This is a genomic window from Flintibacter muris, assembly GCF_943192995.1.
In the GTDB taxonomy this organism is placed as follows: Bacteria; Bacillota; Clostridia; order Oscillospirales; family Oscillospiraceae; genus Lawsonibacter; species Lawsonibacter muris.
Window position 1 is genome coordinate 1 of the sequence record NZ_CALPCP010000017.1, and the last position, 54619, is coordinate 54619.

63 protein-coding genes and 1 pseudogene (1 of these 64 cut by a window edge) are annotated in these 54619 nt (G+C 59.8%); 19 read left to right on the forward strand and 45 right to left on the reverse strand.

What is annotated here, in order from left to right; genetic code table 11:
• Positions 1 to 171 precede the first annotated feature (171 nt).
• Positions 172 to 396, forward strand: coding sequence for a helix-turn-helix domain-containing protein (locus NFS22_RS13285; RefSeq protein WP_277614774.1), 225 nt, complete (start codon positions 172 to 174; stop codon positions 394 to 396).
• Between the two features lie 249 nt (positions 397 to 645).
• Here NFS22_RS13285 and NFS22_RS13290 read toward each other — a convergent pair whose 3' ends face one another.
• Positions 646 to 864: a helix-turn-helix domain-containing protein gene (locus NFS22_RS13290; protein ID WP_251318239.1), complete on the reverse strand. Its 219-nt coding sequence runs from the start codon at positions 862 to 864 to the stop codon at positions 646 to 648.
• Positions 865 to 1046: 182 nt separating this feature from the next.
• Here NFS22_RS13290 and NFS22_RS23860 point away from each other — a divergent pair, with 182 nt between their 5' ends.
• Complete coding sequence (locus NFS22_RS23860; protein WP_338147974.1) at positions 1047 to 1466, forward strand: amidoligase family protein; 420 nt, start codon at positions 1047 to 1049, stop codon at positions 1464 to 1466.
• Positions 1351 to 1680, forward strand: a pseudogene (locus NFS22_RS13300) (ATP-binding cassette domain-containing protein); the annotation flags it as partial. The gene NFS22_RS23860 and the pseudogene NFS22_RS13300, both read left to right, overlap by 116 nt.
• Positions 1681 to 1839: 159 nt before the next feature.
• On the opposite strand, the gene NFS22_RS13305 reads toward NFS22_RS13300, so the two are convergent.
• The 16 genes from NFS22_RS13305 to NFS22_RS13380 form a co-directional block, all read right to left on the reverse strand.
• Positions 1840 to 2151 (reverse strand): type II toxin-antitoxin system RelE/ParE family toxin, encoded by a 312-nt coding sequence (locus NFS22_RS13305; protein ID WP_251318240.1) that lies wholly within the window; start codon positions 2149 to 2151, stop codon positions 1840 to 1842.
• Positions 2138 to 2407 (reverse strand): type II toxin-antitoxin system Phd/YefM family antitoxin, encoded by a 270-nt coding sequence (locus NFS22_RS13310; RefSeq protein WP_251318241.1) that lies wholly within the window; start codon positions 2405 to 2407, stop codon positions 2138 to 2140. Before NFS22_RS13310 ends, NFS22_RS13305 begins: the two co-directional genes overlap by 14 nt.
• A gap of 103 nt (positions 2408 to 2510) precedes the next feature.
• Complete coding sequence (locus NFS22_RS13315; protein WP_251318242.1) at positions 2511 to 2858, reverse strand: helix-turn-helix domain-containing protein; 348 nt, start codon at positions 2856 to 2858, stop codon at positions 2511 to 2513.
• Between the two features lie 620 nt (positions 2859 to 3478).
• Positions 3479 to 4192, reverse strand: coding sequence for a V-type ATP synthase subunit D (locus NFS22_RS13320; RefSeq protein WP_251318243.1), 714 nt, complete (start codon positions 4190 to 4192; stop codon positions 3479 to 3481).
• Complete coding sequence (locus NFS22_RS13325) at positions 4193 to 5581, reverse strand: V-type ATP synthase subunit B (protein ID WP_251318244.1); 1389 nt, start codon at positions 5579 to 5581, stop codon at positions 4193 to 4195.
• Positions 5578 to 7353 (reverse strand): V-type ATP synthase subunit A, encoded by a 1776-nt coding sequence (locus NFS22_RS13330; protein WP_251318245.1) that lies wholly within the window; start codon positions 7351 to 7353, stop codon positions 5578 to 5580. Before NFS22_RS13330 ends, NFS22_RS13325 begins: the two co-directional genes overlap by 4 nt.
• A gap of 126 nt (positions 7354 to 7479) precedes the next feature.
• The gene (locus tag NFS22_RS13335) at positions 7480 to 7788 is read right to left on the reverse strand and encodes a V-type ATP synthase subunit F (protein WP_251318246.1); all 309 of its coding nucleotides are present in this window, start codon (positions 7786 to 7788) and stop codon (positions 7480 to 7482) included.
• 14 nt (positions 7789 to 7802) lie between these two features.
• Positions 7803 to 8789 carry a V-type ATPase subunit gene (locus NFS22_RS13340; protein WP_251318247.1) on the reverse strand — a complete coding sequence of 329 codons (987 nt, stop codon included), beginning with the start codon at positions 8787 to 8789 and terminating at the stop codon, positions 7803 to 7805.
• A gap of 17 nt (positions 8790 to 8806) precedes the next feature.
• Positions 8807 to 9493, reverse strand: a complete 687-nt coding sequence (locus tag NFS22_RS13345; RefSeq protein ID WP_251318248.1) for a V-type ATP synthase subunit E — start codon at positions 9491 to 9493, stop codon at positions 8807 to 8809.
• Positions 9494 to 9516: 23 nt separating this feature from the next.
• Entirely contained in the window at positions 9517 to 10053 is a 537-nt protein-coding gene (locus tag NFS22_RS13350; RefSeq protein WP_251318313.1) for a V-type ATP synthase subunit K, read from the reverse strand.
• 21 nt (positions 10054 to 10074) lie between these two features.
• A complete protein-coding gene (locus tag NFS22_RS13355) occupies positions 10075 to 12015 on the reverse strand; it encodes a V-type ATP synthase subunit I (protein WP_251318249.1) in 1941 nt (646 codons plus the stop codon).
• Positions 12015 to 12329 carry a hypothetical protein gene (locus NFS22_RS13360; RefSeq protein ID WP_251318250.1) on the reverse strand — a complete coding sequence of 105 codons (315 nt, stop codon included), beginning with the start codon at positions 12327 to 12329 and terminating at the stop codon, positions 12015 to 12017. The genes NFS22_RS13355 and NFS22_RS13360 overlap by 1 nt, the downstream gene beginning before the upstream one ends.
• 199 nt (positions 12330 to 12528) lie before the next feature.
• The gene (locus NFS22_RS13365; protein WP_251318251.1) at positions 12529 to 13617 is read right to left on the reverse strand and encodes a putative glycoside hydrolase; all 1089 of its coding nucleotides are present in this window, start codon (positions 13615 to 13617) and stop codon (positions 12529 to 12531) included.
• A 129-nt stretch (positions 13618 to 13746) separates the two neighbouring features.
• Entirely contained in the window at positions 13747 to 14481 is a 735-nt protein-coding gene (gene ymfI / locus NFS22_RS13370) for an elongation factor P 5-aminopentanone reductase (protein WP_251318252.1), read from the reverse strand.
• Positions 14482 to 14493: 12 nt separating this feature from the next.
• Complete coding sequence (locus NFS22_RS13375) at positions 14494 to 14829, reverse strand: branched-chain amino acid transporter permease (RefSeq protein WP_251318253.1); 336 nt, start codon at positions 14827 to 14829, stop codon at positions 14494 to 14496.
• Complete coding sequence (locus NFS22_RS13380) at positions 14820 to 15533, reverse strand: AzlC family ABC transporter permease (protein WP_251318254.1); 714 nt, start codon at positions 15531 to 15533, stop codon at positions 14820 to 14822. Before NFS22_RS13380 ends, NFS22_RS13375 begins: the two co-directional genes overlap by 10 nt.
• A 175-nt stretch (positions 15534 to 15708) precedes the next feature.
• On the opposite strand from NFS22_RS13380, the gene NFS22_RS13385 reads away from it, so the two are divergent.
• Positions 15709 to 16602 (forward strand): diacylglycerol/lipid kinase family protein, encoded by an 894-nt coding sequence (locus NFS22_RS13385; RefSeq protein ID WP_251318255.1) that lies wholly within the window; start codon positions 15709 to 15711, stop codon positions 16600 to 16602.
• A gap of 51 nt (positions 16603 to 16653) precedes the next feature.
• On the opposite strand, the gene rsfS is transcribed toward NFS22_RS13385, so the two are convergent.
• The 24 genes from rsfS to NFS22_RS13505 form a co-directional block, all read right to left on the reverse strand.
• On the reverse strand, positions 16654 to 17040 hold the full coding sequence (gene rsfS, locus NFS22_RS13390) for a ribosome silencing factor (RefSeq protein WP_251318256.1): 387 nt from the start codon (positions 17038 to 17040) through the stop codon (positions 16654 to 16656).
• 23 nt (positions 17041 to 17063) lie between these two features.
• The gene (locus tag NFS22_RS13395; protein WP_251318257.1) at positions 17064 to 18620 is read right to left on the reverse strand and encodes an LCP family protein; all 1557 of its coding nucleotides are present in this window, start codon (positions 18618 to 18620) and stop codon (positions 17064 to 17066) included.
• Positions 18621 to 18624: 4 nt separating this feature from the next.
• Complete coding sequence (gene nadD / locus NFS22_RS13400) at positions 18625 to 19836, reverse strand: nicotinate (nicotinamide) nucleotide adenylyltransferase (RefSeq protein WP_251318258.1); 1212 nt, start codon at positions 19834 to 19836, stop codon at positions 18625 to 18627.
• A 270-nt stretch (positions 19837 to 20106) separates the two neighbouring features.
• Entirely contained in the window at positions 20107 to 20430 is a 324-nt protein-coding gene (locus NFS22_RS13405) for a YhbY family RNA-binding protein (RefSeq protein ID WP_251318259.1), read from the reverse strand.
• Positions 20431 to 20514: 84 nt separating this feature from the next.
• Positions 20515 to 21108: an XTP/dITP diphosphatase gene (locus NFS22_RS13410; RefSeq protein ID WP_251318260.1), complete on the reverse strand. Its 594-nt coding sequence runs from the start codon at positions 21106 to 21108 to the stop codon at positions 20515 to 20517.
• Positions 21109 to 21377: 269 nt separating this feature from the next.
• A complete protein-coding gene (ftsY, locus tag NFS22_RS13415; RefSeq protein ID WP_251318261.1) occupies positions 21378 to 22247 on the reverse strand; it encodes a signal recognition particle-docking protein FtsY in 870 nt (289 codons plus the stop codon).
• 12 nt (positions 22248 to 22259) lie between these two features.
• A complete protein-coding gene (locus NFS22_RS13420; protein WP_251318262.1) occupies positions 22260 to 22565 on the reverse strand; it encodes a hypothetical protein in 306 nt (101 codons plus the stop codon).
• Positions 22565 to 22858, reverse strand: a complete 294-nt coding sequence (locus NFS22_RS13425; RefSeq protein WP_251318263.1) for a zinc ribbon domain-containing protein — start codon at positions 22856 to 22858, stop codon at positions 22565 to 22567. The genes NFS22_RS13420 and NFS22_RS13425 overlap by 1 nt, the downstream gene beginning before the upstream one ends.
• A gap of 579 nt (positions 22859 to 23437) precedes the next feature.
• Complete coding sequence (locus NFS22_RS13430) at positions 23438 to 24127, reverse strand: MgtC/SapB family protein (protein WP_251318264.1); 690 nt, start codon at positions 24125 to 24127, stop codon at positions 23438 to 23440.
• 11 nt (positions 24128 to 24138) lie between these two features.
• On the reverse strand, positions 24139 to 24855 hold the full coding sequence (locus tag NFS22_RS13435; RefSeq protein WP_251318265.1) for an MgtC/SapB family protein: 717 nt from the start codon (positions 24853 to 24855) through the stop codon (positions 24139 to 24141).
• Between the two features lie 28 nt (positions 24856 to 24883).
• The gene (locus NFS22_RS13440) at positions 24884 to 28354 is read right to left on the reverse strand and encodes a DNA polymerase III subunit alpha (protein WP_251318266.1); all 3471 of its coding nucleotides are present in this window, start codon (positions 28352 to 28354) and stop codon (positions 24884 to 24886) included.
• Between the two features lie 26 nt (positions 28355 to 28380).
• A complete protein-coding gene (locus NFS22_RS13445; protein WP_251318267.1) occupies positions 28381 to 28680 on the reverse strand; it encodes a DUF1330 domain-containing protein in 300 nt (99 codons plus the stop codon).
• A gap of 194 nt (positions 28681 to 28874) precedes the next feature.
• The gene (locus NFS22_RS13450; protein ID WP_251318268.1) at positions 28875 to 29360 is read right to left on the reverse strand and encodes a GNAT family N-acetyltransferase; all 486 of its coding nucleotides are present in this window, start codon (positions 29358 to 29360) and stop codon (positions 28875 to 28877) included.
• A gap of 52 nt (positions 29361 to 29412) precedes the next feature.
• Positions 29413 to 29745, reverse strand: coding sequence for a hypothetical protein (locus NFS22_RS13455; RefSeq protein WP_251318269.1), 333 nt, complete (start codon positions 29743 to 29745; stop codon positions 29413 to 29415).
• A 3-nt stretch (positions 29746 to 29748) separates the two neighbouring features.
• Positions 29749 to 30636, reverse strand: coding sequence for a DNA-binding protein WhiA (gene whiA / locus NFS22_RS13460; RefSeq protein ID WP_251318270.1), 888 nt, complete (start codon positions 30634 to 30636; stop codon positions 29749 to 29751).
• 2 nt (positions 30637 to 30638) lie between these two features.
• On the reverse strand, positions 30639 to 31679 hold the full coding sequence (locus NFS22_RS13465) for a gluconeogenesis factor YvcK family protein (RefSeq protein ID WP_251318271.1): 1041 nt from the start codon (positions 31677 to 31679) through the stop codon (positions 30639 to 30641).
• Positions 31672 to 31872, reverse strand: a complete 201-nt coding sequence (locus NFS22_RS13470) for a hypothetical protein (RefSeq protein ID WP_251318272.1) — start codon at positions 31870 to 31872, stop codon at positions 31672 to 31674. Before NFS22_RS13470 ends, NFS22_RS13465 begins: the two co-directional genes overlap by 8 nt.
• Before the next feature lie 105 nt (positions 31873 to 31977).
• Positions 31978 to 32142, reverse strand: coding sequence for a hypothetical protein (locus NFS22_RS13475; RefSeq protein WP_251318273.1), 165 nt, complete (start codon positions 32140 to 32142; stop codon positions 31978 to 31980).
• A 12-nt stretch (positions 32143 to 32154) separates the two neighbouring features.
• Positions 32155 to 33018 carry an RNase adapter RapZ gene (gene rapZ, locus NFS22_RS13480; RefSeq protein ID WP_251318274.1) on the reverse strand — a complete coding sequence of 288 codons (864 nt, stop codon included), beginning with the start codon at positions 33016 to 33018 and terminating at the stop codon, positions 32155 to 32157.
• A 35-nt stretch (positions 33019 to 33053) separates the two neighbouring features.
• Complete coding sequence (locus tag NFS22_RS13485; RefSeq protein ID WP_251318275.1) at positions 33054 to 33500, reverse strand: hypothetical protein; 447 nt, start codon at positions 33498 to 33500, stop codon at positions 33054 to 33056.
• The gene (gene murB / locus NFS22_RS13490; protein WP_251318276.1) at positions 33497 to 34426 is read right to left on the reverse strand and encodes a UDP-N-acetylmuramate dehydrogenase; all 930 of its coding nucleotides are present in this window, start codon (positions 34424 to 34426) and stop codon (positions 33497 to 33499) included. Before murB ends, NFS22_RS13485 begins: the two co-directional genes overlap by 4 nt.
• A 325-nt stretch (positions 34427 to 34751) precedes the next feature.
• Entirely contained in the window at positions 34752 to 35840 is a 1089-nt protein-coding gene (gene buk / locus NFS22_RS13495) for a butyrate kinase (RefSeq protein ID WP_251318277.1), read from the reverse strand.
• The gene (locus tag NFS22_RS13500) at positions 35830 to 36750 is read right to left on the reverse strand and encodes a bifunctional enoyl-CoA hydratase/phosphate acetyltransferase (protein ID WP_251318278.1); all 921 of its coding nucleotides are present in this window, start codon (positions 36748 to 36750) and stop codon (positions 35830 to 35832) included. The genes buk and NFS22_RS13500 overlap by 11 nt, the downstream gene beginning before the upstream one ends.
• Positions 36751 to 36786: 36 nt before the next feature.
• Positions 36787 to 37053: a hypothetical protein gene (locus NFS22_RS13505; protein WP_251318279.1), complete on the reverse strand. Its 267-nt coding sequence runs from the start codon at positions 37051 to 37053 to the stop codon at positions 36787 to 36789.
• Between the two features lie 43 nt (positions 37054 to 37096).
• Here NFS22_RS13505 and NFS22_RS13510 point away from each other — a divergent pair, with 43 nt between their 5' ends.
• From NFS22_RS13510 to NFS22_RS13525, 4 genes are all read left to right on the forward strand, one after another.
• Positions 37097 to 37549, forward strand: a complete 453-nt coding sequence (locus tag NFS22_RS13510) for a MarR family winged helix-turn-helix transcriptional regulator (RefSeq protein ID WP_251318280.1) — start codon at positions 37097 to 37099, stop codon at positions 37547 to 37549.
• Between the two features lie 2 nt (positions 37550 to 37551).
• Positions 37552 to 38931: an MATE family efflux transporter gene (locus tag NFS22_RS13515; protein ID WP_251318281.1), complete on the forward strand. Its 1380-nt coding sequence runs from the start codon at positions 37552 to 37554 to the stop codon at positions 38929 to 38931.
• A gap of 27 nt (positions 38932 to 38958) precedes the next feature.
• On the forward strand, positions 38959 to 39687 hold the full coding sequence (locus NFS22_RS13520; protein WP_251318282.1) for a sulfite exporter TauE/SafE family protein: 729 nt from the start codon (positions 38959 to 38961) through the stop codon (positions 39685 to 39687).
• Between the two features lie 153 nt (positions 39688 to 39840).
• On the forward strand, positions 39841 to 41814 hold the full coding sequence (locus tag NFS22_RS13525; protein WP_251318283.1) for a methyl-accepting chemotaxis protein: 1974 nt from the start codon (positions 39841 to 39843) through the stop codon (positions 41812 to 41814).
• Between the two features lie 46 nt (positions 41815 to 41860).
• Here NFS22_RS13525 and NFS22_RS13530 read toward each other — a convergent pair whose 3' ends face one another.
• On the reverse strand, positions 41861 to 43375 hold the full coding sequence (locus NFS22_RS13530; RefSeq protein ID WP_251318284.1) for a MerR family transcriptional regulator: 1515 nt from the start codon (positions 43373 to 43375) through the stop codon (positions 41861 to 41863).
• A gap of 409 nt (positions 43376 to 43784) precedes the next feature.
• Between NFS22_RS13530 and NFS22_RS13535 the strand changes: the two genes are divergently transcribed.
• From NFS22_RS13535 to acrA, 3 genes are read left to right on the forward strand one after another with little or no spacing between them, the layout of a single operon-like run.
• Entirely contained in the window at positions 43785 to 44927 is a 1143-nt protein-coding gene (locus NFS22_RS13535) for an acyl-CoA dehydrogenase (protein ID WP_251318285.1), read from the forward strand.
• Positions 44928 to 44945: 18 nt separating this feature from the next.
• Positions 44946 to 45746, forward strand: coding sequence for an acryloyl-CoA reductase electron transfer subunit gamma (gene acrB / locus NFS22_RS13540; protein WP_251318286.1), 801 nt, complete (start codon positions 44946 to 44948; stop codon positions 45744 to 45746).
• 18 nt (positions 45747 to 45764) lie between these two features.
• Positions 45765 to 46904, forward strand: coding sequence for an acryloyl-CoA reductase electron transfer subunit beta (gene acrA, locus NFS22_RS13545; protein WP_251318287.1), 1140 nt, complete (start codon positions 45765 to 45767; stop codon positions 46902 to 46904).
• Between the two features lie 352 nt (positions 46905 to 47256).
• Here acrA and NFS22_RS13550 read toward each other — a convergent pair whose 3' ends face one another.
• The 3 genes from NFS22_RS13550 to NFS22_RS13560 form a co-directional block, all read right to left on the reverse strand.
• Positions 47257 to 48594: a butyryl-CoA:acetate CoA-transferase gene (locus NFS22_RS13550; RefSeq protein ID WP_251318288.1), complete on the reverse strand. Its 1338-nt coding sequence runs from the start codon at positions 48592 to 48594 to the stop codon at positions 47257 to 47259.
• A 110-nt stretch (positions 48595 to 48704) separates the two neighbouring features.
• On the reverse strand, positions 48705 to 50615 hold the full coding sequence (locus tag NFS22_RS13555; protein ID WP_251318289.1) for a DEAD/DEAH box helicase: 1911 nt from the start codon (positions 50613 to 50615) through the stop codon (positions 48705 to 48707).
• 77 nt (positions 50616 to 50692) lie between these two features.
• A complete protein-coding gene (locus tag NFS22_RS13560) occupies positions 50693 to 51202 on the reverse strand; it encodes a shikimate kinase (RefSeq protein ID WP_251318290.1) in 510 nt (169 codons plus the stop codon).
• A 233-nt stretch (positions 51203 to 51435) separates the two neighbouring features.
• Here NFS22_RS13560 and NFS22_RS13565 point away from each other — a divergent pair, with 233 nt between their 5' ends.
• The 8 genes from NFS22_RS13565 to NFS22_RS13600 form a co-directional block, all read left to right on the forward strand.
• Positions 51436 to 51684 (forward strand): hypothetical protein, encoded by a 249-nt coding sequence (locus NFS22_RS13565; protein WP_251318291.1) that lies wholly within the window; start codon positions 51436 to 51438, stop codon positions 51682 to 51684.
• On the forward strand, positions 51681 to 51917 hold the full coding sequence (locus NFS22_RS13570) for a hypothetical protein (protein WP_251318292.1): 237 nt from the start codon (positions 51681 to 51683) through the stop codon (positions 51915 to 51917). The genes NFS22_RS13565 and NFS22_RS13570 overlap by 4 nt, the downstream gene beginning before the upstream one ends.
• 205 nt (positions 51918 to 52122) lie before the next feature.
• Entirely contained in the window at positions 52123 to 52434 is a 312-nt protein-coding gene (gene rplU, locus NFS22_RS13575) for a 50S ribosomal protein L21 (RefSeq protein ID WP_251318293.1), read from the forward strand.
• A complete protein-coding gene (locus NFS22_RS13580; protein ID WP_251318294.1) occupies positions 52434 to 52763 on the forward strand; it encodes a ribosomal-processing cysteine protease Prp in 330 nt (109 codons plus the stop codon). Before rplU ends, NFS22_RS13580 begins: the two co-directional genes overlap by 1 nt.
• A gap of 3 nt (positions 52764 to 52766) precedes the next feature.
• Positions 52767 to 53057 carry a 50S ribosomal protein L27 gene (gene rpmA / locus NFS22_RS13585; protein ID WP_251318295.1) on the forward strand — a complete coding sequence of 97 codons (291 nt, stop codon included), beginning with the start codon at positions 52767 to 52769 and terminating at the stop codon, positions 53055 to 53057.
• A 91-nt stretch (positions 53058 to 53148) separates the two neighbouring features.
• The gene (locus NFS22_RS13590) at positions 53149 to 53637 is read left to right on the forward strand and encodes a hypothetical protein (RefSeq protein WP_251318296.1); all 489 of its coding nucleotides are present in this window, start codon (positions 53149 to 53151) and stop codon (positions 53635 to 53637) included.
• 15 nt (positions 53638 to 53652) lie between these two features.
• Positions 53653 to 54264 (forward strand): sugar O-acetyltransferase, encoded by a 612-nt coding sequence (locus NFS22_RS13595; protein ID WP_251318297.1) that lies wholly within the window; start codon positions 53653 to 53655, stop codon positions 54262 to 54264.
• Positions 54261 to 54619, forward strand: the 5' portion of a protein-coding gene (locus NFS22_RS13600) for a flavodoxin family protein (protein WP_251318298.1). The gene runs 76 nt beyond the window's last position; only the first 359 of its 435 coding nucleotides appear in the window; the start codon lies at positions 54261 to 54263; the stop codon falls past the right edge of the window. The genes NFS22_RS13595 and NFS22_RS13600 overlap by 4 nt, the downstream gene beginning before the upstream one ends.

Consider the following 54619-nt stretch of genomic DNA (forward strand, 5'->3'; position numbering starts at 1 on the left):
TTATCTATGAAGTACAGTACTGCGTCTACCAGTTCCCGCTTTTCCCATTTGCTCCTGTTTCCCGCTGGCGGAAATAGCGGCGCGATGATGGCCCATTGGCTGTCGCTTAAATCGCTCGCATATCTGCGTCTCTCATTTTTCTGTATCATACCCTCATTATAGCACCTTTTTATCTATTGGTACAGCTTCTTAGCCCGAATGACAGGGATAAGGGCCTCTACAATAGGCGACTACTACAATGAGTTGACGGATCGCATCAACCTCCGGCACTTTGAGCTGATATGCAAGGCGTTGGACTGCGATCTGACAGATCTCCTTGTCTATCATCCAGACGAGGACACCCCCGTAAAGTCGCGCAGTGGCGCTCCCCTACATGAGCAGCCGCCCAAGGAATAAGCCATGCTCCACAAAACAAGAGGCGTTTGGTCTTAATGAGCGAATGCCTCTTGTTTTTTTCTAAAAATCTTCTGGGTATGGCGCCCCTTCTTTCCACCTGTATCCAAGGAGGCACTGCCGTCCGTCATATTCTATTTCACTTGATGTTTTTCGTCCAATGTATTCCGCATTTTGGTGGATGCAATCCACACACCAGGGCCATCCTGGGCCTTCTGCACCACATATTCCTTTTTCCATTGACTTCTCCTTTTAGGCCTCGGATTCATCCGGGTCTTTTTTTATTTCCACCACATCCGCGATGGAGCAATCTAGCGCCAGACAAATCCGCTCAATAACCTCCAGAGCGACATACTGATTTTTATTGAGCTTGTTGAGGGTCGAATTGCTCATACCGACCATCTTCACAAGCTCCATTTTTTTCACGCCCTTTTCGATAAGGGTATGTTGCAGCGGCTTGTATGAAATCATGGTGCCACCTCCTTGACCATACCATACCACAACACTGTCGATTTGTCAAAACTTTTTTGCGAAAAATCGAAAATAACTGTTGATAAATCGACATCCACGTGGTATCGTATGCTCACAATAACACGACACTATTTAACTTGAACGCGACAAAATTATGGGAGGTCACAAAGATGTACGATATGATGAAGAAGCAGAACTTTGGTGTGGAGATTGAGCTGACGGGTATCACCCGCGAGCAGGCCGCTAACGTCATCGCCACTTACTTCGGTACCCAGACCCGCTACCTCGGCACCTACTACAACACCTATGAGGCCCGCGTCCGAAGCGGTGACAGTCTTGTACTTGATCGTGGGCATGGTGACCTTGGCAATGCCGATCAACGCGCCGCCGTTCTCGTACATCAGGTAGTCTACATGGCCATTGGGATAGATCATAGTCGGTTACCTCCTTATGCCGTGCGGTGGGAGGGCGCAGTAGAGGTGGGGCGGCGGGCATCTATCCGGCGGAGAAAAGCAGCGCATTTCCACCGCCCGCGCCATGCTGAAGGACGCTCCCATTTTGATTCTGGACGAGGCCACGGCGAGCATCGACCCGGAAAATGAGGCGGTGATCCAGCGGGCCATTTCCGCATTGACCCGGGGCAAAATCCTGATCGTCATTACCCACAGGCTGGGCACCGTGGCCAACGCGGACAACATTGTGGTTGTCAACCAGGGAGTTATCGAGGCCCAGGGAACGCAGGAGGCGCTGCTGAAAAACTGTCCGCTGTATGCGCAGATGTGGAGCGCCTATCTGGGGACCCAAGATACGGACTGATAGAAGGAACGATTGATGTTTGGCGTTTTGAAAAAAATCTTTGCTTTAATATCTGCATCAACAAAAAAGAACCCCCGCCGATAGGCCCTCAACAGACTTGCCGGCGGGGTTCTTTGTGTGTCTCTGATGAGTTCCACTGCTTCGGAAAGTACAGCAATCTTATTTAAGCAACTTGGGATAATCCGTCTTTCCGTTTACCACACGGTAGATGGTCACCGTATCATCGATGAGCCGATAGACCGCAACATAGGTCTTTGTCAGCACCAACTTTCGATAGCCCAGAACCGCAAGCTCCGGGTCTGGGTGGAGCGTCCCAAGCACTAGAAAGTCCTGAAGCCGTCCAATCTGTTCCCGGATAGAACGATAAATCTCCCTGGCGGACGATGGACCAAACTGGCTGGCATGGAACTTTACGATCCCCAAGATATCTGTTTCCGCCAGGGGCAGATACGCCAGCTTATGCCTTGCCATTCAGCAGCGCCTCCACCTTGGCGTCCAGGTCCTCCTGGGTGGATGTCGGTGCGCCTGCCAGCCGCGCCGCTTCCGCCGCCAGGATGCTTGCCCGATGAGCCAGCATCTTCTCCCGTTCCTCATACGCCTCAATGCTCATATAAACACCGTCGGCCTCGCCCTTGTTGGTGATGAAGATCGGTTCGCCGGACTCTCGGGCCAAAAGCGATATTTGCAGATACTCGTTACGCAGTGCGGTGGACGGTTTGATCGTCATAGCTGTCCCCTCCCTGTAATAGTTCTGCCCTTAGTATATCATCTTCCTGATAGATATGCAAGCCTGTAAGAAGATGACTGGGAGGAAACACAGAGAAAGAAGTCTACCGTTCCATGATATTCAGCCTCCGCAGGGAGGCTTTCAGCGCAAGAACGGTATCAGTGATCAGCTTGGCTTCCTCGTCGCTGCAATCGGCCACCAGCTCCGCCAGCCAGCTGTCCCGCACATGCCGAGCTTGATCTACCTCCATACAAAGCAGCTCGTCCATAGAACAGCCCAGAGCATTGACGATATCCACCGTGACCTGAAGGCTGGGGATACTGTTGCCGGTTTCGATGTGGCTGATATGTGTGACCCCTACCCCTGCGGCCTCCGCCAGTTTCTCCTGCGTCAGCTTCTTTTGCAAGCGGACCGCTCGAATGCGTTGCCCGACGGTTTTATAGTCAATCATGCCGCAAGTATCCTCCTGAATTTTGATGCTTGTATTGTAAGTGCAATCTGGCTATGTTATAATGGCTTTAAAGCGCAATAGACTTTTAAAGTATATATAAACAGAGAAGAAATTTGCTTCCGCGCGGCGTATGGAAGTATGGAGGAGAATTATGAGTACCTGCTTTTTCATCGGACACCGGGATGCTCCGGACAGCTTACTCCCCGCTCTATCTGCCGCAGTAGAGAAGCGTATCACAGAGCATGGTGTGGATCAGTTTTTAGTTGGAGCATATCCGACTTTCATTGTACTTGTTCCTCCCAACTAGATTTTCAAATGAAACCAAACACCGAAACCGTCCCGAAAGTGTTGCGCCCGGAAAGCTATACCATTCAGAGCGTTTCACCCTCCCCTCTCTGGACCTGTCCCAAAAACTTGTTTTTGAAACACCCTTTTGGTGCGTCTCATTTGATACTAAAACTTACTTTCAGAGCAATCAAAAAAGCATATGGTCAAATGATTTGGAATTTTTGGAATTGCAGACACAAAAAATGGTACTGCCCAGGATTCCTCCCAAGCAGTACCATCTTTCACTTTTTAGGCCCATCCTAGAAGCGGTAAATAAGCGGTACAGCTACCCCTTAAACCTCTGACGGCGCCTCACTCGAATCCCCGAAAGTCCTTATGGCTCTAGCGGTTTCAGCCCGCTTCTCTTCCAGGGATTCCTTCAAAATCATGTCCTTCACCTTCATCAGCCGGATGGTGTTGGAACGCTCGTTTTCATCCAGCTTCATGGTGATATATTTGATATTGGCCTGCATCTCGGGGATTTTCACATACTCCAGCGCATTGACGCGGCGGCGGGTTTTTTCGATCTCCTCAGCCAGCAGCTGGGAGGTTTTTTCGATCTCCGCCAACCGCAGCATATCGGACAGCACCCGGGACAGGGCGTCCACCGCGTCGTCCAGCTCGCCGCTGGTCTGAGCGAAGCCATAGGGGTAGACCTCACCGGGGTCCTGGCTGCTGGTGTGGAACTGATACTGAGGCACATCCACCGACATGATATTCTGGAAGGTCATATCCAGCTCCACAGACTGCTTGGGGTAGAGCAGGGACTGCTCCAGCATCTCCGGAGACATAAGGGCGGCGGCCACGGTAAAGGCGCCGTGGGCCTTCATCAGGCCCTCCTCCACCCGGCGGCGCAGCGCGCGGTTTTCACGGACCACGTCCATAAACTGCTTCATCAGCTCATCCCGCTTATCTTTGAGCAGCTTGTGGCCGCGGATAGAGGTACGCAGGCGGTTTTTCAGCCGGTTCAGCTCCTGACGGGTGGGGTTGATTGTTGTGGAAGGCATTTATACCCCCCCTTGATCCTTCTTGGGCATATACTTTTCGATCATCTCAGGCTTAATCCGCTTCAGCTCGGTCCGGGGCAGGATGGACAGCAGGTCCCAGCCCAGGTCCAGGGTCTCAAAGATGGAGCGGTTCTCGTCCGTCCCCTGGGAGACGTAGCGGCGCTCAAACTCGTCGGCAAACTTGGCGTAGAGCAGATCGGTGGGGGACAGAGCAGCCTCGCCCAGAATGGACATCAGCTCCTTGTTCTCCTTGCCGGTGGCGTAGGCGGCGAAGAGCTGGTTCATGGTGCCGGCGTGGTCCTCACGGGTCTTGCCCTCGCCGGTGCCCTTGTCCTTCAGACGGGACAGGGAGGGCAGCACGTCCACGGGGGGATTGACACCCTTGCGGAACAGCTCACGGGACAGGATGATCTGGCCCTCGGTGATATAGCCGGTCAGGTCGGGGATGGGGTGGGTCTTGTCGTCCTCGGGCATAGTGAGGATGGGGATCATGGTAATGGACCCCTCCTTGCCCACCTGACGGCCGGCCCGCTCGTAGAGGGTAGCCAGGTCGGTGTACAGGTAGCCGGGGTAGCCGCGGCGGCCCGGGACCTCCTTCTTGGCGGCGGACACCTCACGCAGGGCCTCAGCGTAGTTGGTGATGTCGGTGAGGATGACCAGCACGTGCATTCCCTTCTCAAAGGCCAGGTACTCCGCGGCGGTGAGGGCCATACGGGGGGTAGCGATACGTTCCACGGCGGGGTCGTTGGCCAGGTTGGTGAACAGCACGGTACGGTCAATGGCGCCGGTACGGCGGAACTCCTGAACGAAGAACTCAGACTCCTCGAAGGTGATGCCGATAGCGGCAAAGACCACGGCAAAGTTGGATTCGCCGTCCAGCACCTTGGCCTGGCGGGCGATCTGGGCGGCCAGGTTGGCGTGGGGCAGGCCGGAACCGGAGAAGATGGGCAGCTTCTGGCCGCGGACCAGGGTGTTCAGCCCGTCAATGGTAGAGATACCCGTCTGAATAAACTCATTGGGGTAGTTCCGGGCAGCGGGGTTCATGGCCAGGCCGTTGATGTCCCGATACTCGTCGGCCAGGATGGCGGGGCCGCCGTCGATAGGCTGGCCCATGCCGTTGAAGACCCGGCCCAGCATATCGCCGGACACGGCCAGCTGCAGGGGATGGCCCAGGAAGCGGATCTTGGACTCGGCCAGGTTGATGCCGGCGGAGGCCTCAAACAACTGGACCACGGCGGTATCGCCGTTGACCTCCAGCACCTTACAGCGGCGGATGGTGCCGTCGGTGAGCTCTACCTCAGCCAGCTCGTCATAGGTGACGCCCTGAACCCGCTTGACCACCATCAGAGGGCCGGAGATCTCTTCAATCGTCTTGTATTCACGGATCACGCTTCATCCTCTCCCTTCTCGGCGATAGCGGCAATCTGCTCCTCCATCTCCTTGCTGATGATGTCATAGGCGGCGCGGTACTCGTCGGCCACCACCGACTTGGCACGGCCGATCTTCTCCCGCACGGGAACAGAGAACAGGTCGTTCAGGCTTCCGCCCTTGGCGGAGGCGTCCCGGCACAGGTCCTCATACTGGCGGATCATGGCCAGCATCCGGGCCTGACGGTCATATTCAGAGTAGCAGTCGATATCCACAAAGGAGTTCTGCTGCAAAAAGTCCTCCCGGAGCATTTTGGCAATTTCCAGGGTAATCTGGTCCTTGGCAGACAGGGAGTCCTTACCCACCAGCTGAACAATTTCGTTCAGATTGGCCTCCTCCTGGAGGGTGGACATGGCCCACTCCCGGTTAATCAGGAAGTCCTTGCCCAGGTTCTCGTCGTACCAGGGGCGCAGGGAGTCCAGATACAGGGTGTGGGAGGTCAGCCAGTTGATGGCGGGGAAGTGACGGCGGTAGGCCAGGGAGGCGTCCAGAGCCCAGAAGACCTTGACGATCCGCATGGTGGCCTGGGAGACGGGCTCGGACAGGTCGCCGCCCGGAGGGGACACCGCGCCCACGGCGGTCAGGGAGCCCCGGCGGTCCTCGTCGGACCCCAGGCAGGAGACGGAGCCGGCCCGCTCGTAGAACTGGGCCAGCCGGGAGGACAGGTAGGCGGGGTAGCCCTCCTCACCGGGCATCTCCTCCAGACGGCCGGACATCTCACGCAGAGCCTCGGCCCAGCGGGAGGTGGAGTCGGCGATAACGGCCACGGCGTAGCCCATGTCACGGAAGTACTCAGCAATGGTGATGCCGGTGTAGATAGAGGCCTCACGGGCGGCCACAGGCATGTCGGAGGTGTTGGCAATGAGCACGGTCCGCTTCATCAGGGTCTCGCCGGTACGGGGGTCAATCAGCTCGGGGAACTCCCGAAGCACGTCGGTCATCTCGTTGCCGCGCTCGCCGCAGCCGATATAGATAACCACGTCCACGTCGGAGAACTTGGCCAGGGCGTGCTGCATCACCGTCTTGCCGCTTCCGAAGGGGCCGGGGATGGCGGCGGTGCCGCCCTTGGCCACAGGGAAGAAGGTGTCTACAATCCGCTGGCCGGACTGGAGGGGAATCACAGGGGGATACTTGTGCTTATAGGGGCGGCCCACACGGACGGGCCACTTCTGCATCATGGTCAGCTCGTGCTTCTCCCCCTTGTCGTCCACCAGGATGGCAATTTTGTCCAGCACGGTGTAAGAGCCGGACTGAATGGACTCAATGGTGCCGCTCATCTTGGGGGGAATCATGATTTTGTGGAGAATGGAGTTGGTCTCCTGAACGGTGCCGATAATGTCGCCGCCCAGCACCTTGTCTCCGGCTTTCACCGTGGCGGTAAAGTCCCACTTTTTCTCCCGGTCCAGGGCGGGCACCTCCACGCCGCGGGGCAGGTTGTTGCCCTTGACCTTCTTCATAATGACCTCCAGCGGACGCTGGATGCCGTCGTAGATGTTCTCAATCAGGCCGGGGCCCAGCTCCACAGACAGGGGGGCGCCGGTGGTGACCACGTCGGCGCCGGGGCCCAGGCCGGAGGTCTCCTCATAGACCTGGATGGAGGCGGAGCCGCCCGTCATGGTGAGGATCTCACCAATCAGACGCTGCTCACCCACACGGACCACGTCGGCCATGTTGGCCTCCTCCATGCCGGTGGCCACCACCAGCGGGCCGGAGACCTTAACGATTTTTCCCATAGGCTTTGCAAACCTTCTTTCTGCTTATCAGATAACGCGGGAATTGGTAGGGCGCGACGACTCGGCGCGCCGAACCAAACAACCTGAGATGACGGCGCGCCGGGGTCGTCGCGCCCTACATCCAGGTCACAGAATATCCGCTCCGACGGCCCGTTCGACCGCCGTTTTGACGTTGGCCATACCGATGCCCAGAGAGCCCTCCTTGCCGGGGATCAGGATGATCGCGGGGGTGAGGGCGTCTTTATACCGGGCCACCTCCTGGGGGAGCTGGGCGGCCAGCTGCTCGGTCATATAGATGATGGCGTAGTTCTCCTTCGCCATGCGGTGAAGGACCTCCCGGCCCTGGTCGGGGGAATCCACGGGGCAGACCTCCAGCCCCAGGGCCTTGAAGCCCAGAACGCTGTCTTTGTCGCCCATGACGGCAATTTTATACATCTGCACCAACCCCCTTACACATAGGTTTCCCGGAGCCGGGAGCGGATGGTGTCCCCATCCAGCCCCGCCGCCCGTCCGGCAAAGATGGCCCGGATAGCGGTAAACTCCAGCTCTTTGGCGTACAGGTAGCCGATCACCGTCTCCTCCCCGAAGGGGATGCGGCGGGCGGCGGCCAGATAGGCGGTGAGGGCGTTGTCGCACTCCCGCTCAAAGGCGGTGAGGGACCCTCCCCCCGGCTGGGCCAGCTTGGCCCCCAGGTCCGCAGCCCGGGCCAGAGGTCCGGAGCGGAACACCTCTCCCAGGGCGTCTCCCCGGGCGGCGGCAATGGCTGTGTCAGAGGCATTCCCTCCGGCCAGCAGTACCTGGCGCAGGAACTCGCCCTCCCGGCCCATGCGGGCCACACGGACGGCGGAGCGCAGGTTTGCCACATCCACCGACAGGCGGACATAGCCCTGGAGGAAGGGGCTTTGCAGCTCCCTGGCCAGCTGGGCCATCTCGCCGTAACAGGCCCGGTCCAGGATCAGGTCGGCCCGCTGGGGGTCGCCTCCCTCAGCCAGGGCCGCCCGGGCCTGCTCCATAGCCTTTTTAAAGGCCTCTGAGGTGCCGCTGAGGGCCTCCCTCTTCCAGCCGTCCCAGAGGGCGGCGGGGTTGTACCTGCCGCCTGCCAGCAGCAGCCGTTCAGGGTCGAGCCCCTGTGCCTGGGCTTTCAGGATAGCCTTGGCGTTGTGGTAGTCATACTTGATCTGAAAGACCTCCACCAGCCGGGGGTCAGGGGCCCCCTGTTCCATGTCCTTGAAGACCTCGGCACGGGCCTGGGCCAGAGCGCCGTCCAGGCCAAGCGCGTCGTTATAGCCGCACTCGGCCAGCAGCTTCATGGCCTCGGCGTCGTCCCGGGCCTCAATCATCCGGTCCATCCGCTCCCGGGTGAGAAGCTTGTTCTCCATTGCCCGGATTCTCGCTGAAATAGCCAGATAGTCAGTATCTTTTTTGCGGTGGGACAAAGTAACTGCCCCCTTCCTTACGATTGAAACAGCGCGTCGGCGACCTTCTTCTCCATCTGCTCACGCTGGAGCCGGACCAGGGTCTCGAAGGCGCAGTTGATTTCCACATCACCGTCCACCATGATAAAGCCGCCCTTGATGTCCCGGGTCTGCTCCGACAGGGTAAGTCCCGCGCCGGTGACGATAGCGGTGGTGTTGTGGATCAGCTTATCCATCAGGGTGCCCATCTTGGACTTGGTGACCTCCTCAGGCAGGCCGGGGGCCCGCTCCTTGAGCAGGGCATCGTTGGCGGCCATGACCACCTGCTTGCCCACCCGGGCCCGGTCCTTCTGGGAGAAGATAATCTGCTCCTTGCCGCTGGAGGAGGCCTCCAGCGCCAGCTTGGTCAGCAGGGCTATGTACTCCTGCTCAGGCAGAGTGCACAGCTTCTCCAGGGCCAGGTTGAAGGCCTCGCCCAGAATCTCCTGCTTGGCGGCCAGCTCCAGCTTGCGCCGCTCCATCTGGGAGGCGGAGCTCAGCCGCTCCAGCCGCTCGGCGGCGGCCATACGGCCCTTCTCTATGATGTCGTTGGCCTCTTCCTGGGCCTGGGCTGAGGCGTTGGTTCGGATAGACTGGACCTTCGCGTCGGTCTCCGCCATCAGCTTGTTGATATCAGCCTGGGCGTCCTGGGCGATTTTGGCGGTAATTTTATTGATTCCTTCCATACTACAGTCCCCTTCCTGCGGGATCAGAACTGCAGCAGCATCAGCATGGAGGCCAGCAGGGACAGGATGGCGTAGAACTCCACGATGCCGCACAGGATCAGGCCCTTGGACCAGTCGTCAGGCTTTTTGGCCAGAATATTGATGGAACCGGCGGCCACGCGGCCCTGAGCGATGGCGGAAAGCAGTCCGCCCAGCGCCATGGGCATACAGGCGGCAAAGTAGGCCATGCCTCTGGAGATGGTCATCTCGCTGAGCAGAGTGGCAAAATCGCCGCCCAGCAGGCCCATGCTGTTGATGGCGAAGAACCACACCACCATGCCGTACAGACCCTGGGTACCGGGGAGCAGCTGAAGGACCATGACCTTACCGGACTTGCTGGGGTCTTCGCTGAGCAGGCCGGTACCGGCCTCACCGGCGATGCCGGTGCCCTTGGCGGAGCCGACGCAGCTCAGGCCCACCGCCAGGCCGGCGCCCAGCAGAGCCAGAGCCAGGCCGCCGAAGGCACCGAAAATTGTTCCGCTCTGATACACTTCCATCATTTGGGCCAGTTCATTACCCATAACCATAATTTTTTCCTCCTTTTATTTTACTACCTTGTAGTATTTGGTATTGAGATCCAGGGGACGGAAGGGTTTTCCGCCGTCCTCATAGAACCGTCCGAAGTATTCCAGGCATTGCAGACGCATGTCGTGGACAAAGCATCCCAGAATGTTCAGAGCAAAGTTCAGCGCGTTGCCCACCATGGCGATGATGAAGAAGGCGATCACGTTGCCCGTCATGGCGCCCAGGGTGTTGAACACCTGAGCGGTGACCGCGCCGGCCAGCATCAGGGCCATCAGGCGGGAGTAGGACAGGATGTCGCTGAAATAGCCGGTGATATTGTTGTACAGCGAGCCGAAGATGCCCATGAGCTTGCCCACAACGCCCTTCTTGCCGTAGCCCTGGGTGAGCACCAGGATCACCAGAATCACTACGATCATAGGGGTCACCAGACCAGTCACCGCAGCAACCCCGGCACAGATGAACACCAGGAACCAGGCGCCCTCGTTGCACAAAGCGGCCATAGTCTCACCCTGCTTGATCTGCTTGTACATGCTGACGGCCATGCCGGTAAAAATCTGCACCACGCCCAGAACCAGCGCGCCCACCAGCACGTTCACCGCCTTATCCAGGGGGTCAAACAGCTTGGGCAGGGCAAAGGTGCTGTTGGGGTTCATCAGCTGTACCAGCTGGGGGATCAGGTCCCCGAAGAAGCCGCCGGTGGCGGCCCCCCACAGGAAGGTGCTCACCCCGCACAGCCCCAGCAGGGGCATCATATACCGCATAGTCGCCCCGTCAGGCCGGGCCTTTTTGATTACCACAACAGACGCGATCATCATAATCAGGCCGTAGCCCATGTCCGCCATCATCATTCCGTAAAACAGGATGAAGAAGGGGGCCATCAGGGGATTGGGGTCCAGAGAGCCGTAAGCCGGGAGGGAATACATATCCGTCACCATGTTCAGCGGCTTGGTGAACCAGTTGTTTTTCAGGCGCACCGGCACCCGGGGGTAGTCCTCCGGGGCGGGGTCAGACGCCTCTGCGGCGCAGGGGTAGGCGGACAGCTCCCGCTCCAGGGCGGGCCACTGATCGGCCTGGACCCAGCCCTCCAGCAGGAAGGTCTGCCCGGTGTCCATCAGGCAGCTGCGGGCCTCCTCCCGGCTGGCGTTGACGCCGGCCAGGTCGGACAGCTGCCGTAGAGGGGCGTTGTACTCGCCCATGCCGGACAGCTTCGCCTCAATAGAGGCGGACTCATCCTTCAGCGCCTTGGTCTGCTGTTCCAGACGCTTCAGGTTTTCCGCCGCGGTGCCCGTCCAGTCCCTGAGGTTGGCCCGGGACCAGCCCAGAGCTTTCAGGGTCTCCAGGGCCGCCTCCGCCTGGCTGGTGTGGCACACCAGCATGCAGTAGCGGTACTCCCGGTCGGCTGACACCTCGTTCAGCTCCGCAAGCTGGCTTGCGGCCTGAACCTCCCCCTCCGCCTGCCCCATGGGGACATTGGCGGGCAGGGTGCCCAGCTGGATGGTCACCTGGCCGGTGGACCCTGTCTCCAAAGGCAGGTCCAGATCCAGCCAGGGGCGCAGCACCGCCTTCTGGCCGTCCAGTTTGTTTTCTTCCGCATGGATCGCGGCCAGGCGGCGGTCCAGATCGTTGATCTCCCTGGCTGCCTCCCGGGCCGCTTTTGCCCTCGCCTGGTCCAAAAGGTCCCCTTCCCGCACGTCGGGCTTGGGTTCCAGCAGACCGCTTTTGACCGGAGCATACCGCTTGAGGACCTCCAGGGCCCGTTCAGCCCCGGTTTGCTCCTCATGGGCGGCGGCCAGCCCCCCCGCGTCCGGAGGGGAGAGGGAGGCCCACAGGGGGTCCTCCGGATCAGCCTCGGGCTGAACAATCTCCACACAGCCCATGTGCTGGAGCTTGCGGAGCAGTTCCTCCCGGTCAGCCGTCATGGCCACCATGCGCAGGCGTTTCATTTTTTCTATGGCCATTACCGTTCCACGACCCTTCCAACAATGAGCTGCGCGGCCTTTTCCAGCCGCCCCCGGGCATTTTGCTTCAGCGTCTCGCAGTCCTTGGCAGCCCGGGCCAGTTCCTCCTGAGTCAGCTGAGCGGCTTTGGATTCCGCCTCTGCCATCATCCGGCGGGCCTCCTCACGGGCCTGCTGCCGGGCCTGCTCCACGGTCTGCTTTGCTTCCCGCTGAGCGTCAGCCAGCTTCTGTTTGGCCTGAGCCGCTGCGGCTTCCCGGTCGGCCTTGGCCTTCGTCTCTGCCTGGGTTACCGTTTGAATCGCTTCTAATGCCATGTTTTCACCACCTTTTTCCAGTGCTAGAATGGAGATATTCGCTAGTCTTTATTGTAGTAAACTTCGCCAAAAAATTCAAGTCCTTTTTCTTCATTTTTACCCGGTCAAATCCTTGTGTTTGCCTGGATTTTCCGCACTTTTTTCTTTTTGAGTAAAAAAACGTCCGCCGGGAGGGCCGGTCGGACGTCTTTTTCTTTCGTTACTGCCGGGGGATGACCGCCTGGAAAATCTCTGAGTCCTGAACAGCCTGTGCCACAATCTCCACCATCCGCTCCTGCTCATACCCCTCATGAGGCGGGATGGACAGGGCGTACAGTCCATCGTGGGTAGTCCAGATCCGGCAGGCGTACTGCTCCAGCAGCTGGGGTGTCACGCCGCTGAGGGCCAGCCCTTCACTGGTCAGGACATCCTCGTCAACCCGAAGAGAAAGCTTGGTGCCGTAAGGCTCCACCGCCGCCTGGACCTGGGTGAGAAACTCCTCCAGCTCGGCGGTAAAGCGGGCGGGGTTGTAGCTGTCCCCCTGGTTGATGTTGTCCACATTCCCCTGTACCGGGAAGAAGAACTGCTCCAGCACAATCTCGTCAAAGCCCAGATAGGCCAGCTCGGCGCACAGGCCGGCAATGTAGGCCTGCGCCTCTTCCTGGGCGGGGCTGAGCCAGCGCAGGCCCAGTTCGTCCCGCCAGTTATAGCTTCCCTTGCGCAAAGCCAGCTTATTCATGGAATATGGCACGCTGTCATCCCGGAAGCAGCATACCCGGGCAATGGTGTACACCTCTCCGGCGTTCCACTCCTTCAGCGCGTCGTTATTGGTTCGGGGGGCGTTCACCTCAGCCCAGTCCGCGGTAAACAGGTCAGAATACCAGGCCAGCTGGCCGCTGGCCTCCTTTACGTCCAGAATCAGGGCCTGGGCGTCCCCCTCCTCCAGCTTGGCGGCGGCGGTTCCGTTGACCACGTCGTCCACCGTCAGTTCCAGGGCGCAGCCTGCGCTCTGCTCAGGCTGAGGCTCCGTCTGGCTGCTGTCCGGTTCGATCACCACGCTGACGCTGCCCGGATCGGGCAAGGATGCGGAGGTGCCGGGACCGGCCTCCTCCCGGCGAAACATCTGGAGGAAGGGGGGCAGCTCCAGCTTGGGCCCATCGTCGGTATACACAATATAGCGCTGGGCGAAAAACAGTCCGGCCAGCACAAGAATCACTATCACTGCCAGAGTGACAGCAATGAAGGTTAAAATATCGGTAATCGTCCTGCGGCCCCGATAGCCGCCGACATCTCTGTTGGCCCGGCTCATGCTCTACCTCCCAACAATCTGGAAAATCCTGGCCGGCGTATTTTTGCAGGCGACTTATTATACCAAGTTTTCGCCCCTTTTACAACCGCAAATCCAGGGACAAAATCTTAAAATTCTACAAACTTTTTGTTAAATCACCATGCCGCCATCCACCCCCAGCACCTGTCCGGTGATAAAGGAGGCCCGGTCAGAGGCCAAAAAGTATATGGCCTGGGCCGCCTCCTCGGGCCGGCCAATGCGGCACAGGGGGGCCTCCTCCCCCAGCGCGGCCAGCTCCTCGGGGGAGAGATGGCTGTTCATGCCGGTGTCAATGACTCCGGGAGCCACACAGTTCACCCGGATGTTGGAGGGGCCCAGCTCCTTGGCCAGGGCCTTCGTCAGACCGATCACCCCCGCCTTGGCGGCGGAGTAGGGAGCCTCGCAGGAGCCGCCTGTCACCCCCCACATGGAGGAGACGGTCACAATAGCCCCCCGCTGCCGGCGCACCATCCCGGGGATTGCCGCCCGGAGGATGTAAAACATCCCGTCCAGATCCGCCGACATCAGCTGCCGCCACTGACTGTCAGTAGTGTCGGTGAGCAGCTGCTGGGGCAGGGCCGTCCCGGCGTTGCAGACCAGGGCGTCCACAGGCCCCAGGGTGGTTTCCGCCTTTTGAACAAGCCGCTCCGCCTGTTCCGGACGGGAGATGTCCGCCTGGATTGGAACAGCTTTTACTCCCAGTTCAGACAGCTCCTGAGCCAGCGTCTTAGCCTCAAACCGGCTGGAGTTATAGTTCACCGCCACATCCCAGCCCTCCCGGGCGAACAGCCGGGCTGCCGCCGCGCCGATCCCCCGGGAGGCGCCGGTGATGAGTACGCTGGACATGAGAACACCTCCTTACACGAATACCCCCTGGACCAGAATCATATAGAAGACCGTGGCCCCGAAAATGGACAGCAGATCGTTGCCCTTCCAGATATGAAGGAGAACCGCCGTCCCTCCCGCCAGCAGAGGTGGAACCCAGCCCGCAGGGGTTGCAAAGGTGACCCCTTTCAGGCAGTAGACAATGAGCATGGCGATAATGGCCGGGGGGAGCACCCGGCCCAGGTAGAGTACCAGCTTGGGGGGATGGTCCCCCCGGTCGAAGAGGAGAAAGGGCAGAGCGCGGGTGAGAAAGGTCACCCCCGCCATCACGGCGATAGAGGCCAGGGTCTGGGCAGGCGTCAGCGGCATGGTCTCTCCTCCTCTCTCTGGCAGCTCCCGTCCAGCCGGGGACGGAGCAGGGTCAGGGCAATGATGATGATGGCCAAAGCGGGCAGGAGCATGTCCTCCGCCCCCGCCAGCAGCAGGCTGGCCAGGGTGGCTCCTCCCCCCAGCAGAGCGGGCAGGTGGCTGCCGGCACTCTTCCATTGGCCCACGGCGATCACCAGGAACAGGGCGGTCATGGCAAAGTCCACCCCTGTAGTGTCAAAGCCCAAAGCGGAGCCCAGCACAGAGCCAATGGCTGAGCCTATCACCCAGTAGCTCTGGTCCAGCAGGGCCACGGTGAAGAAAAAGTCGTGCTCATCCACCCCCTCCGGGGCCTTGGCGGAGGAGAGCAGCGCATAGGTCTCGTCAGTAAGGGCAAAAATCATATAGAGCTTCCGCAGGCCCATGCCCCGGAACTTTTCCAGCATGGACAGGCCGTAGACCAGGTGGCGGAAATTGACCATCAGGGTGAGGAAGGCCGCCTGGGTCAGGGAGGCCCCCGTGGCCAGCAGAGATACGCCCAGATACTGCCCGGAGCCGGCGTAAATGACCGCGCTCATCAGCACAGCCCAGCCCACGCCGTAGCCAATGGATTGGAGCATCAGGCCAAAGGCCATTCCAATGGCCAGATAGCCCATCAGCACAGGGACCGTCACTGGAAAGGCGGCGGCCAAGGTCTTTCGATTCATGGGGAATACACTCCTATGGAACAGGTTTTCCTTATTTTACTCGTTTTTCTCCCTCCGCGCAACCCCAATTTCCCCGCTTCGTTAAGAAGGAATAAAGTTTTTGGAATCATCTTGATTTTTTAATTTTCATACCTATAATGGTACTCATATCTCATCCTTCACGGAGGGTCTTATCATGAACCGCCTGCTTTTTATCTTTAATCCCGCCTCGGGCACCGGCCAGGTGAAAGCCGCTCTGGCCCAGGTGCTGGATGTGTTCACCAAAGCGGGGTGGATCACCACCTCCTACCCCACCCAGTGCAAGGGGGACGCCGCCCGTACCACCCGGGAGCTGGCCGGCCAGTTTGACCGGGTCATCTGCGCCGGAGGGGACGGCACCCTCAGCGAGGTAGTCTCCGGCCTGATGGAGTCCGATTCCCCTCCCCCCCTGGGTTACATCCCCTTCGGCTCCACCAACGACTGCGCCACCACCCTCCGCCTGCCCCGAAAGCCCCGGGAGTCCGCCCTGGTGGCCGCCGGTACCGGCGTGACCCTCCCCATAGACGTGGGACGGCTCAACGGCAAGCCCTTTATCTACGTGGCCGCCTTCGGCGCCTTTACCAAGGTGGCCTACGATACCCCCCAGGAGCTGAAAAACACCTTTGGACATCTGGCTTACATTTTTGCCGGCATTGCCTCCCTGCCCACAATCGCCCCCTACCATATGAAGGTGGAGTACGACGGCAACACCCTGGAGGACGACTTCTACTTCGGCATGGTGAGCAATTCCCAGTCTATCGGCGGGATTCGTCCCCCCAGCGCCAGCCGTGTGGTGCTGGACGACGGGCTGTTTGAGGTCACCCTGGTGAAAAAGCCCCTCAGCCTGATCGACCTTACCGACGGCCTCCAGGCCCTGGCCAATCCATCCGCCGACCGCTCCGGGGCGCTGGTCCAGTTTCAGGCCAGTACGCTCACCTTTACCAGCGAGCAGTCCATCCCCTGGACCGTGGACGGCGAGTTTGGCGGAAGCCTGCCGGTCAACCGGGTTGAGAACTGCCGAAAAGCGCTGAAAATCGTGCGCGGAGAATAATACGCAGCGGCCCCGCGTCCGTCTCCGGACGCGGGGCCGCTTTTATCTGACTTACCGCAGTCTCCAGTTCTGGTGCTTGGGCATTTCCTCCAGCACTTTGGAGATATCCATCTCCTCAGCGTCGCTCCACAGCCGCTCCAGGTCGTAGAATTTCCGGGCCTCGTCGGTGAAGACGTGGACCACAACGCTGGAAAAGTCCATCAGCAGCCAGGTGCCGCCGCGGTGGCCCTCAATGTGGTGGGCCCGCTCGCCATTGCTCTCCGCCGCCTCCTCGCAGGCGTCGGACATGGCCTTTACCTGGGTGTTGGAGGTGGCGGTGCAGATGACAAAGTAGTCCGCCAGAGTGGTCAGGCCCTCGGTTTTCAGCACCTTGAGGTCGCCGCCCTTTTTGCTGTCCAGCGCGCGGGCCAGCAGGATCGCCAGTTCATAAGATTCCATCCAGTTCGCTCCTTTCTATTCTCTCAGGCCGCTGCCTGGGGTTCAGCCTGTTCCGTCTCCCCCTGTGCATCAGAAGACAGGTCAGGGAAAACTACGCTGGGGTCAATGGCCCCGATATCAACGGGATCGGTAGCCGCACCGGGGGAAGAGGTGTCACCGGGATCAGGCTGTGTATCGGGGCCGGTTGTGGTTCCAGGATCGGTAGTGGCGCCTGGATCAGTGGTTGTACCGGAGTTGGTTCCCGGATCGTCTCCGCCAGGATTCTCAGGATCGGTGACTGTGCCGGGATCGTCAGGGTCCTCTGTCTCCTCCAGGTCCTCCGTCTCTGTTGTGGAGGGGGCCGGGGGAACGGCCACCGCCGCGTCCAGAAGGGTGGCGTTGGTCACGCCAAAGCCGCCCCCGGATTTTTTATACATCAACTGCAAATCGCTGGATTTGATGTCATCCAGATAGGGATTCAGTCCGCTGTTGAGCAGCTCCAGCATCTCACTTTGCTGGACGCACACCAACGACGCCCCCCTGTACATCACCCCATAGTAGGGCATGGAGACAAATTCCACGCTGTTCTCCACATCCATGCCCACCGCCAGCTGGGCAAAGGCCAGGATGTTGCCCACCGTCAGGTCGGTATCCACATTTTCCGTAAAAATCTGAACCAGGGAGGGCAGTTTCAGCAGAATCTCCGGGGTGAGGCACTTTTTCAGCACCGCGGTGAGAAAGTCCCGCTGCACCTGGGTACGGCCCACGTCGCCCAGGGAGATGCTGCCGGTGTTATTTTTCCGAAAACGGATCACCTGCATGGCGTCGTCGCCGTCCAGCAGGCGCAGGCCCTTCTTTTGATGGATGTGCAGGTCCTGATAGGGGTCGTCGTAGTCCATGTCAAAGGGGACCTCAAACTCCACGCCGCCCACGGCGTCCACCAGCTGGCCAATGGCCTCCCATTCCACCAGAACGTAAAAGTCGGGGTAGATACCGGTGACCTTGCTCACCTCTTTTTTCAGGGCAGTCATACCGTTGGCCACCCGCTCCTTGTCAGACAGCTTCCGGTCCCCCATATTCGCGGCAAACACTGTATTCAGCCGCTTCTGGCCTCCGGATTTTCCGCTGGTGTTAATCATAGTATCCCGCAGCAGGCTGACGGCACTGATGGTCTTGCCCTTGGTATCATAGGTAATCAGGATCATGGTGTCGGTGGAGCCGCTGACCACGTCCCTGCCGCACAGCAGGAAGGTGTAGTACCCCTCCTTCCGTCCGCTTCGGGCCACCTCGGGCAGGTCGGCCCCCGCAAAGGAAAGATCCCCCGTCTGTCCTGGCTGGATCTGGGAGGTGCTCCCTGAAGCACCGGGGTTGGTCCCGGGCAGATTGGGTACCTCCGGCAGCCTCATCCAGGACCGCAGAAACAGGAACAGGGCAATAATCAGGATGGCCACTACCACCAGTACCTGAAATACGCGGTATTTTATCTTCGCCCCCCGGTCCAGTCCGGCCACCCACGCCCGGTGCTGATTCCACCAGAGGACCAGGGGGAAGGTATTGCCGGGGGCCTCCCGCTTGCCGTGCTTTTCGTCATATTCGCTCATTGTCTCACCCTTCTGTCGTAACACCGTGGTCCCGCAGCCAGGCCTGGGCCTGGGCCGTATTGGAATGGATGGGCAGCTGACGCTCCCGCATCTCCTGGATGGTGGTCTCCACCCCCAGCAGCAGGGCTTTGTCCAGGTCCTGATAGGCCAGCTCCCGCAGCCGTTCCACCCCGTCAAAGTCCCGGTTGGGCTCCATGTAGTCAGCCACATACAATATCTTCTCCAGCACCGTCATATCCGCCTTGGCGGTGGTGTGCCAGAAAATGGCCTCATATACCTCATCAGGTTCCCCAAAAATGTGCCGGGCCATGCATGCCCCCGTTTTGGAATGGAGCAGCTTGGGGGCAGTGCGCTCCAGATCATCCAGAGGGACGCCGTACTGCTCGCAGATGGCGATATGCTCCTCGCCGGTGAGGTACTTGGTGCAGTCGTGGAGGATGCCCGCCCGGCGGGCGTAGTCCTCGTTGGCGCCCCAGCGCCGGGCCAGGCGCACCGCCTCCTCCTCAGTTCCCCGGATATGGCGCACCCGTTTCTCCTGCACCATGGCATAGGAGCAGGCGCGCAGCTCGGGAATGTCCAGATGTTTCAGGTCGGCGCGGGTGCCGTACAGCCCCTTCATCAGAATATAGCCGTAGACGCAGGGGTGGAGGTACTCCGCCCCCTCTCCCTTTGCCAGCAGCTCCCGCAGCTTTGTGGAGGAGATATCCACCAGCCCGGGCAGGGTGATGGTGGTGATGTCCGCCTTGGGAAAGCTTTTTTGCAAATGCTCCCGCTGCGGGGCGAAGACCGCCTCGCCGTCCTGTTCTGTCCTGCCAAAGGCGCAGATGCCCGCCCGCTTCAAAATGGTCTCCGGATCGTGCCACAGGTGGAGGGTGAGGAACATGTCCGTCCCCATAAGCAGCCACAGCCGGGCCTCCGGGTACTGCTTGTGGAGGGCCTCCAGCGTGTCGGAGGTATAGCTTTTTCCCTGCCGCTCCAGCTCCATGGGGGAGACCTCCGCCACGCCGGGCAGCAGCAGGGCGTCAGCCAGCTTGGCCGCCATGGCCAGCCGGTGTCCGGAAGCCGGGGTGCCCTCTGGCAGCTCCTTGTGGGGCGGGATGGCCGCCGGGATAATCAGCAGCTTATCCAGGCCCAGCACGTCAATGGCCGCCCGCGCCGCCGCCAGATGCCCCAGATGGGGCGGGTTGAAGGTTCCTCCAAAAATACCGATCTTCATTACTGACACCGCCTTATTCAGAATGAAAATTTCACAGGGCCGCGCCAAGGGCCCCCTTCACAAAGGGGGCTGTCAGCCGAAGGCTGACTGGGGGTTTTCCCAAAAAACCAGATGCGTTTCGGGAGAGGAAAACCCTCCGTCATTTGCTTTGCAAATGACACCTCATCTCGGCCTAAGAGCCGCCGCTTTGCGGCGGTTGGCCTCGAAACGTGCCTGCGGGCACAGCCTTTGCGAAGGGAGGCTTTTCCGCTTCTCTGAAAGCTCTTGCCTCTACTGTTTCCGGCGCTTCTCCTGCACCAGCACGATCTTATCCCTTTTGTCCTTCTTATGGCTTGGACGATACAACACGAATTTTGTTCCAATCACCTGGACCACTTCGCTCCGGGTAAGGGGGGCCAGCTCCGCCGCCGCCTCCCGGGGGGAGAGAAGGGAGTTTTCCAGCACTCTGCCCTTGATGAGCTCCCGGGCCTCCAGGGCGTCGTTGGCCTGTTTTACCAGGTTGTCCCCAATGCCGTCCTTGCCCACAATCAAAATTGTATCAATGCTGTTGGCCAGTCCCCGCAGCTGGGCCCGCTGTTTGCTTGTTAATTCCATGCAAAAATCCTCATTTTTTATTATTTTGTTGGGCGTGACCACCGGGCACGCCGTAACCTATGCGGCGCGCCGGGTCGTCGCGCCCTACATTCCGTTTAAATACTCCTTCAGCTTGACCTGAAAGGCCTCCAGCGCCTTTCCCCGGTGGGAGATGGCATTTTTCTCATCAGCGGTCAGCTGGGCAAAGGTCTTTTTCAGCTCCGGAACAAAGAACACCGGGTCGTAGCCGAAGCCGCCCTCCCCCATGGGGGCGTAGGCAATGGTTCCGGGGCACTCCCCCCGGGCGGACAGCACATCCCCATTGGGGAAGCAGCAGGTAATCACGCTGACAAATTTCGCCGTCCGGGTCAGCTGACCCCGCATGTTTTCCAGCAGCAGGCGGTATCGGGCCGCGTCGTCCAGGTCCTCGCCGCCGTACCGGGCGGAGTACACCCCGGGAGCCCCGTTGAGGCAGTCTACACACAGGCCGGAGTCGTCCGCGATAGCGGGCAGGCCGCTGGCCTCCATCACCGCCTTCGCCTTGAGCAGGGAGTTCTCCTCAAAGGTGGTCCCGGTCTCCTCCACCTCCACATCTACCCCGGCCTCCGCCTCGGAGCAGACCTCCACCCCCAGGTGGGACAGGATGTCGTTCATCTCAACCAGCTTCTTCTGGTTCTTGCTGGCCAGTACCAGCTTCATACAATCTTCCCCCTTATTCTACCATATTTTTGCTTTTTGTCTATGGACAAATGGTTAAATTTTCGCAGCACCTCCCAGGGCTGCTGGAAAGGCCCCCTTCGCAAAGGGGCTCCGCCCGAAGGGCGGTGGGGATTTTCTCCAAAGGAACAGGTGTATATCGATAGGGGAAAACCCTCCGTCATCCGCTTACGCGGATGCCACCCCCCTTTGCGAAGGGAGGCTTTTTGGGAACCTTGCGGTTCCCGCATGGCTCGCTGAAAGGGAGGCGTTCAGATCAGCGCCTGGGCAAATTCCTGGGCGTCGAAGGGCTTCAGGTCGTCAATACCCTCGCCCACGCCGGCGTATTTGACGGGTACCCCCAGCTCCTTGGCTATCGCTATGGCGATCCCCCCCTTGGCGGTGCCGTCCAGCTTGGTGAGGACAATGCCGGTGATCCCCGCCGCCTCCTTGAACTGCTTGGCCTGGATCAGGCCGTTCTGGCCGGTGGTGGCGTCCAGCACCAGCAGGGTCTCACGGGCGCAGCCGGGCAGCTCCCGGTCGATCACCCGGGAAATTTTGTTCAGCTCGTTCATCAGGTTTTGCTTGTTGTGCAGCCGCCCGGCGGTGTCCACCAGCACCACGTCGGCGCTCCGGGCCTTGGCGGCGGACATGGCGTCGAAGACCACGGCGGCGGGGTCGGCCCCCTCATGCTGCTTGACAATGTCCACCCCCGCCCGGTCGGCCCAGATGGTGAGCTGCTCGGCGGCGGCGGCCCGGAAGGTATCGGCGGCGCAGAGGAGCACCTTTTTCCGCTCTCCCCGGAGCTGATGGCCGATCTTGCCGATGGTGGTGGTCTTGCCCACCCCGTTCACCCCGATAAACAGCACCACTGAGGGCCGGGTCGACAGGTCCAGGGACAGCTCCCCGGCGCTGAGGGCGTCGGTGATAACCTGCACCATCACCTCCCGGGCCCCCTCCACCGTCTTCACACCCTCCGATTTCACCCGGCGCCGCAGTTCCTCCACCAGCTCCAGAGTCACGTCCATACCAGTGTCCGCCAGGATCAGGGACTCCTCCAGCTCGTCGTAAAACTCGTCGGTGAGCTCCGAGCCGAATCCGGCGAAAATGTTGATTTTTTTCAGTTTGTCAAAAAAACCCATGGCATTTGCCTCCTACCAGTTTTCATTTTTCGTCCCGCATCGAGGGCACTTGGGATAATCCATCTCATAAAGCACGCCGCAGCTGGAACAGCGGGTCTGGGCAATGCCTCCGGGCGCCTCCCCCTCATCGTCGAAAAAGTCGCCTCGGAAAAATTCCAGCTTTCCGCACTTGGGACAGGTGAAAATGGCCGTTTCCAGCGCTCCGGACAGCAGATTGGGCAGATCGCCCAGCAGCCAGCCGGTTTGACCCAGCTGTATCTTTTCCCGGCCAACAAATTCCATCTCCACGCCGCAGCGCAGGCACTTCAGCTTTTCCATTATTCCACCTTCTCTCCGCAGTATGGGCAGAACTGCCCCCATTCAAAGGACTCAGGCAGTCCCCTGCCGCAGTGGACACAGAAGCTGGGGGCGTCCTCCTCCCCGCCGCTCCCGGAGGAGACATCCTGGGAGATGGATGTACTCTGGTTCTGGTAGACCTCCGGATGGTTGCTCCGAATAATTTCCCCCAGGCCCCAAAAGATCAGTTTGATGGCCAGGAACAGCACCACGATCAGCACGATGCCGCCAATAATCAGCTTCCAGTCGCCGTGTCTCTTCTCGTTTTTGTTCACAGCTTTCCCTCCCAATTCTACCGTCCCCCGCAGGGCAGACCTTCCTTAAAGTATAATTTAGTAGAAGCACAAAGAAATGGCAATTTACAAGCCGGAAAAAGAATAAGAGACAAACAACTCCGGCTCTCTATTTCAGCTTTCGTTTTATAACCGTCGCAGATGTGCAGTAAAAGAGACGCAAAAGCAACTGGCAAGTTGTTCAGATTGGACCCATTTCTATCTAAACAATAGTTGTGAAAACATTTCCATGATTGATAGTATAACACAAAACATTTTTCGGTGCAATTAGGGCTTGTATGAAAAACAGGGCAACAGCATTTAAATTTATAGCAATCGTCAGAATTGCCGCCCCTACAGACAGAGCCGGTGTCAGCAATTTTGAAGTTTGCTATAGTGTGAGATAAGCTCATCCGCAGATTCTGCGTCAAGATGGCGTCTTTGTACCGGTATTTGCGGTCAAGCTTGCGGGGACTACCCCAGCGGGCGCTGCCGCGTTCCTCGCCGGGTCTGCGGTTTTGCTTGCCGGAAATGTACAGCACCACGGCATAGGCAAAGGCTTCCCTTTAAGGGGAAGCCTTTTTACGTCTCCACAACGGTAATCACATCTTCCACCCCAGCCAGGGCCTGGAGAATCTCCTCCCTCCCGGCCCCCTGGCGGGAGCTGAGGGCCAGAACGGCGCTGGAAGCGCTGTCCTCGCCGCTTTTGCGTGCCATCTCCAGATCCACAATCTTCACGCCCAGCATGTGGCACCGGTCCACAATCTCCTCCAGGCAGGAGGGCTTGGTATACTCCACATAGACGTTGATCTCCTTATTGTTCCGGAGCAGGCGGTACTCCAACTTGGAGAAGAACACCTCCGCCACCAGCACCATGATAGTGGTATAGACAGCCCCCTCGTAAAATCCAAAGCCGCAGCACAGCCCTACAATGGCTACCACCCACAGTCCCGCCGCGGTAGTGAGCCCCTTTACTCGCCGCCGCCGGGTTACCATAATAGTGCCCGCGCCGATAAAGCCGATACCGGACACCACCCCGGAGCCCATACGGGCCACATCCAGGTAGTAGTGCATGGTTACAAACAGATGTACGCTGGTCATAGCGGCGATAGCCGCCCCCAGGCAGATGAGTATGTGGGTGCGAAAGCCGGCGGGCCGGCGCTTCTCCGCCCGCTCAATGCCGATCATGCCGCCGCACACCAGAGCCAGCACCACCCGGAGCGTGATGCCGGGCAGATCCATTGCCCGCAGAAAATCCAAACAACGCAGCATGTCTCCACCCCCTATATCTCGTCAATAGCCCGCACGTCCGGGCTGTAGGACAGGTTGGCAAGCAGCTTGGTATGGGATTGGCTCTTGGGAAGGTGCAGGTAAAACACCACACTGGCCCCGCTGCCGCTCTGTCTTTTTCGCTCCAGCTCCACGTCAAAAATCTGGATATCCATAGCTTTCAGCAGGGCAATAAAATCCCGCAGGCACTCCGGTGAAACCAGCTCCACATAGAGATTCATGTTCCGTGAGCGGGACAGCAAAAACTCCTCAATGCGGGGCAGCACCTTGATGCTCAGGAAGATGGCCGCAAAGCCCACCAGCACCCCCTCATAGAACCCGGCCCCCACGGCCAGGCCCAGGCAGGCGGAGGCCCACAGTCCCGCCGCGGTGGTCAGGCCCTTCACCTCCGACTGGTCTGTAATCATAATGGTGCCCGCCCCAAGAAAGCCCACGCCGCCAATGGCCTTGGCCCCGATTCGGGAGACATCTGTGGTTTTGTTCAGCAAAACGGAGGTCTCAACCCAATCTGTGTGGACCATCACCCACAGATACTGGCTCAGCACGCCGGTGAGGGCGGAACCCAAGCACACCAGCATATAGGTGCGAAAGCCCGCCGGACGCCGCTTGTGCTCCCGGTTGACGCCGATCATCCCGCCGCACAGCACCGCCAGCGTCAGCCTCAGGAGGACGGAGGGCATATTAAATTCCCGCAGGTATTCCATAACCATGGCCCTTCCTCCTTCCGGCTTGGCCGTTTTACTTTACCACCACATTCTCCTGCCCCAGCCGTCCGGTGAGGTCCCTGACCAGGGCGGGATGAATCTCACAGCGGGAGCCCACCCGCTTTTTGCAGTCCTCAAAATAGAGCACAACCTGGCTCTCCCCCGGGAAGAAGGACAGGGCCAGCCGCACCTTCCGCAGCCGGGGGTCCTCCCGGCTGGGCAGGCGGAGGTAGAGGGTCTTCCCTCCGCCCGCCTCCTTGTCCAGGCCGGACAGGGGGCGGATGGAGTCCACCATCAGCTGGGGCTCCTTCTCGTCCCGGACGGAGATCTTTCCGGTGGCCAGAATAGCGCTGTTCTCCCGGATATAGCTGCCGCTGTCGTTAAGGGTGCGGGAGAAGCACAGCAGCTCCATAGAGGCGGTGTCGTCCTCCAGGTTTACATAAGCCATCAGCGTATTATTCCGGGTGGTGCGGGTGCGGTAGGTGGAGATCACTCCGGCGATAGACACCCGCTGGTCATCCCGGTACTCCTTGGGGCCGTCCTCCCGCTGAAAATCGCTGAGAATGGAGCCAATGGTCACCGCTCCAAACTGTTTGGCAATCTCCCGGTACTGGTCCATGGGGTGGCCGGACAGATAGAGGCCGGTGGTCTCCTTCTCCATGCTCATCAGCTCCTGGGGGGTGTACTCAGGAAGGTCGGGGAGGACCAGGGCGGGCAGAGGAGAGGCGTCCTCCTCTCCCCCGCCAAATCCGAACAGGTCCAGCTGGCCCTCCACGTTTCGCTTTCGGGCGGCGGCAATGCCGTCCAGCACCTGGCCGTACACCTGCATCAGCTGGGCGCGGCGGTAGCCCATGGTATCAAAAGCTCCGCTTTTAATCAGGCTTTCAATCACCCTCCGGTTCATATCCTGGTCAAAGAGCCGGTCGCAGAAGTCCATAAAATCGGCAAAGGGGCCGTTTTTCTCCCGCTCACACAGCAGATTGACAATAAACGCCCTGCCCACCCCCTTCAGGGCCACCAGGCCGAAGCGGATGCCCTCCTCCACCACGGTGAAGTCGGCCCCGGACTGGTTGACGTCTGGGGGCAGAAGAGGGATACCCATGTCCTTGCACTCGGCAATATACTCGGCCACCTTCTCGGTGGAGTCCAGCACCGAGGTGAGCAGGGCGGCCATGTACTGCTTTGGGTGGTGGCACTTGAACCAGGCCGTCTGGTAGCACACAATGGCGTAGACCAGGGAGTGGGACTTATTAAAGGCGTACTCGGCAAAGTCGTACATCTCGTCGTAGATGGCCTGGGCCGCCTCCTCGGGTACGCCCTTGGCCACACAGCCGGGGATGTTCCGCTTGGGGTCGCCGTGGAGAAAGGCCTCCCGCTCCTTTGCGATCTCCTTCACCTTTTTCTTGCTCATGGCCCGGCGCACCATGTCCGCCTGGCCCAGAGAGTAGCCCGCCAGGTCCTGGAAGATACGAATCACCTGCTCCTGATAGACGATACACCCGTAGGTGCCCGACAGGATGGGCACCAGGGAGGGGTCCTTGTAGGTGACCTTGGCCGGGTCCTGGGCGCAGGCCAGGAATCGTGGGATGGAGTCCATAGGCCCGGGGCGGTACAGGGCGATCACGGCGCAGATATCCTCTATATTTTTAGGCTTCAGCCCCACGCATACCCCGGTCATGCCCGCAGACTCCAGCTGAAACACACCGGAGGTCTTCCCCTCAGACAGCATGGCCATGGTAGCCGGGTCGTTCTCCGGGATGGACTCCAGGGTAAAGCCCGGCTCCATCTTTTGGACCATTTTCGCCGCGTCGTCCAGAATCGTCAGGTTGCGCAGGCCCAGAAAGTCCATTTTCAGAAGACCCAGCTCCTCCAGGGTGGTCATGACGTACTGGGTGACGGGCTGGCCGTCGTTGGCGGCCAGGGGGACATAGTCCACCACCGGGCGGCGGGTGATGACCACCCCGGCGGCGTGGGTGGAGGTATTCCGGGGCATGCCCTCGATTGCCATGGCGGTATCAATCAGCTTTTTGGTGACCTCGCTGCCCTCATAGGCGTCCTTGAGCTGCTTGGACAACTTGAGGGCCTCCTCCAGGGTGATGTGCAGCGCTCCCGGACCGCTGGGAATGAGCTTTGCCAGGGCGTCCACCTCGCCGTAGGGCACCCCAAGCACCCGTCCCACGTCCCGCACGGAGCCCCGGGCTGCCATGGTGCCAAAGGTGACAATCTGAGCCACATGGTCCTCACCGTACTTGCCCTTGACATAGTCGATCACCTCCTGCCGCCGGCGGGGGCAGAAGTCGATATCAATATCAGGCATGGACACTCGCTCCGGGTTGAGAAAGCGCTCAAAGTACAGGCCGTACTCCATAGGGTCCACGTTGGTGATGTTCAGGCAGTAGGCCACCATAGACCCCGCCGCCGAGCCTCGTCCCGGCCCTACTGGGATGCCTTGGCCCTTGGCATAGCCAATGAAGTCGGAGACAATGAGAAAGTAGTCCACAAACCCCATCTTGCGGATCATGTCCATCTCATAGTTCAGCTGCTTTAAATACTCCGGGGGCTGGTCCGGATAGCGCCAGGCAAAGCCGTCCAGACAGAGCTTGCGGAAATAGGCATCCCCGTCCGTCCAGCCCTCGGGGAGCTGGAACAGGGGCAGGTGATACTTGCCAAACTCAAATTCCACATTGCACAGCTCCGCAATTCTGGCGGTGTTTTCAATGGCCTCGGGATGGTTGGGGAAGAGGGCGGCCATCTCCTCCTCCGACTTGACAAAAAACTCCTTGGTTTCAAACCGCATTCGGTTGGGTTCGTCCAGCGTCTTACCCGTCTGGATGCACATGAGGATGTCCTGGGCCTCTGCGTCCTCCCGGCGCAGATAGTGGGCATCGTTGGTGGCAATGAGGGGGATGCCCGTCTCGCCGCTGAGGCGGATCAGGGAGGCGTTTACCTGCTTTTGCGCCGCAATGCCGTGGTCCTGGAGCTCCAGATAGTAGCCGTCCTCCCCGAAAAGGGAGCGCATCTCCAGGGACACCTCTTTGGCCGTCTCGTACTCTCCCGCCATCAGCAGCCGGGGAATCTCCCCTCCCAGACAAGCGGAACAGGCGATCAGGCCGGAGGTATGCTCCCGCAGCAGATCCATGTCGATACGGGGCTTGATGTAAAAGCCCTCCAGATAGGCCTTGGACACCATGTAGGACAGATTGCGGTAGCCCTCCTCGTTCCGGCACAGCAGAACCAGGTGCCTGGACTCCGCGTCAAACTCGTGGACCTTCTGGAACCGAGTCCGCCCCCGGGGGGCCACGTAGACCTCACAGCCGATAATGGGCTTCACCCCCGCCCCCTTGCAGGCCCGGTAGAAGTCGATCGCCCCGTACATGTTGCCGTGGTCAGTAATGGCCACGGCCCCCTGCCCCAGGTCCTTCACCCGCTCCACCAGCTTTTTGATGCGGCAGGCGCCGTCCAGCAGGGAAAATTCCGTATGTAGGTGTAAGTGGACAAAGGACATGGCAGGTTCCTCCTTTTTTCTATCTATCAGTCCAGGCCTTCCGCGATTATCGCCCGGCTGTCAACACTTTCGGCACGTTTTAACATGATGGCCCCGTATTCTGGCGACGAAAAGCAGGCGTCCAGCTGCTCTCTGGTGTCAAACCGGATGACAATGGCCCTGTGCGGAGTGCGCTCCCTGCTCAGGTGGCTGACCTGCTCTGTCCGGACAAGATACCTGCCGCCATAGGCCTCCACAATGGGCTTTACCCGGCGGATATAATCGTCATACTCCCCCCGGCCTTGCTCCTCGCTGATGTAAGTATCCACCATAAAATACCATGACATAATGCTGTCCCTCCCCTTTTTGAAGCGCTGAGACCGCTTTATTTCTCTCATCCCGCCACAGGCGGCATAGCCGCCCTCTTTGAGGGAGGTGCCCCAGTGCGCACACTGGGGCGGAGGAAGTATTCCGGAAACGGACTCCCTCAGTCAGCCCTGCGGGCTGCCAGCTCCCTCAGAGAGGGAGCCTTTTGCTGCCTCTACTCCGGCTTTGCCGCCTCTTGCAGGGTCTTCCCGGTCAGGCGGTACACCGTCCACTCGTCCATAGGGACGGCACACATTTTTTTGGTGTAGAAATCGATAGAGGGCTGGTTCCAGTCCAGGCAGGCCCACTCCAGCCGCCCGCAGCCCCGCTTTACGGCAATGCGGGCCAGCTCCTTGAGCAGAGCCTTGCCATAGCCCCGGCCCCGCTCCTCGGGGAGGACAAACAGGTCCTCCAGGTAGATGCCCGCCCGGCCCAGGAAGGTGGAGAAGTTGTGGAAAAACAGGGCGTAGCCCACCGCTTTCCCCTCTGCCTCGGCGAAGATGACCTCCGCCGTCTTTTTCTCAAAGAGCCACTCCCGCAGCAGTTCCGGGGTGTCAATCACCTGGTCGGACATCTTTTCATAGTCCGCCAGGGCACGGATAAAGCTTAAAATCAGCTTCTCGTCGCCGGGGGCGGCGGGACGAAAGGTACATGCTGCCATAATTTTCTCCTTGTATTGTTTTCTGTAGGGGCGGCCTGCGGCCGCCCGATTTTTATACCTCGTACTTTCCCCAAAAGCCATGATCCATCCATTTTTCAATGTGGGTGATTATCTCGGCCTTTGATCTGGTCTTCACTGCCTCCAGCGGCCTGTCCCAGCCGCAGTCCCTGACCAGCAGAAGGAGATAGTGCCCCTCCGGGTCATAACTGGGATACCAGCCCAGGTCGATAGTCAGTCCGGTCTTTTCGTGAAACAGCTGAAGCAGGTCCTCATGAAGCTCAAAGGTGTCCTCCGGCCTGTGGACGGTTATATCATACTCGGTAAAATCATTCCACCGAACCGCCCAGCCGGTCTGGATTCTAAGCGGCTGCAATTCATAGGTCACAACTCATTCCCTCCCCAGCTCCACCAGCTTGCGAAGGCGGTGGTTCAGGGCCGATTTTGTGATAGGCGGGTCGCAGCGCTGGGCCAGCTGGGCCAGGGTGTCCTCCGGGTGGGCCAGGCGGAGGGCGGCCACCTCACGGAGCTTGTCCGGCAACGTGATCAGCTTTCCCTCCCGCTCCAGCCGGCGGATGGCCTCCACTTGAGCCATTGCGGCTTCCACCGCCTTGTCCAGGTTGGCGGCGTCACAGTTCACCCGGCGGTTCACCTTGCCCCGCAGGTCCCGCTCCAGCTTGGCGTTCATCACCTCCATGGCGGACAGCGGCGCGCCAATACAGGTGAGAAAGTCCTCGATTTTTTCACTCTGCTTAAAATAGATTACCGTGTTCCCCTTGCGCTGGGCGGATTTGGGCTCCTGGTCCAGCTCCCGCATCAGAGCCAGCACCTCCCGGCTCACGCTGTGGTGGGAGGTAGCCAGCTCCAGGTGGTAGCCCTTCTGGGGGTCGGTGACCGAGCCTCCGGCCAGAAAGGCCCCCCGCAGGAAGGACGCCCGGCAGCAGCTCTCCTCCAGCACGGCGAAATTGACGTGGAGGGCCAGCGCCCCCGGGTCTGTGCCGAAGCTCTGGTAAATCACCGCCAGCTTCTCCGGGCTGGTGATGGAAAAGACCTGCTTGCCGCCCCTTTGGGGCAGGCGGTCAAAGGTGAGCTTGAAGGCTTTTTTGAACAGCACGGGCAGGCGCTGGGCAAAGGCCTCGTTTTCAGTGACAATCCGGGCCTCCCCGCTTTGAAAGGTGTTGCAGTAGAGCAGTGTGCCATAGGCCTCCGCCTGGGCGCAGCACCTGCGGCTCAGCGGTGTGCGGCACAGCTCCGTTTTCACGTCTCCCGCAAAGGACATGGTCACTCCTCCAGTATATACCGCCGTGCGCCCCGGAAAATGCGCACCGCCCGGCTCCGGTAGATTTCCAAAACAGCCCAGGCCAGCTTATCCGGGTCGTGGCGGGCGTAGTCGCCTCCGGTGGAGGCCACCGGCCGCTCCACCAGTTCCAGGCCCAGGGCGGCGATCCGCTCCCGGTCCACTGTCAGGGGGGCGGCATCCTCCTCCCGATATTTCTCCAAAAGCCCAGGGCTCACCGGGTCGGTGTTGGCCAGGCAAAGGTCCACCAGCCCCGGCTCCCCATGGACCAGCAGGGCCTCCAGGTGGTCGGCGGCGGTATAGCCCTCTGTCTCCCCGTCCTGGGTCATAATGTTGCAGATGTACAGCTTGGGGGCGTCTGACCGGGCAATGGCCCGGGCCACCCCCTCCACCAGCAGATTTGGGATAATACTGGTGTACAGGCTCCCCGGCCCCAGCAGAATCAGATCCGCCTCACCAATGGCCTCCAGCGCCGCCGGGGTGGCCTGGGGCCGCTCCGGGATGAGGGATACATGGTGGATGCGGCAGTCCTGCTCCTTTTTAAAGGCGGCGATCTGCGACTCCCCGATTACTCGGGCGCCGTTGGCAAAGACCGCCTCCAGCTGCACGTCGGCACTGGTCACCGGGATAACTTGGCCCGTGATGGCCAGCACGTGGCTCATTTCGGAAACCGCCTGTTCAAAGGAGCCGGTCACCCCGTTGAGGGCGGCCAGAATCAGGTTGCCGAAGGACTGCCCGGCCAATGTTCCCTCGGTAAAGCGGTAGGTGAGCAGCTTTTCCATGATGGGCTCCGTGTTGGCCAGGGCCTCCATACAGTGGCGGATGTCCCCCGGCGGAGGCATACCCAGGTCCTGGCGGAGCATACCGGAGCCACCGCCATCGTCCGCCACCGTGACAATGGCGGTGAGATTCTGTGTGTATTTTTTCAAGCCCCGCAGCATGGTGGACAGCCCCGTTCCGCCGCCTACGGCGACGATCCTCGGCCCCCGCTCCCACTGCTGGAGGGTGGGATAAGATTCAGCCATGTTCGTTCCTCTCCTCCGGCTCCGGCCAGTCCGCTCTGTGCGCCTCCAGCATTTCCAGACTGAACTGCCAGACCGCCTCCTGATGTTCGTCCATCCACTTATAAATGCCCTGGGTCGTGGAATCCATGCCCTGGCGGTATTGGGCCGCGATTTCCTGATACCCGTGCTTCTCCAGAAAATCCGCCGTTTTCACCTGGAGTTCCCGGGGGGAACTGCCGTAGAAGTTCTCATAATAGACGTCCGCCCCCTCGTGAAAGGTATCAAACTGCCAGACCAGAATCTGGTACAGGGCCTCCAGCTAATCAGGCCGGTTTTGGGCATGCCGGACGTAGATGTACTCTATGAGCTCGCTGAGGGCGTCCCCATCCGAATCATCCAGCTCCCCGGTGCCGCTGTAGGTGTTGGCCACCGCACCCCTTTCCCTCAACCGGAATACACTTTCATACAGCTGTTCAAGTTCCATAGCACAGCCTCCTCAGTTTCGTCCTAAATCCCGGTGGCTCTCGGTTACGGGCCAGCCCTGAGCTTTGATTTTCTCCCCCAGGGCGTGGGCAATGGCCACCGAGCGGTGGTGCCCGCCGGTACAGCCGATAGAGATGACCAGGGAGGTCTTTCCCTCCTCCTCATACCGGGGCAGCAGCCAGCCCACCAGCTCCCACAGCCGGGTCATGAATTCCTCTCCCTGGCCGCTGCTGAACACATAGTCCCGCACTCCGGCATCCAGGCCGGTGAGGGGGCGCAGCTCGGTGACATAAAAGGGGTTGGGCAGGAAACGGGCGTCGAAAATCAGGTCGGCCTCCATGGGCACCCCGTGCTTGAAGCCGAAGGAGGTCACCCGCACCTCCATCCGTCCCTCGCAAGTGCCTGCGCGGCCGAACATCTGACGAAGGACCCCCTTCAGCTTGGCGGTAGACAGATTGGTGGTGTCGATAATCTTATCCGCCCGCTCCCGGAGGGGGGCAAGCATTTTCCGTTCCAGCTCAATGGCCCCCTCCAGGCTGTCCGCCTCCTCCGAGAGGGGATGGGACCGGCGGGTCTCCTTGTACCGCTTGATAATAACCTCACTGGCGGCGTCCATAAACAAAATGCGGTAGGGACACTTCATAGTCTCCAGGGCCTCCAGAGCCTGGAACAGTCCATTAAAATTGGTGCCCGCCCGGACATCGGTGACCAGGGCCACCCGGTTGTACTCCCCTGACCCGGCCATACCCAGCTCTGCGAACTTGGGAATCAGAGGCGCCGGCAGATTGTCCACACAGAAGTAGTCCATATCCTCCATAAAGGAGGCCGCCTTACTCTTTCCCGCCCCGGACAGGCCGGAAATGATTACAAATTCCATAGTATCACTCTCTTTTGCAGCACAATTTTAGGCAACTAGCCCCGTTCCTTCTCCACCAGGGGGATCAGCGCGGCCAGAATGGCCTCACCCAGCTCTTTGGGGCCGGCCCCATCCCGGAGCACTGTACAGGGCTCCAGCTCCGGGACAAAGCCCCGCTCGGAGCGGCCATCCCACCGGGTAATGGACAGTTCTGTCCCTCTCAGCACTACATCCACCGAAGAGGACGCGGCCTGGAAAGCTTTCCAGCTCCGGATACCCGGCTGGAACCAGTAGCCCTTGGCCTCCGGGTCGTACTGGATGCGCCCCGCTTTCAGCTCGCCCAGCAGCTCCAGCACCGCCGCACCCAGCTCCTCCGCCTGGGGCAGCCAGGGCAGCTTTCTGGCCTCATGGGACGCGCATTTGATGCCCACTGTGGGCACCAGCAGGGTGGTTTTCTCCCGGACGGCGTAAATGCTCACCGGGTACCGTTCACTCAGCTTCATTTCAGTACCTTAACCTCCATCTCCAGCTCCACGCCGGTCTGTTGGAGGACCCGCTCCTTCACCTGCCGCACCAGCTCCAGCACATCGGCGCAGGTGGCTCCGCCCCGGTTAACCACAAACCCGGCGTGCTTTTCCGACACCTGAGCCCCGCCTGCGGTGAGCCCTTTCAGGCCGCACTGGTCTATGAGGGCGGCGGCGAAGTGGCCGGTTGGCCGCTTGAACATAGACCCGGCGCTGGGGTACTCCAGAGGCTGCTTGGCCTTTCGCTGGGCGGTCAGCTCGTCCATACGGGCCTTGATGGCAGCGGGGTCGTCCGGTTCCAGACGGAAAAGGGCCTCCACAACAAAAAAATCACCGCCGGAAAAAATGCTTTTCCGATAGTCAAAGCTGCACTCTGAAGCGCGGAAATTCTGTTTCTCTCCGTTCCGGTCCAGCACACAGACCCAAAGCAGCTTTTGAGATATCTCCCCGCCGTAAGCCCCGGCATTCATGGTAATAGCGCCGCCCACGCTGCCCGGAATACCGCTGGCGAACTCCAGCCCGGTAAGGCCCCATTTCTGAGCCTGGTGGGACAGCTTGGACAGAAGCGCGCCACCCCCCGCGCTCAAAAGCGGCTGTCCGTTTTGGGGAGAAGGATGAAGACAGATCTCCTCAAACTCTCCGGCCAGCTTGACCACAAAGCCGGGGCAGCCCTCGTCCGCCACCAGCAAATTGCTCCCGTTGCCCAGGAAAAACGGGTCCACATCCAGCTCCCAGGCGGTTTTGAGCACACATGCTGCCTCCGTAATCGTCCTGGGCAGCGCCATCAGCGCCGCCGGACCGCCGATACGGAAGGTGGTGTGCCTGGACATAGGCTCATTGACCCGCAGCTCCAGCCCCGGACAGCCCTCTGTCAGCCGTTTTTTCAGCTCCTCCAGTCGTTCCATAGGTCCTCCCAACAGAAAAATGTGTATCAGTTGATTATAGCAGATTTCCGGGGAAATTAGAATAGGGGAAACAAAAAAACCAGGAAATCAATTTTGGCGCTGTAGGGCGCGACGACCCCGGCGCGCCGTTGGCAAAAGCCGCCGGCCAGCGGCGGGCCGAGTCGTCCCGCCCTGCATATACGGCTGGATATTCTGAAAATTGACTCCCAACAAAAAACTGCCATGGATTGTCCACAGCAGTTTGGGCCTCTGCTCGATAGCGGTCTATACCGCTTTTAGAATGTCCTCCTCAGCCTCTGATTGGCCGCTGCCATGAAACGAACGTTCAACTTTGCATCACAGGACAGACGGGGTGGAACTGGTGGACATCCTCCTCTCCCCGGAGGATGCGCAGGCCACCCAGGGCCAGGGCCTCCATCTCGTTCTCCCCGGGAATTACCACCACCCGGCACAGGTTGTGCAGATAGTCAATGACCTTTCCGGTGAGCATTTTGGAGTTGGCCAGCCCGCCGGTGAGAATCACCCCGTCAATCAGTTCGGTAAAGCAGGCCAGCATGGTGCCGATTCCCTTGGCGATCTGGAGAGCCTGGGCCTGATAGACCAGGGCGGCCCACTCATCCCCCCGGGCGATGCGCCGCTCCACCTCCTGGCAGTCGTGGGTGCCCAGCAGGGCGGACATGCCCCCCTCGCCCCGCAGCTTTTTCAGCATCTCTGCCTTGGTGTACTTGCCGGAGTAGCACATGTCCAGCACATAGAGCATATTCAGGCTGCCTCCCCGGTCGGGAGAAAAGGGGCCTGCGTCGTCAGACACAGAATCGATGATCCGCCCGTGGCTGTGGGCGGATACGGAAATGCCTCCCCCCAGGTGGGCCACCACCAGATTCATCTCCTCATACCGCCGGCCCATGGCCTGGGCGTACTTGTGGCCGGTGGCCCGGGCGTTGAGAACATGGCAGAAGCTGGTGCGGGTGACCTCCTTAAAGCCGGTAACCCGGGCCTCCGGAAGCAGTTCGTCGCTGGTGACGGCGTCGTAGATATAGGCGGGAATATCCAGCGGCTTTGCAAATTCCCGGGCCATCAGCCCCCCCAGATTGGAGGCGTGGTCAAAGACGGTGTGGTGAAGCAGGCAGTCGGTGAGGGCGTCGTCCACCAGATAGCCTCCGGACACAATGTTGGGGATAATGCCTCCCCGTCCCACCACCGCGGACAGCTGCGCCAGGTCGTAACCCTCCAGCGCCAGCCAGCTGCGCACCATGCCTACCCGGTAGTCCAGCTGGTCATTGAGCGCGGGGTAGGGGGCCAGGTCCTGGTTGGTGTGAACCATATTTCGTGTGTTCAGCAGGCGCTCGTCCCGGTACACCGCCGCCTTGGTGCTGGTGGAACCGGGGTTCAGCACTAAGATATCATAAGACATGATCTTCCTCCCGGCTCATGGCCGCACAGATTAAAATAGACCAGTATTTTTCCTCCGCCGTGGCCCCCCGGGAGTTGACGGTGATGGGCGCCCTGGCTCCCAGCACCACTCCGGCCATCTCGCCCCCGGCCAGGCCGTACAGGGACTTGCCCAGCAGATTGCCTGCGGCGATGGAGGGGGCCAGCAGGATGTCGGCGTCCCCGGCCACCGGGCTGTGGTAGCCCTTCACCTGGGCGGCCTCAGCGTCGGTTGCCAGGTCCAGGGAGATGGGGCCCTCCACAACGCAGGGCCCGAAATCGCCCCGCTCCCCCTCCGCCTTCAACACAGCTGCGTCCGCCGTCTCGGGCATGGAGGGTGTCACCGTTTCTACTGCGCACAGAGCCGCTGCCTTAGGACAGTCGTAGCCCAAAAAGCGGCAGAAATCCACCGCGTTTTTCAAAATGCGCCTCTTCTGCTCCAGATCCGGGGCCACCACCATACCGCCGTCGGTGACGTACAACAGCTTGTGGTAGCTGGGCACGTCCAGAATGGCTACATGGGACATGACCTCGCTGGCCCGGATGCCCGACTGCCTGTTGACCACCGCCTTCAACAGGGTACCCGTCTGGAGCATGCCCTTGATGAGCATGGTCCCCTTTCCGGAACGGATCAGCGACACAGCCCTGGCGGCGCATCCGGCGTCGTCAGAGGCGTCCGCCACACAGTCGGGGGACAGCTCCTGGCCCAATCCGTGGGCAATAGATAAAATCTCCTCCCGATGTCCCACCAGGATGGGTCGAATCAGCCCGTCCCGCTGGGCGGCAAACACCGCCTGGAGCGTGTGCTCATCATGAGCCGCCGCCACCACGGCTGTTTTGGGCGGAAGGTTGTGAAGTTTGGACTTTAATTGGGAAAAGCCAGCAATTACCATAAGATATCCCCTTTTCTCATTTCTGTGAAAGATATTTTAACATTGAACCAGGAAAAAGTATAGTAGAAAATGACAATCTGCGCAGACCAACGTTTCAGCTTTCTTCTTCGGCATTGTACCAGGCATCAGCACCGCACGGAAATCAATTTTTAGAGCATCCAGCCGTATTTGCAGGGCGGGACGACTCGGCCCGCCGCTGGTTGACGGCTTTTGTAAACGGCGCGCCGGGGCATCGCGCCCTACAGCGCCAAAATTGATTTCCCTGGTCAACACCGTTTCGGTCATTGACAGATTATACAGCATACTGTATAATCGACGTGACAAATGCAGAAAAGAGGCGAAGGCCATGCTGAACAGCCAGGAGGATGAACTGGGCCGGCTGATCCTAAAGCTGTCCCACCAGATCGTAAAGAACCGGGGCCGGCGGGCCCAGGCCATGGGGCTGACTGCGGGGCAGTCTGACTGTCTGCTGTTTTTCTCCTCCAGGCAGGAGGCCTCAGTCACCGAGCTGAAGGACTACCTGGGGGTCACCCATCAGACGGCCCAGGGTCTGGTCCGGCGCATGGCAGACAAGGGCCTGCTGGACTCCCGCCGTTCCCCCCGTGACTCCCGGGTGGTGCTGGTATCCCTGTCCCCCCAGGGGCGGGAGCTGGCCGCCAGGGTGGCCGGCCGCCGGGAGCAGACAGTGGGCCGGCTGTTCCAGGACATCTCCCCCCAAGAGGAGGAGCTGCTGCTCCGCCTGCTGGAGCGGGTCTACCAAAGCGCCCGGGATACAGAGGTCCTTTCGGAGGAGGGATAGCTGTGAACGAACGAAAACAGGCCATTTTTGAGACCCTGCCTGTCAAACAGGCGGTGCTTCTCCAGGCCATGCCCGGCGTGGCCAGCCAGATGGTAACGCTGGTGTACAACCTGGCCGACACCTATTTTGTAGGGCTGCTCAACGACCCCAATCAGACCGCCGCCATTACGGTAGCCTTTCCCTCCTTCCTGATGCTCACCGCCATCTCCAATCTGTTCGGGGTGGGCGGGGCCAGCGCCATTGCCCGGTCGCTGGGCAGAAAGGACGATCAGGGGGCCCGGCACATCTCCGCCATCTCCATGTGGTTTGGACTGCTGGCCGCCTGCCTGTTCTCCGGGTTGTTCTATCTGCTCATGGACCCTGTGCTCCATCTGTGCGGCGCCACCGGAGATACCTACGCCCTGGCCAGCGGCTACGCCTTTTGGGTGGTGGCCCTGGGCGGACCCTTTGTAGTGATGAACACCCTGTTCGCCAACCTGGTCCGGGCGGAGGGAGGGGCCGCCCACGCCTCTCTGGGCGTGTCTCTGGGCGGCGTGCTGAATATCTTGCTGGACCCCCTGTTTATCCTGCCTCAATTTTTGGGGATGGGGGCGGTGGGGGCCGGCATGGCCACCGCCCTGTCCAACGTGGCCGCCACCCTCTACTTTACCGGCTACCTGGCCGTCAAGAGGCGGTCCACCGTTCTAACCCCCTCTCCCGCCAGCCTGCGCTATGCGCCGGTGTACCTTAAAACCATCCTGTCCATTGGCTTGCCCTCCGCCTTGCAGTACGCCCTGACGGTAGTGGCGGTGTCCGCCCAGAGCAAATTTGTGTCCAAATACACCACCCAGGCCGTGGCCGCCCTGGGCATCATCAAAAAGCTGGACATGCTCCCCCTCTATTTCTCCACCGGTGTGTCCAACGGCATCCTGCCCCTGCTGGCCTACAACTACTCCTCCGGCAACCGGGAGCGGCGGGCCGCCGTCTTCCGCTTCGGCTGCTGCCTGACGGTGGGCTTTTCCCTGACCTGCGTGGTGGTGTATGAGATCTTCGCCGTACAGCTGTCCTCCCTGCTCATCAAAGACCCGGTCACCATCGCCTACAGCGCCGCTTTTCTGAGGCGCATGGTCACTTGCATGCCCCTCATGGCCCTGTGCTACCCTATGATTATCCAGTTCCAGGCCATGGGGGAGGTAAAGGCTTCACTGGCCTGCTCCATCCTCCGAAAGGGCATCCTGGACATCCCCCTGCTGTTTGTGATGGACTCCCTGTTCCCTCTGTACGGCTGCATGTGGGTCCAGCCCATTGTAGACGCTATCTCCCTGGTGGTGGCCGCCGCCTTCTACCGGGGTGCCCTGCGCCGGGAGGCCGCCCGGCCCCTTTCATCAAGTCCCGGGCTGTAAAAATAAAGAAAGAAGAGAGGTCATATTATGCTTTGGGGAATCATACTTGTCGTGTCCGCAGTGTCGGGCGTGGTGCAGTCCGTTACAGGCTTTGGTTCGGCCATCCTGATTATGATGGTCATGCCCCACTTTTTCAACATGCTCCAGGCCCCGGCCATCACCTCCTCCATCACCCTGGGGATTACCGCCGGGCTGGCCTGGCACTACCGCAAACAGATTGACCTCCGGGTGATGATCCTGCCCACTGTAATCTATGAGCTGGGCAGTGTGGTCACCCTCCAGGTGGCCGGCAACCTGGACCTGGAGGTCATTGGCATCTCCTTTGGGGTATTTCTTATCGTCATTGCCCTGTATTTTGCCTTTGTGCCCTCCAGCTTTTCCATCCGGCCCAACCTGATCAGCGCCTCGGTGTGCAGCCTGATTTCAGGCGTATGCAGCGCCCTGTTCGGCATTGGCGGGCCCCTGCTGGCCATGTATTTCCTGGTGGCCACCAAGAGCAAGGAGGAGTATATCGGCAGTCTCCAGTTCCTCTTCGCCATCACCACCACCATCAACCTGGTGATCCGCATGCAGAAGGGCTTTTACACCCTGGAATTTCTGCCTGTCACCATCATCGGCATCATTGGAATCACTGTGGGCAAGATGCTGGGGGTAAAAATTCTGGAGAAGATCAATGTGGAGCTGATGCGCAAGCTTGTCTACGCCCTGGTAGGCATCTCCGGGGTAATGACCCTGTTTGAACACCTGCATCTCTAATCTTTAGAAGACGGCCCGAAAGGAACCGAAAGCACAGGAATTCTCCTCCAAAAGCAACAGAAGGCATTGACAAACAGACGCATTTGCCCATATAATAAAATTGTCAATATAAGCTGAACGCTGAGCAGCTAATAATTGTTGAGGTGGAGAGAGATGAAGAGTATTCGGAAAAAGATCACTGTGAGCTTGATGGCCACAGTCCTGGCCGCCCTGATTCTGGTGGGGATGTCCAGCATTGCGCTGAACTACAGAAGCACCATTGCCACAGTGGACCGGCTGATGAGTGAGACCGCAGTTCTGGCTGCGGAGCGGGTGGAGCAGGAGCTGACTGCCTACAAGAATGTGGCCATTGACGCAGGCTGTACCCCCGAGCTGGCCGCTTTTTCCACCTCCATAGCGGAAAAGCAGGCCATTATAGATGAACGCGCCGCTATGCACGGCTTCCAGCGGGGCAATATTATCGGTTCAGACGGCCGCAGTATCTTTGACGGCAACGACTACTCTGACCGGGAATATGTGCAGCAGGCCATGCAGGGCAATGTCTATGTGTCCGAGCCCCTGGTCAGCAAAATTACCGGCGATCTGTCCATCATTGTGGCCGCCCCCCTCTACGCCAACGGGGAGTACGGCTCCAGAATCGTAGGCGTGGTCTACTTTGTCCCCCAGGAGACCTTTTTGAACGACATTGTCTCCTCCATTAAGATCGGGGAGAACAGCCGGGCCTATATGATTAACAAAAACGGCGACACCATCGCCGATATCACTCTGGACACCATCACCACCCAGAATGTGGAGCGGGAGGCCCAGAACGACAAGTCTTTGAAAAGCCGGGCCGCCCTCCACGCCGAAATGCGCCGGGGCGAGAACGGCTTTGGAACCATCCAGGCCGAGGACGGCTCCCGCTTTCTGGCCTTCGCCCCTGTGAACGGAACTGACGGCTGGAGCCTGGCTGTGGCCTCGCCCAAGGTGAACTTTTTGGCCGATACATATTTTGGCATGATTATCAACGTGGCGGTCATTGTGGCCTCTATCCTGGCCTCGATCGTGGTGGCGGTCAAGCTGTCCAGCAACATCAGCGTGCCCATGCAGGCGTGCGTCAAACGGATGAAGCTGCTGGTGGAGGGTGATCTCAGCTCTCCCGTTCCCCAGGCCACCGGCCAGGACGAGACGGCGGAGCTGACCCGGTCCACGGCGGAGATGGTGAAGGGCCTGAACACCATCATCAACGATATCGACTTTTTGCTTAATGAGATGGCCAACCAGAATTTTGATATCCAGTCCTCCCACCGGGAGGCCTATGTGGGCGGCTACCGAAATATCCTGTCCTCCATGCGCACGCTGAAAATGTCGCTGAGCAATACCATCCGCCAAATCGACTCTGCCGCTGGGCAGGTGTCCTCCGCCAGCGGCCAGGTCTCTATGGGCGCCCAGACTCTGAGCCAAGGCTCTATGGAGCAGGCCAGCGCCGTGGAACAGCTGGCGGCCACCATAACCGATATCTCCAGCAGCTCCAAGACTACCGCTGCTGCCGCAGGCGAGGTAGGCCAGTTTGTCAACGAGGCCGGCGGCCACCTGAGTGTCAGTATGGAGTATGTGAAGGATCTGAACAGGGCCATGGAGAAGATCTCCAGCTCCTCTGCGGAGATCTCCAAAATCATTGCCACTATTGAGGATATCGCCTTCCAGACCAACATTCTGGCCCTGAACGCCGCCGTAGAGGCCGCCCGGGCGGGGGCTGCCGGCAAGGGCTTTGCTGTGGTAGCCGACGAGGTGCGCAACCTGGCCTCCAAGTCCGATGAGGCGGCCAAGGCCACCAAGGCCCTGATCGGGGGCTCTATCGCCGCTGTCAACGAGGGCGGCCAGGCGGTGAATAAGGTCACCGAGTCCCTGGAGAAAACTGCTGTCAGCGCAGGCCATGTGACCAGCAAGATGTCTATTGTAGTGGATGCGGTGGAGAGCCAGACCGCCGCCATTGCCCAGGTCACCGAAGGGGTGGACCAGATTTCCGCCGTAGTGCAGACCAACAGCGCCACTGCCCAGGAGAGCGCCGCCGCCAGCGAGGAGCTGTCCGCCGAGGCGGACAGCCTGAAACATCTGGTAAGCCGCTTTACGCTGGCCAAAGATTGATTTGAACGAAAACCAAGCGTCCCGCCCCCTGCAGGGGGCGGGACTTTTATGCTGTCCGTGTTATGGTACACTCCACAAAATAGTTCTGTGCCTCCCCCTCCTGGGCGAACAGGGCGTCGTCGCCAAACTGGCGGTAGCCGGAAAACCGGGCCTGGCTGTGGATGGCAAAGCCCTCCCGCTCCCAGTGGAGGCCACCCTCCTGAGCAACCAGCTGCTTGTACAGCTCCGCCGTGCCCTGCTGGCCCAGGGGCTTCCAGAGGAAGGAGCGCGCTGCCACAGCTATCTTCTCATAGGGGAGGCCGACGGCATAGGTTTGTCCCTGTGTAATAGGGCCCCCGCTGTCGTAAGACCGCACCAGCTTCACTTGTGTAAGCACGCCGTCCTCCTCGGTAAATTGGAAGGACTCCTGAGGCACAGGAGACTCCCCCCACAGATGGATAACCACCGTCCCTCCGCTGTCTTGGGTAACCGTTTCAAAGGCTCCCGACTGCGTCAGGCGGTAAGTCAGGTTTTCTCTCCCACAGGAGAACTCCATAAATTGGTTGTAGTTGTCCACAAACTGCTCCACCGTCAGCGCCGGTCCCCGGTGGGGCGGACGGGCGGCCAGAAAATGTCCCCCTACCATCAGCCCTAGGCACATGGCCCACGCCGCCAGATATCCCGCCACCCGGAGGTAATTTCGGTGATCGTCCCAAAAGACCCGCTCCCGGGTGCTGCCGTCCAGGTAGAGCTGGTCCGCCTCCCAGAACAGGGGCTTCTCGTGGTATACCTGCCAGCAGGCCCAGACCAGCATCCCGATTCCGGCGATGGAAAGCAGCGGAATGCGGCTGCCCATCAGCGTATGGGCAGCGCCATCGAACAGCACCACATAGACAGTCCGCTGGCCCGCCTCTGCCAAGTCCAGCCGGCTGCCGTCCTCCCGCAGGATTTTCAGCCCGAAGAGGAACTTGCCCGGCGTGGTCCCGGTGAGGGTAAGTGACAGGGTCTCCATCCCCAGCAGCAGCACCAGAGCCCCCAGATTCAGAAGGAACAGGCTGCCTCCGTTCCCATTCACCCGAATCAGGTTCATCCGGGCAAACAGCTGGAGGAGCACCACCAGCACCGTGAAGCAGAGCAGGAGGTCGATCTCCCTGGCAAACAGCCGCCGCCAGGGGAAAATGCGCACCGGGTCCTGATCTCTGGCCACAACCTCCTCCGCCTGGGCCAGCCGGTCCAGATAGCGCCGGGCGTCCAAAGTGTAGAAGCTCACCCCGTCTGAGCGCATGTCCCGGCACAGCCGGGCCGCCTGGTCCAGCTCCTGGCGCTGACGCTCCAACGCCTCCTCCCTCCGCTCCAGGGCGGGCTCCAGTGACTGCTCCCCCTGCTGGAGCTGGTGAATCTCCTCCAGGGAGAAGCCCAGCTGACGCAGCAGCTTGATTTTTAATAAGGTGTCCACATTTTCGTCGGAGTAGTTCCGGTAGCCGTTCTCCCCCCGGGCGGGGGAGAAAAAGCCCTGATCCTCATAATAGCGGATGTTGGCCCGGGTCAATCCCGTATGAAGCTCCGCTTCCTTTATCGTCATATGTACCCCTCCTTTTCCCTTCTTCTCACAGGCAGTATACACTATCAAGGCACTTTACAGTCAATAGCTACAGAGGAAAAAAACAGCAGAGGGCGGCATTTTTGTGCTTTTGCACAAATTAAAAGAAGAAAAACTGTCTAAATTGATAGGGCTGTCCCACTTGCTTTAAAGACGAAAAACCGATATAATTTCAATGGTTAGACACTACATATGCCAAACCTGATAAGCGCCGCAACAGCGGGGTCGGCCCGTGTTGCTCTTTTTTCGCCTCATCTTTGTTAAAAATCTAACAAAGATGAGGGGCGGGTTTGGTGTACTGTCATGTATCGTTTTGCTCTTCTGTCTCCGGCCAGGGGACGGCGGGAGCGCTCACGATAGTGCCAAGAATTTAAACTAGGAGGACTGCAAAATGGATTTTCACCTGTCTAAAGAGCAAGAGATGGTCCGCAAAATGTACCGCGAGTTCGCCGAGACTGAGGTCAAGCCTTTGGCCGAGGAGATCGACGAGGAGGAGCGCTTCCCCATGGAGACCGTGGAGAAGATGGCCAAGCTGGGCATGATGGGCATCTACTTCCCCAAGGAGTACGGCGGCGCCGGCGGCGACGTGCTCTCCTACGCCATGTGCGTGGAGGAGCTGGCCAAGGTGTGCGGCACCACCGCCGTCATTGTCTCCGCCCACACCTCCCTGTGCTGCGCCCCCATCTTTGAGCACGGCACCGAGGAGCAGAAGAAGAAGTATCTGCCCGACCTGTGCTCCGGCAAGAAGATCGGCGCTTTCGGCCTGACCGAGCCCGGCGCCGGCACCGACGCTTCCGGCCAGCAGACTATCGCCGTTCTGGAGGGCGACCACTACGTCCTCAACGGCACCAAGTGCTTCATCACCAACGGCAATGTGGCCGATACCTTTGTGGTCTTCGCCATGACCGACAAGTCCAAGGGCAACCGGGGCATCTCCGCCTTCATTGTGGAAAAGTCCTTCCCCGGCTTCTCCACCGGCAAGCACGAGAAGAAGATGGGTATCCGCGGCTCCTCCACCTGTGACCTGATCTTTGAGGACTGCATTGTCCCCAAGGAGAACCTGCTGGGCAAAGAGGGCGGCGGCTTCAAGATCGCCATGCAGACCCTGGACGGCGGCCGTATTGGCATTGCCTCCCAGGCTCTGGGGCTGGCCGAGGGCGCCATTCAGGAGGCCGTGAAGTACACCCAGGAGCGCGTTCAGTTCAAGATGCGCCTGAGCCAGATGCAGAACACCCAGTTCCAGCTGGCCGATATGGAGTGCCGCACCCAGGCCGCGCAGCACCTGGTCTACGCCGCCGCTATGAAGAAGCAGGAGCACGGCGACTACAGCAAGGAGGCCTCCATGGCCAAGCTGTTCGCCGCTGAGACCGCCTCCGACGTGACCCGCCGCGCCGTTCAGCTGTTCGGCGGCTATGGCTACACCCGCGAGTACCCCGTGGAGCGCATGATGCGCGACGCCAAGATCACCGAGATCTACGAGGGCACTTCCGAGGTCCAGCGCATGGTCATCGCCAAGTACATGGGCGTAAAATAAGATAGGAGGCAGATCAAAATGAAAATCATTGTTTGTGTCAAGCAGGTCCCCGATACCTCCGGTAAGGTGGCCGTCAACCCCGATGGTACCCTGAACCGCGCCTCCATGGCCGCCATCACCAACCCCGACGACCTGAACGCTGTTGAGGCCGCCCTGGTGCTGAAAGAGCAGACCGGCGCTGAAATTATCGTTGTCTCTATGGGCCCCCCGCCCGCCGAGGGTATGCTCCGCGAGGTTATGGCCCGGGGCGTGGACCGCGCCATTCTGGTGTCCGCCCGTGAGTTCGGCGGCTCCGATACTTACGCCACCTCCCAGATCCTGGCCGCCGCTATCGACACCATCGGTGTGGAGAAGGACGACATTGTCATGTGCGGCCGTCAGGCTATCGACGGCGACACCGCCCAGGTCGGCCCCCAGATCGCCGAGAAGCTGGGCCTGCCCCAGGTGTCCTACGCCGCCGAGATCACCAAGGACGGCGACACCATCACCGTTAAGCGTATGCTGGAGGACGGCTACATGACCATCAAGGTCAAGACCCCCTGCCTCATCACCTGCATCAAGGAGCTGAACACTCCCCGCTACATGAGCGTGGGCGGCGTCTTCGAGTGCTACTCCAAGCCCTATGAGATCTTCGACTACAACACCCTGAAGGATCACCGTTTCATCGACAAGGACACCATCGGCCTGAGCGGCTCCCCCACCAACATCCTGACCTCCTTCACTCCCCCCCAGAAGGGTGCCGGCATGATGCTGGAGGGCGCCGACAAGGCTACCTGCGAGAAGCTGGCCGGCATCATGGCCGCCAAGCACATGATCTGAGAAGGGAGATAAACGAATATGTCTACTTTTAATAGTTCCGATGTCGCTGCCTTCAAGGGCGGAGTCTGGGTATTCTGTGAGCAGCGCCAGGGCAGCATGATGCCCACCTCTTTTGAGCTCATCTCCGAGGGCCGCAAGCTGGCCGACGAACTGGACACCAAGCTGTACGGCATCCTGCTGGGCGACGGCATTGAGGGTATTGCCAAGGAGCTGGGCGGCTACGGCGCCGACGGCGTGTACGTCTGCGACCACCCCCTGCTGAAAAACTACACTACCGACGGCTACACCAAGGTCATCTGCGACGTAATCGAGGAGTACAAGCCTGAGATCATGCTCATCGGCGCTACCAACATTGGCCGTGACCTGGGCCCCCGCTGCGCCGCCCGCCTGCACACCGGCCTGTGCGCCGACTGCACCCACCTGGACGTGGACATGGGTATCTACAAGGACTTCCTGAAGGCCAACTCCACCCTGGCCCCCGAGCGTATCGACGCCACCAGCCACGCTGTGGTGCTGGGCCAGAAGCACGACGTGTCCCGTGACCTGAAGATGACCCGTCCCGCCTTCGGCGGCCACCTGATGGCCTCCATCATCTGCCCCCGGTTCCGTCCCGCCATGGCCACCGTCCGTCCCGGCGTGATGAAGAAGGCCGCCTTTGACCAGGCCAAGGCCGACGCCTGCGAGATCATCAAGCCCAGCTTTGAGCTGTCTGAGGCCGATGTGCAGACCGAGGTGGTCGAGGTGGTCAAGGCCGCCAAGAAGCTGGTTGACCTGATCGGCGCTGACGTGGTCGTCTCTGTTGGCCGCGGCATCTCCAAGGACGTAGAGGGCGGCATCAAGCTGGCTGAGGAGCTGGCTGAGGTCCTCGGCGGCGTTGTGGGCGGCTCCCGTGCCACCATCGACTCCGGCTGGCTGTCCGCCGACCACCAGGTCGGTCAGACCGGCAAGACCGTCCATCCCAAGATTTACGTCGCTCTGGGCATCTCCGGCGCTATCCAGCACAAGGCCGGTATGCAGGATTCCGAGTGCATCATTGCCGTCAACAAGAACGACACCGCCCCCATCTTTGAGATCGCCGACTACGGCATCTGCGGCGACCTGTTCAAGGTCACTCCCCTGCTCATTGAGGCCATCAAGGCTGCCAAGGCTGCGAAGTAAGGGACTTCCTCCGTTTGGGGCTATATCCCAGAATATTCTACAACAAAAGGGCTTGCCGTCTGCGTATTGCAGTCGGCAAGCCTTTTTATTTTGAATGAGTCCCGTATTATGAAAGAATCGGAGCAGATAAAGGGAGCCTCTGCACAAGGACGCTGAAAATACAAATCTTTTGTCAGATTCCTGTGCGTGTGCCAGCAGGCAGCCATCCTCATAAATTCTTCAGTAAGAACCTGTCTTCACAGGCGTTGAACGCCGTCTGGCCGGGTCTTTAGCCGCCCTGCCGCGTTAAAAAATCTTGAAATACATCCAGTATTGCTTGTATTCCTTGCGATTTGTGGTTGCGGAGCAGACCCTACTGATTGCTTCTGCGCCAAATGCCCATTTTCTGGGCGTCTTGGATGAGCTGTTCACGGAACTGGGGGGCAGCGATAGAGATGATTGCCTCGGCCCGCTCCCAGGTGGACAGGCCCTTGAGGTTAATCATGCCGTGCTCGGTGACAATATACTGTACGCAGGAGCGGGGGTCGGTGGCGATAGAACCGGGGGTGAGGGTGGGGACGATGCGGCTCTTGACGGAGCCGTCCTTGCCGGTAACAGTGGAGGACATGCAGATAAAGCTCTTGCCGCCCTTAGACAGGTAAGCGCCCATGACAAAGTCCAGCTGTCCGCCGGTGCCGGAGATGTGCTTCAAACCGGCGGACTCGGCGTTGACCTGGCCGAACAGGTCCATGTCGATAGCATTGTTGATGGAGATGAAATTGTCCAGCTGGGCCAGCACCCGCACGTCGTTGGTGTAGTCCACCGGGGCGGCCATAACGGCGGGGTTGCGGTCCACGTAGTCATACAGCTTCTGGGTTCCGGCAGCGAAAGCGTACACCTGGCGGCCCTTGTCCAGCGCCTTGTTCCGCCCGGTAAGTTTGCCCGCAAGGGCCATGTCCACAAAGCCATCCACATACATCTCGGTGTGGACGCCCAGGTCCTTCAAATCAGACTGGGCGATCATGGAGCCCACGGTGTTGGGCATACCGCCAATACCCAGCTGGAGGCAGGCCCCGTTGGGGATCTGCTCCACAATAAGCTTGGCCACCGCCCGGTCCACATCGGTGGGCTCGCCACCCCCGCCCAGCTGGGCCACGGCGGGGTTGTCCCCTTCCACAACGTAGTCCACATCGGCAATGTTGATCTCACAGCCGGTAAGGCCGTAAACCCAGGGCAGATTGTGGTTGACCTCCAGAATGATGACCTTGGCCTTGTCCAGCATGTCGGCCAGGTGGGAGGCGGCCAGGGCGTAGCTGAAATTGCCATGGCTGTCCATGGGGGTGACCTGAATCATGGCCACGTCCACTGAGACGTTCTCCCGGTAAAACCGGGGCAGCTCGGAGTACCGCATGGGGGCGAAGAACCCCATCCCCTTGCCGATAATCTTCCGGTCAATGCCAGAGCAGTGCCAGGAGTTCCAGGTAAAGTGCTCCCCGGCGTCATCGGCCTTGGCAATCTCGGGCATCCACATGGTCACGCCGCCCCGGACCTTCACGTCGGTGAGCTCATCCTTCCGGGCGGCCAGGGCCCGGTCCAGAGCCACGGGGTGGTTGGTACACCAGCCGTAGTCCACCCAGTCGCCGGATTTCACCGCCTGAACGGCCTGCTCGGGGGTGGTCAGCTTCTGCTGATAAAGGGCTTGATAATCCATATTGTTTTCCTCCAAATATATTTTTTATGTAGGGGCCGCCGAGGACGGCGGCCCTCTTTTTTGAAGACATATCTTTTATTTGAAAAGCCGCTCAGGGGCGGCCCTGGGCATTACCGGTCAATCTCCAGGTAGTAGGGCTTCATCAGGCTGGCCTGCTCGGTGGAGTCCTTGGGCTGGTTTTTCCGGGGCGGCTCAGGGGGCATGCCCCGGGGACGGTCGTAGCGCTTCTGGCCAGACGATCCCTTTTTCTTCTGCCTGGGGGCGGAGGCCGCTTTTTGGGGGACTTCCTGCTTAGCTTTAAGGGGCTTCTGCGGCTTTTTGCTCCGCTGCTCGGGCTGGGAGGGCTTCCCTTTTTTCGGCTCATCCTTTGCCGGCTTGTCCTTGTCTTTTGAAGAGGGCTTCTTTTTGCCCTCCTTTTTTGGGGGCTTTTCCCCAACCTTGGGGAGAATGTTGGACAGCAGCGACCGCCGGGGGGCCAGCAGGCGGGCGGTGGCATCCATAATGGTATCGCTGTCAAGGGGATTGGGCCGGCGGAACTCGGTGTTGGGCATGGAGTCCCCGGTGTCCAGCAGGGCGCCCGGCCTGACCCCCCGCTTGGGCGGAGCGGGAAGGTAGTCAAGGGCGTCCTCCTCCGCTTTGGGGGCGGAGGGGCAAAGGGTGACATCGCCGGTGGGGGCGGCGACCTTCTTTTTGTGGCGGCGCTTCTTTTTGCCCCCGGACTGCGCCCCTTCCTCCGGCACAGTTTGGGCCCTGGCCGCTTCCAGCCCGGCCTGTTCGGCGGCCTTCCGGGCCTCCTCCCGCTGGCGGCGCAGCTCCCGGGCGGCGGCCCGGGCCTCTGCGTCCTCCTCGTTGATGATCTTGCCGTTCTTGTCCCGCTTGGGGGCTTCAAAGACCCGCATGGGGAAGGGGTGTCCCTCCACCAGGGGGACCTTTTTGCCGGTGAGCCGTTCAATGTCCTTTAAAAGGGGCTTCTCACCAAAATCGCAGAAGGCGATAGCCTCCCCTCCCCGGCCCGCCCGGCCGGTGCGGCCAATACGGTGAACGTAGGTCTCGGGCACCTCGGGCAGGTTGTAGTTGAACACGTGGGACAGCTCCTCAATATCCAGCCCACGGGCGGCGATATCGGTGGCCACCAGGCAGCGGACCCTTCCGGACTTAAAGTCAGCCAGGGCCTGCTGGCGGGCGGTCTGGCTCTTGTTTCCATGGATGGCGGCGGCGGAGATGCCCGCCTTGCCCAGATCCCGGGCCACCTTGTTGGCCCCATGCTTGGTCCGGGTAAAGACAAGGGCGTTTTTCACCCGCTTTTCCTCCATCAGGTAGGCCAGCAGACTGGTCTTGTTCCCCTTGTCCACCAAATAGACCGACTGGCGGATCACCTCCACCGGGGAGGAGATGGGGTCCACCGCCACTTTAACGGGATTTTTCAGCAGGGAATTGACCAGATCGGTGATTTCCGGGGGCATGGTGGCGGAGAAGAAGAGGGTCTGCTTCCTCTGGGGAAGCCACTTGAGGATTTTCCGCACGTCGTGGATAAAGCCCATGTCCAGCATGCGGTCGGCCTCATCCAGGACGAAAATCTCCAGGGCGTCCAGGGAGACAAAGCCCTGGTCATGGAGGTCCATCAGCCGCCCCGGGGTGGCTACCAGGATATCCACTCCCCGTTTCAGAGCCTCCACTTGGGGGTTCTGGCCCACGCCTCCGAAGATGACGGCGTGGCGCAGGCTGAGGTACTTGCCATAGGCGTCAAAGCTCTCGCCGATCTGGATGGCCAGCTCCCGGGTGGGGGTGAGGATAAGGGCCCGGATGGACCTTCTGGAGCCGGTGTTTCCCTCCAGCCGCTGAAGGATAGGGGTAGCAAAGGCGCAGGTTTTGCCTGTACCGGTCTGGGCGCAGCCCAGTACGTCCCGCCCGGCCAGCGCGGGGGGAATGGCCTTCTCCTGGATGGGGGAGGGCTTGGTGTAGCCCTGTTCCGCCAGGGCCTTCAAAATGGGGGCGTTCAGCCCCAGGTCTCTAAATTGCATTCAAAACTTCCTTTTTTTCATTCGCGGCGGGGTCCGCCCGGCGCGGCCCACGATTTTCCCTGTGGGCTGGGGCGCGGTTATTTGCCGGCCAGGCCCAGCTGCTTTTGAACCAGTTGGGCGGTCTCAGCCAGCTCCTGCCCCGGAGGACAGCTGACCACCAGGCCGGCGTATTTGCGGTAAAGGGGTTCCCGGTAGGCCATCACGTCGGCCAGGGTCTGGCCCGGCTCCATGGCAATGCCCCGGGTGGACAGATTTTGAATCCGTCTTGTCAGCTCTTCCAGGGGGACCTGGAGGTAGACCACCGGTCCCAGCCCTTTCAGGTGGAGGGCCGCGCCCTCACGGCACACGGCGCTGCCCCCGGGAGCAATGACGGTACGGCGGCAGTTCAGGCTCAAAATCGCCGACTCCTCGGCATCCAGAAAAGCCTGCGTCCCCCGGCTGTCCAATATCTCCTGGAGCAGAGCCCCCTCCCGCTCCTGGATCAGCAGGTCTACGTCCAGAAACTGATAGCCCAACAGCTTGGCCAGCAGAACTCCCACAGTACTCTTTCCCGAACCGGGCATGCCAATCAGAGTGATGTTATCCAACCGTGTTCCCAACCTTTACATACAAATTCATTCTATAGTATACCACAAGCAAAAGAAAAAGAAAAGAGGGAAGCGGAAGACTGCACGAAAATCAATTTTAGAAAATCCGGCTGTATTTACAGGGCGGGGCTTGACGGGACAGCATTCAGGCCTGGCTGCCCATTAAAAATATCGTGGGCGGGGTGGTGGTCACCTAGGATAACCGCTTTGTCAAAATCCTGAAGGTGCTGCCGGTGAATATCTACCTCAGGTCGCCCAACGACCGGCAAAACATCATCTCCAGCTATGCGGCTCACCTGAAAATTGCCCTGGACAGCTTACAGCTGGAGGCCCGCACCCTCCCTGCCGACACCGCCGCCTATGTGGACAGGATGAAGGAGTACGCAGAGCATGAGGACAACATCGCCCAGATCGGCGAAGGGGTAGCCATCGACGCCATCTGGTACCGCTTCTTTCTCATCTTCAGTACGAGGCCAACATGAAGTCCAAGGGGCACAGCGTCGCCGCTATCATCCAGCGTCTGAACGAGGAAGCGGACATTGCCCGGCGCTACCTGGATCTGTGCGAGCTGGAGGTGCTGGAGCTCCGGTTTTCTGATGACTTTATTCTGAAGCTGCTGTACGAGATCATAAACAAGCACACCAGCCAGCGGGTCAAGCTGCCCGAGGGCATTTTTGATATGACCACAACTATCCATGGCATTTACGAAGAATAAACCGCAGCCCACAGGCTACGGCTCATTTGTATATAATGCATAAAAAAGAAAATTAGATTTTTCTGCATTTAACCCTTGACATTTTCAAAATTCTCTTGACAAAGGGGCAGGGCACTGGTAAACTATTAGGGCCGCATTGAGCAGGTTTTAAAGAGGACAAACCCTCACCTGGGAGAGCGAGCCCGTAATAAAGGAGTTGAATACTATGCAGGCAATCATCGTAACCGGCGGTAAGCAGTACAAGGTGGCGGAGGGTGACACTCTGTTTATCGAGAAGCTGGAGGCCGAGGCCGGTCAGGCCATCACCTTTGACCAGGTGCTGGCAGTTCTGGACGGCGACAAGGCTACCTTCGGCGCTCCCACCGTGGAGGGCGCTTCTGTGGCCGCCACTGTGGTCAAGAACGGCAAGGGCAAGAAGATCCGCATCTTCAAGTACACCCCCAAGAAGGGCTATCGTAAGCGCCAGGGCCACCGTCAGCCCTACACCAAGGTGGAGATCGGCGCCATCAAGGCCTGATGACTACCGTAACCTTTCGTTCTGAGGGCAGCCGCCTCACCGGCTTTGACATGCAGGGCCACAGCGGCTACGCCCCCCAGGGGGAGGATATCGTCTGCGCCGCTCTTACCAGCGCCGTCCGCCTCACCGAGTGCGCCGTCAACGACGTGCTGGGGCTGGAGGCTGCGGTGAAGGTGCGGGACAAGGACGCATCCATCTCCCTAAAGCTCCCCAAAGCCCTGGACCCGGACAGTGAGAGCGTCTGCCAGACCCTTCTGGCCGCCCTGCTGGTCCACTGCGTCCAGCTGGCCGAGGAGTATCCTGAAAATATTACCGTCTTGGAGGTGTAAGAGATGCTGAATATCGGTTTACAGTTTTTCGCCCATAAAAAGGGCGTGGGCTCCACCCGCAACGGCCGTGATTCCAAGGCCAAGCGGCTGGGTGTGAAGCGGGGTGACGGTCAGTTTGTGCTGGCCGGCAACATCCTGGTCCGCCAGCGGGGCACTCACATTCATCCCGGCGTCAACGTGGGCAAGGGCAGTGACGACACTCTGTTCGCCATGAAGTCCGGCCGCGTGAAGTTCCAGCGCTTGGGCAAGGACCGCAAGCAGGTCTCCATTGTGGAAGAGGCCGCCGCGGAGTAATTGGTTAAAAGCCGCAAACGGATTTACGTTTGCGGCTTTTTCTTAAAATCTCTGCCCAGGCCTGCATTTTATGACAACGGGGGTGTTTGGCATGGAGGATGCGGCGGTCCAGTTTGTAAATCGTTTGGTGGGCAGGAAGCTGCTCCACGTCTGCTGTGAGGCTGAGATCCTCGATTTCGATTTCGCGCCCCTTGCGCTGCACGCCGCAGGGTGCTCCCGAGTGTGCAAGGGCAATGACATCCTGGTGACCACGCTGGACTATCAGTCGTGGGATTTGCAGGAGAGTACCCACAATGATGAGTGGTTTTACATAGAAAAATTCCGCTCTGAGCTGATAGGCGGTGTGGTGGTCTCAGTTGGCCTGAGCCCATGTCATGATCTGCGGATCGAGCTGGATAACCAGGTCATAATTGAATGCCTGATCGCAAATGGATATCCCCATTATGAGGAAGAACAGGAACAGTGGGTGCTGTTTGAACCAACAAAGGATTACAGCGGAGCCTTTTTGACCGTTTATAATAAAAAGGTCCGCTTTCGCGCCCGCTGGCAGGCTGCCTCTGCGGAGTTGCTGTCATCTTGAAAAGAGGGATTTTTTATGGATATTCGGGAAAAACAGCACAGCGGACTGCTCTATCTGCCCGGAGACGAGACATTACAGCGGGAGCAGCTCCAGTGTCTGGATAAGTTGTTTGAGTTCAACCAGGTGCGCCCCTCAGATCTGGAACGGAAGACCGCGCTGCTGAAAGAGATGTTTGCGGAGCTTGGGGAGAACTGCTATATTGAAACTCCCTTCCATACCAATTGGGGCGGGCGGCATGTCCACTTTGGGAAAAACATCTATGCCAACTTCAACCTTGCCCTGGTGGACGACACCCACATCTATGTGGGCGACTATACCCAGTTCGGCCCCAACGTGGTGCTGGCCACAGCGGGCCACCCTGTCAACCCTGAGCTGCGGGAGCGGGCCTACCAGTATAACGCCCCCATCCGCATTGGACGCAACTGCTGGCTGGGGGCCAACGTGGTGGTGGTTCCCGGCGTGACTATTGGCGACAACGTGGTGGTGGGTGCGGGGAGCGTGGTCACCCGCGACCTGCCGGACAACGTGGTGGCGGTAGGCAACCCCTGCAAAATTTTGCGGGAAGTAAACGACCGCGACCGGGAATACTATTTTAAAGACCGGAGAATTGAGGACTGCGAGCTATGAAAGCAGCTATCATCTACTACTCCAACCACCACAGCAACACCCGAAAGGTGGTGGAGGCCATCGCCCAGGGGCGGGACGTAGCCCTCATTGACGCAGCGGCCACCAAGAGCGCCGATTTGAGCGGCTATGAGCTGATCGGGTTTGCGTCCGGGATTTACTTCGGGAAGTTCCACGAAAGTGTGACAGAGTTTGCAGCCAACAATCTGCCCCAGGGGAAAAAGGTGTTTTTCTTGTCCACTTATGGAGGAAGCCGCAATACCAAGGCTATCGAGGAGGCGGTCAAGGCCAAATCCGCGCAGATTGTCGGTCAGTTCGGGTGCAAAGGCTACGACACCTTCGGCCCATTCAAGTTGGT

Coding starts and splice junctions, on each gene's coding strand:
- NFS22_RS13365 (WP_251318251.1), bottom strand. CDS start 13,617: ATGAGCCGGGCCAACAGAGATGTCGGCGGCTATCGGGGCCGCAGGACG.
- rplU (WP_251318293.1), top strand. CDS start 52,123: ATGCAGGCAATCATCGTAACCGGCGGTAAGCAGTACAAGGTGGCGGAG.
- NFS22_RS13335 (WP_251318246.1), bottom strand. CDS start 7,788: ATGTATAAAATTGCCGTCATGGGCGACAAAGACAGCGTTCTGGGCTTC.
- NFS22_RS13290 (WP_251318239.1), bottom strand. CDS start 864: ATGATTTCATACAAGCCGCTGCAACATACCCTTATCGAAAAGGGCGTG.
- NFS22_RS13315 (WP_251318242.1), bottom strand. CDS start 2,858: ATGATTGACTATAAAACCGTCGGGCAACGCATTCGAGCGGTCCGCTTG.
- NFS22_RS13475 (WP_251318273.1), bottom strand. CDS start 32,142: ATGGAACTTGAACAGCTGTATGAAAGTGTATTCCGGTTGAGGGAAAGG.
- whiA (WP_251318270.1), bottom strand. CDS start 30,636: ATGTCCTTTGCGGGAGACGTGAAAACGGAGCTGTGCCGCACACCGCTG.
- NFS22_RS13485 (WP_251318275.1), bottom strand. CDS start 33,500: ATGAAGCTGAGTGAACGGTACCCGGTGAGCATTTACGCCGTCCGGGAG.
- NFS22_RS13330 (WP_251318245.1), bottom strand. CDS start 7,353: ATGGGAAAAATCGTTAAGGTCTCCGGCCCGCTGGTGGTGGCCACCGGC.
- NFS22_RS13405 (WP_251318259.1), bottom strand. CDS start 20,430: ATGGAATTAACAAGCAAACAGCGGGCCCAGCTGCGGGGACTGGCCAAC.
- rsfS (WP_251318256.1), bottom strand. CDS start 17,040: ATGGAATCTTATGAACTGGCGATCCTGCTGGCCCGCGCGCTGGACAGC.
- NFS22_RS13465 (WP_251318271.1), bottom strand. CDS start 31,679: ATGGCTGAATCTTATCCCACCCTCCAGCAGTGGGAGCGGGGGCCGAGG.
- NFS22_RS13310 (WP_251318241.1), bottom strand. CDS start 2,407: ATGACGATCAAACCGTCCACCGCACTGCGTAACGAGTATCTGCAAATA.
- murB (WP_251318276.1), bottom strand. CDS start 34,426: ATGGAACGACTGGAGGAGCTGAAAAAACGGCTGACAGAGGGCTGTCCG.
- NFS22_RS13350 (WP_251318313.1), bottom strand. CDS start 10,053: ATGGGTAATGAACTGGCCCAAATGATGGAAGTGTATCAGAGCGGAACA.
- rapZ (WP_251318274.1), bottom strand. CDS start 33,018: ATGGAATTTGTAATCATTTCCGGCCTGTCCGGGGCGGGAAAGAGTAAG.
- NFS22_RS23860 (WP_338147974.1), top strand. CDS start 1,047: ATGAAGAAGCAGAACTTTGGTGTGGAGATTGAGCTGACGGGTATCACC.
- NFS22_RS13595 (WP_251318297.1), top strand. CDS start 53,653: ATGGATATTCGGGAAAAACAGCACAGCGGACTGCTCTATCTGCCCGGA.
- NFS22_RS13355 (WP_251318249.1), bottom strand. CDS start 12,015: ATGGCCATAGAAAAAATGAAACGCCTGCGCATGGTGGCCATGACGGCT.
- NFS22_RS13395 (WP_251318257.1), bottom strand. CDS start 18,620: ATGAGCGAATATGACGAAAAGCACGGCAAGCGGGAGGCCCCCGGCAAT.
- buk (WP_251318277.1), bottom strand. CDS start 35,840: ATGTCTTATGATATCTTAGTGCTGAACCCCGGTTCCACCAGCACCAAG.
- NFS22_RS13530 (WP_251318284.1), bottom strand. CDS start 43,375: ATGACGATAAAGGAAGCGGAGCTTCATACGGGATTGACCCGGGCCAAC.
- acrB (WP_251318286.1), top strand. CDS start 44,946: ATGAAAATCATTGTTTGTGTCAAGCAGGTCCCCGATACCTCCGGTAAG.
- NFS22_RS13305 (WP_251318240.1), bottom strand. CDS start 2,151: ATGGCAAGGCATAAGCTGGCGTATCTGCCCCTGGCGGAAACAGATATC.
- NFS22_RS13445 (WP_251318267.1), bottom strand. CDS start 28,680: ATGTCATGGTATTTTATGGTGGATACTTACATCAGCGAGGAGCAAGGC.
- nadD (WP_251318258.1), bottom strand. CDS start 19,836: ATGAAGATCGGTATTTTTGGAGGAACCTTCAACCCGCCCCATCTGGGG.
- NFS22_RS13500 (WP_251318278.1), bottom strand. CDS start 36,750: ATGGTAATTGCTGGCTTTTCCCAATTAAAGTCCAAACTTCACAACCTT.
- NFS22_RS13345 (WP_251318248.1), bottom strand. CDS start 9,493: ATGGAAGGAATCAATAAAATTACCGCCAAAATCGCCCAGGACGCCCAG.
- NFS22_RS13590 (WP_251318296.1), top strand. CDS start 53,149: ATGGAGGATGCGGCGGTCCAGTTTGTAAATCGTTTGGTGGGCAGGAAG.
- NFS22_RS13440 (WP_251318266.1), bottom strand. CDS start 28,354: ATGTCCTTTGTCCACTTACACCTACATACGGAATTTTCCCTGCTGGAC.
- NFS22_RS13510 (WP_251318280.1), top strand. CDS start 37,097: ATGCTGAACAGCCAGGAGGATGAACTGGGCCGGCTGATCCTAAAGCTG.
- NFS22_RS13580 (WP_251318294.1), top strand. CDS start 52,434: ATGACTACCGTAACCTTTCGTTCTGAGGGCAGCCGCCTCACCGGCTTT.
- NFS22_RS13360 (WP_251318250.1), bottom strand. CDS start 12,329: ATGGCATTAGAAGCGATTCAAACGGTAACCCAGGCAGAGACGAAGGCC.
- NFS22_RS13380 (WP_251318254.1), bottom strand. CDS start 15,533: ATGAATCGAAAGACCTTGGCCGCCGCCTTTCCAGTGACGGTCCCTGTG.
- NFS22_RS13535 (WP_251318285.1), top strand. CDS start 43,785: ATGGATTTTCACCTGTCTAAAGAGCAAGAGATGGTCCGCAAAATGTAC.
- rpmA (WP_251318295.1), top strand. CDS start 52,767: ATGCTGAATATCGGTTTACAGTTTTTCGCCCATAAAAAGGGCGTGGGC.
- acrA (WP_251318287.1), top strand. CDS start 45,765: ATGTCTACTTTTAATAGTTCCGATGTCGCTGCCTTCAAGGGCGGAGTC.
- NFS22_RS13570 (WP_251318292.1), top strand. CDS start 51,681: ATGAAGTCCAAGGGGCACAGCGTCGCCGCTATCATCCAGCGTCTGAAC.
- NFS22_RS13385 (WP_251318255.1), top strand. CDS start 15,709: ATGAACCGCCTGCTTTTTATCTTTAATCCCGCCTCGGGCACCGGCCAG.
- NFS22_RS13410 (WP_251318260.1), bottom strand. CDS start 21,108: ATGAAGCTGGTACTGGCCAGCAAGAACCAGAAGAAGCTGGTTGAGATG.
- NFS22_RS13555 (WP_251318289.1), bottom strand. CDS start 50,615: ATGCAATTTAGAGACCTGGGGCTGAACGCCCCCATTTTGAAGGCCCTG.
- NFS22_RS13420 (WP_251318262.1), bottom strand. CDS start 22,565: ATGGAAAAGCTGAAGTGCCTGCGCTGCGGCGTGGAGATGGAATTTGTT.
- NFS22_RS13550 (WP_251318288.1), bottom strand. CDS start 48,594: ATGGATTATCAAGCCCTTTATCAGCAGAAGCTGACCACCCCCGAGCAG.
- NFS22_RS13520 (WP_251318282.1), top strand. CDS start 38,959: ATGCTTTGGGGAATCATACTTGTCGTGTCCGCAGTGTCGGGCGTGGTG.
- NFS22_RS13375 (WP_251318253.1), bottom strand. CDS start 14,829: ATGCCGCTGACGCCTGCCCAGACCCTGGCCTCTATCGCCGTGATGGCG.
- NFS22_RS13525 (WP_251318283.1), top strand. CDS start 39,841: ATGAAGAGTATTCGGAAAAAGATCACTGTGAGCTTGATGGCCACAGTC.
- ymfI (WP_251318252.1), bottom strand. CDS start 14,481: ATGTCCAGCGTACTCATCACCGGCGCCTCCCGGGGGATCGGCGCGGCG.
- NFS22_RS13320 (WP_251318243.1), bottom strand. CDS start 4,192: ATGCCTTCCACAACAATCAACCCCACCCGTCAGGAGCTGAACCGGCTG.
- NFS22_RS13505 (WP_251318279.1), bottom strand. CDS start 37,053: ATGCTGTATAATCTGTCAATGACCGAAACGGTGTTGACCAGGGAAATC.
- NFS22_RS13450 (WP_251318268.1), bottom strand. CDS start 29,360: ATGGCAGCATGTACCTTTCGTCCCGCCGCCCCCGGCGACGAGAAGCTG.
- NFS22_RS13435 (WP_251318265.1), bottom strand. CDS start 24,855: ATGGTTATGGAATACCTGCGGGAATTTAATATGCCCTCCGTCCTCCTG.
- ftsY (WP_251318261.1), bottom strand. CDS start 22,247: ATGGGTTTTTTTGACAAACTGAAAAAAATCAACATTTTCGCCGGATTC.
- NFS22_RS13430 (WP_251318264.1), bottom strand. CDS start 24,127: ATGCTGCGTTGTTTGGATTTTCTGCGGGCAATGGATCTGCCCGGCATC.